This is a genomic window from Rothia kristinae NBRC 15354 (genome assembly GCF_001570865.1).
GTDB lineage: Bacteria > Actinomycetota > Actinomycetes > Actinomycetales > Micrococcaceae > Rothia > Rothia kristinae.
On record NZ_BCSM01000003.1, the window covers coordinates 169,156 to 217,823 of the forward strand.

Below are 48,668 nucleotides of genomic sequence, written 5' to 3' on the forward strand. Positions count from 1 at the left end.
TCCGACGCCGGCAGAATCGTGTAGCTGCAGACCGACGGATCGCAGGTCCATACCGCGTGGACCTGCTGATGGAGCACGGAATCGATCTGATACCGGTGCCTCCGGCCAAACACCCGTGGCATTGCAAAGCGCGTGATGTGATCGAGCATCGGACGGGCACACGCGTGGACCTCGCGGTGCGCTCCGCACCGAGGATTCTGGGAGCCGAAGGGGTGTTGGCGCTCTTGGAGGACAAAGCCGTCCTCCCAGGGAAACTGAGACGACTCGGGATTCCTCCCTATCACCGCGTGCCTCTGACAACCGTGAGTTGCTGGTGGGCGGAGGAGCTTCGCCACGGCTCCCCCGAGCGGGTCCGCGCGATCCGCACCGCCCTGCGTGGAATCGATGACGCGATCTGCTTCAGCCGCAACCAGCGCTCGATCTTCGCGGCCGCGGGGATGCCCGAGGACCGAATCCATCCCGTCCGCTTCGGCGTCGACCCGGACTACTACTGCCCTGGAGAAGGGACCAGAGACTTCGACGTCGTCGCCATGGGCATCGACCGCGGCAGAGACTACGAGACGCTGCTGGACGCCGCTCGGCGACTTCCGGATACCCGTTTCGACATCTTCACCCAACCCGGCCGTGTGTTGGACCCGCCGCCGAATGTGATGATTCATGGGCCGGTCTCCATGGAGCAGCATCGAGACAATCTGCGGTCTGCCCGATTGGTCGTGGTTCCCACCCATGCTCTGGCATATCCGACGGGTCAGAGCGTGCTCTTGGAGGCCATGGCCTGCGGAGCGTCGGTAGCGGCCACCGCCACCGCTGCTATGGAGGAGTATCTCCAGGATGGACACAGCAACCTGGCCCTGCCCGCGGGTGACCCCGTCGGCGTCGCCAAGGTCATCGAACGTGCTCTAGGGGACGAGGCTCAACGCAGGCGCATCGGCCGAGCTGCACGCCATCGGGTTCTGGATTCCTTCACCTTCCAACAGCTGTGGGCCGCCGTCGCGGACATCCTCCGGGAGGCTGCTGTCCGGCCTCGTTTCTGATGTGGGCCCGAAGCTCTCACTCCCAAGAGCCGTACACGGCCTGGGCGTTGTCCCGGATCCGGGTGCACAGCTCCGCCAGGTGCATCCCCAGCCGTTCGGCCATCCACCGCACCGTGTACACGGTCATGTAGGAGGCGTTGGGCCGCCCCCGGAACGGGTGCGGAGTGAGGAAGGGCGCATCGGTCTCGGCGAGGATCAGGTCCGGGCGGGCCATGTCCAGGGAGGCCTGCACCGCATGGGAGTTCTTGAAGGTCACGGTCCCGGCGAAGGACATGTACCAGCCGCGCTCATTGCAGATCGCCGCCAGCTCCGGACCGCCGGAGTAGCAGTGGAACACGGTCCGCTCCGGAGCCCCCTCCTCCTCGAGGATGCGCACCACGTCCTCGTGGGCGTCCCGGTCGTGGATCTGCAGGGCTAAGCCGTGCTCCTCGGCCAGGCGGATGTGCCGGCGGAAGCTCTCCTGCTGCGCGTCCCGCCCGGACTCGTCCGTGCGGAAGTAGTCCAGCCCCGTCTCCCCGATCGCGCGCACGCGGGGGCGCTGCGCCATCTCGTCCAGCGCCGCCATCGCCGCCTCGAAGGTCCCCTCCGCGATCAGCCCCGGGGCCTCATTCGGGTGGATCGCGACCGCGGCCAGCACTCTCGGATCGGCCTCGGCGGCGGCGACGGCGTAAGCGGAGGAGGGCAGGTCGCAGCCGACCTGCACGATCCCCCCGATGCCCACGGCCTCCCCCGTGTCCAGCGCGTCCTTCGCGGTGACGGCGGTGTCCCCGTCCAGCAGATCCATGTGGGTGTGGTCATCCACGATGGGGACGGGCAGCGGCTCGGGGGCCGGCGGGAACTCCAGGTTGCGCCTGCGCCCGCCGTCTCCCTCGGTGCCGCGGCGGCGGGTGCCCTCTCCCGAGGGCTCCCCGGCGACGTCGTAGTTCTCCGCTCGGTAGGCCGGGGGCACCTCCCCGGGAAGCACCTCCGGGGCGGCATCTCCGGCCCACAGGCTGCCACTGAGCCGCTCGGCCTCCGGCATGAGCGTCGTCCAGTCCGTCATCACGGCTCCTCAGTCCTCCCGTCGCCGCGCCAGCACGGCCTCGTACAGCTCCCTCTTGCCCACCCGGTGCGCCTCGGCCACCTGGGCGGCAGCCTGCTTGAGCCGCAGGCCCTCGGCCACCAGGGCCTCCACCTCCCCGGTGAGGTCCGCGGCCTCCTCCGGCTCCGGTTCCGGGGCCCCGGCCACCACGACGGCGATCTCCCCGCGCACCTGGCCCTCCTGGGCCCAGGCCAGCAGCTCGCCCAGCGTCGCCCGCCGGACCTCCTCGTGGACCTTGGTCAGCTCCCGGGCCACCACGGCCCGGCGCTCGGGGCCGAAGGCTCCCGCCAGCGCCTCCAGCATCGCGGCCAGCCGGTGCGGCGCCTCATAGAAGACGAGGGTGCGCCGCTCCCCGGCCAGCTCGGCCAACCGGGTGCGCCGCTCGGAGGCCTTCCGCGGGATGAACCCCTCGAAGGCGAAGCGGTCGGTGGGCAGGCCGGAGACCGCGAGCGCGGCCAGCACCGCGGAGGGTCCGGGCAGGCAGGTCACCGGCAGGTCCTCCGCCGCGGCGCGCTCCACCACCCGGAAGCCGGGGTCGGAGACGGTGGGCATCCCGGCATCGGAGATCAACAGCACGGTGGATCCGCGGCGCACGGCCTCGAGGAGTTCCTCGGCGCGCTGGCCCTCGTTGTGGTCGTGGTTGGTCACGATGCGCCCGCGGGTGCTCACCCCGAGCCCCGCGGTGAGGGTGCGCAGGCGCCGGGTGTCCTCCACCGCGATCACGTCTGCGCTCTCCAGGTGCGCCCGCAGGCGCGGGGAGGCGTCCTCCAGGTTGCCGATGGGCGTGGCGGCCAGGATGAGCAGGCCCTCGGAGTGCGGGGAGCTCACCGGTTCCGTGGGATCCGGGGTCTCCGGGGACTGGGCGGGGGTGCTGGGCGGACGGGTCACCGTCCCAGCCTAGCCATCCGCGGCGGCCCCGCGCGTCGCGGCGTCGTCGTCGCGGGCCGCGCGGGTGGCGGCCAGGCGCCGTTCCAGGACGACGGCGGCGGCGACCACGAGGAACCCGAGCACGCCCACCAGCAGAGCGGCTCCGGCGGCCTCCCCGACCGGCTGCAGCGCCCCGGTCTCGGACTGCCAGGGCCACAGCCCGCGCAGCCCGCCGATCATGACCCCGGTCAGCACGGCCAGCGTGACCCGATGCCGGTGGGCCAGCAGCCACTCCAGACCCTTGACCACGGTGGCCAGCCCCAGCAGGGCCCCGAGGGCGAACAGCGTCAGATACCCCAGGTCCCGCTGGTTCACCGCAGCCAGGGTCGGCTGGTACATCCCGAAGGTCAGCAGCAGGAAGGACCCGGACAGGCCGGGCAGCACGAGGGCGCAGATCGCCACGGCCGCGGCCAGCACGATCACCCAGGGGGCGGGATCGGCCTCGCCCTGGCGCGGCAGGGACACCACGGCCCAGGTGGCCACGGCCCCGGCCGCCGCGGCCAGGACGTCTCGGGCCCGCCAGCGGCCCACCCGGGCGGCGGGCACCGCGGTGCAGGCCAGGACCATGCCGAAGAACGCCGCGGAGGTCAGCACCGGGTGGTCCTCCACCAGCCGGCCCATGACCCCGGCCATCACGACGACGGCCAGCGCCATCCCCAGGCCCACGGCCAGCAGCATCGGCCAGGCCACCTGACGCAGGTGAACGCGCGCCTGTCGGCGGTGCTCGACGGCGCCGGCCCCGCGGGACAGCAGACCGAGCAGCGCGCAGCGGGCGGCGGAGACGAGGTGCCCGAGGGAGCCGATGAGGCTCTCGTAGAGTCCGACGACCAGCGCCACGGTTCCCCCGGAGACGCCGGGGACGGTCTCCACGGCGCCGATCAGCCCGCCGCGCACCACATCCAGCAGCAGCCGAGCCGGCGTCGGGCGACCCGCGGACCGGGGAGACCGCCGTTCGGGGTCCTCGGGCCCGGTGGGCTGGAGGGTCTGTGCCTGGGTCGCCGGGGCTCCGACCGTCGGCGTCTGGGGGCGGGTCTGCGGGGAGTCGGCGGGGCGGGGGGTCTGGGAGCGATGAGTCATGGCGGGGTGCGTCATGGCCTTCTGTGCGGGCGCCGTCCGGCACCCCGGGGCCATGCGGCGCGCGGATACGGGAAGCGGACGGTGCGGGCGGGGCGGCGGCACCGGCTAGAGTGGATGGACCGCCGCGGGGTCGTCCCCGCATTCTTCCAGGTTTCGGGCTCCCGGGGTACGTGACGGTCTTCTCCTCTGGCATCGCGCCGGCCTCCGCCCCCACCTCGGGCCGGATACCCGCGTCCCGTCTTCCGCTTCCCGTGAGGATCTCCGTGCTCTTCCGCCTCCTGAGGACCCACGCCGCCCCGCACTGGCGGGTCATCCTGGCCGTGCTCGTGCTGCAGCTGGTGGCGGTGCTGGCCACCCTGTACCTGCCCAGCCTCAACGCCCAGATCATCGACCGCGGCGTCGCCACCGGGGACACCGCCTACATCTGGCGCACCGGCGGGTGGATGCTGCTGGTGGCCTTCGCGCAGATCATCGCCGCGATCACCGCCGTCTACTTCGCCGCGCGCACCGCGATGGGCCTGGGCCGGGACCTGCGCGCCGCGGTCTACGAGGCCGTGGACGGCTTCGGAGCTGAGGAGGTCTCCTCCTTCGGCGCCCCCACCCTGATCACCCGCGGCACCAACGACGTCCAGCAGATCCAGATGCTGTTCCTGCTGATGCTCAGCTTCATGGTCAATCTCCCGCTGATGGTGGTGGGCGGCATCATCATGGCGGTGCGCGAGGATGCGGGCCTGTCCTGGCTGGTGTGGGCCTCCGCCCCGGTGGTGGTCATCATCATGGCCCTGCTGATCCGGCAGCTGATCCCGCTGTTCACCGTCATGCAGGAGCGCACCGACGACGTCAACGCGGTGCTGCGCGAGCAGATCATGGGCCTGCGGGTCATCCGCGCCTTCGTGCGGGAGGAGCACGAGACTCGCCGGTTCGCCGCGGCCAACGACGCCCTGACCGACGTCGCGGTGCGCATCGGGCGGATCTTCGTGCTCATGGGGCCGATCCTGATCGTGCTGATGCACGCCGCGGAGGCCGCGGTGCTGTGGTTCGGCGGACATCGGGCCGAGGCCGGGCAGGTGGAGGTCGGTTCGCTGACCGCGTTCCTGCAGTACCTGATGCAGATCCTCATGGCCGTGATGATGGCCTCCTTCATGGCGATGATGTTCCCGCGGGCCATCATCTGCGCCCGGCGCATCGGGCAGGTGCTGGACACCGTGCCGCGGGTGCGCGACGCCGAGACCACCCGCGTGCCGGAGCAGCGCCGCGGCGTCGTGGAGTTCCGGGACGTCTCCTTCGCCTACCCCGGGGCCGAGGCCCCCGTGCTGGAGGGGATCAGCTTCCGCGCTCAGCCGGGCACGACGACGGCGATCATCGGCGCCACCGGGGCCGGCAAGACCACCCTGCTGCACCTGATCCCGCGGCTGCACGACGCGACCGAGGGCCAGGTGCTGCTGGACGGGGTGGACGTGCGCGAGCTGCCGGCGCAGCAGATCACCTCCCGGGTGGGCCTGGTCCCGCAGAAGCCGTACCTGTTCTCCGGGACGGTGGCCTCGACCCTGCGCTTCGGGGACCCCCAGGCCTCCGAGCAGCGGCTGTGGGAGGCCCTGGAGACCGCGCAGGCCGCGGATTTCGTGCGGGAGCGCTCCACCGGCTCAGGCGCGGAGGCGGCCACCGGGCTGGATTCGGCGATCGCGCAGGGCGGCACGGACGTCTCCGGCGGGCAGCGCCAGCGGCTGAGCATCGCCCGGGCCCTGGTCGCGGACCCCGCGGTGTACCTGTTCGACGACTCCTTCTCCGCCCTGGATGTGGCCACGGACCGGCGCCTGCGCGCGGCCCTGGCCCCGCGCACCCGGGACGCCAGCGTGATCGTGGTGGCCCAGCGCGTCTCTACCATCACCGAGGCGGACCAGATCCTGGTGCTGGAGGCCGGACGCATCGTGGCCCGCGGCACCCACACCGAGCTGCTTGAGACCTCCCCCACCTACCGGGAGATCGTGCAGTCCCAGCTCTCCGCCGAGGAAGCCGTATGAGCGAGATGCCCCCCGCCCCGCGCACCGCCCGCGCCTTCTGGCCCACCGCGGGCCGGCTTCTGCGCGAGCTGACCCGCTGGCCCGGACGCCTGAGCCTGATGACGGCCCTGCTGGTGTCCTCGGTGCTGCTGACCGTGTTCGCCCCGCGGGTGCTGGGACATGCCACGGACCTGATCTACGCCGGCGTCGTCGGCCTGCAGTCCCCGGCAGGGGCCGACGCCGAGCAGGTGATCGCCGGGCTGCGGGAGCAGGGCCGGGACCAGATGGCGGACATGCTCACCGCGGTGGACTTCACCCCCGGGCAGGGCATCGACTTCCCGGCCCTGGGCGCGACCCTGCTGCTGGTGCTGGGGATGTACGTGCTGGCCGGGGTGTTCCTGTGGCTGGAGGGGCGGATCCTCAACGACCTGGTGATGCGCGTGGTGCGGGACGTGCGCCGCCGGGTGGAGGCCAAGCTGCACGCCCTGCCGCTGAGCTACGCGGACACCCACCAGCGCGGAGACCTGCTCTCCCGCACCACCAACGACCTGGACAACATCCAGCAGGCCCTGCAGCAGGCGCTGGCGGAGCTGGTGCAGGCGATCCTCACGGTGCTGGGCGTGGCCGTGATGATGTTCGTGCTGTCCTGGCAGCTGGCCCTGGTGGCGCTGATCGCGGTGCCGATCTCCGGGGTGGTGGTGGCCTTCGTCGGGCGCCGCTCCCAGAAGCTGTTCGCCGCGCAGTGGAAGGCCACCGGGGAGCTGAACGGGCACATCGAGGAGGCCTTCACCGGCCACGAGCTGATCCGCGTCTACGGCCGCGGGCAGGACATGGGCCGAGCCTTCCGGGAGCGCAACGACGCCGTGTTCCAGGCCAGCTTCCGCGCCCAGTTCCTCTCCGGGACGATGATGCCGATCATGCAGTTCGTCTCCTACCTGGGCTACGTGGGCATCGCGGTCCTGGGCGGGCTGAAGGTGGCCAGCGGCCAGCTGTCCCTGGGCGGGGCGACGGCGTTCATCCAGTACTCTCGCGAGTTCACCCAGCCGCTGGGCCAGATCGCCGGCATGGCGAACATGCTGCAGTCCGGGGTGGCCAGCGCGGAGCGGGTCTACGACCTGCTGGACGAGCCGGAGCAGTCCCCGGACTCCCCCGCCGCGGTGGCCGCCGACGCCGCCCGGGAAGGGCAGCGAGCCCGCGGGCGCATCGAGTTCTCCCACGTGGACTTCTCCTACACCGCCCAGCGCCCGCTGATCCGGGATCTGTCCCTGGTGGCCGAACCGGGTCAGACGGTCGCGATCGTGGGGCCGACCGGGGCGGGCAAGACCACCCTGGTCAACCTGATCCTGCGCTTCTACGAGATCGACGCCGGGGAGATCACCCTGGACGGGCAGGACATCCGGGAGATGACCCGGGACCGGCTGCGCCGAGCCACCGGCATGGTGCTGCAGGACGCGGTGCTGTTCCGCGGCACCATCCGGGAGAACATCCGCTACGGCCGACTGGAGGCCACGGATGAGGAGGTGCTGGCCGCGGCCCGGGCCACCTACGTCGACCGCTTCGTGCGCTCCCTGCCGGAGGGCTACGACACAGTGGTGGATCAGGACGGCGGCTCGGTCTCGGCCGGGGAGCGGCAGCTGATCACGATCGCCCGGGCTTTCCTGGCGGACCCGGCGGTGCTGATCCTGGACGAGGCCACCTCCTCCGTGGACACCCGCACGGAGGTGCTGGTCCAGCAGGCGATGGCCGCGCTGCGGGCATCCCGCACGTCCTTCGTCATCGCCCACCGGCTGTCCACGATCCGCGATGCGGACACGATCCTGGTCATGGAGCACGGCAGCATCGTGGAGCAGGGCAGCCACGACGAGCTGATCCACCGGGACGGGGCCTACCGGGCGCTGTACCGGGCGCAGTTCGCAGGCGACGGCGGGCAGGGCTGAACTAGCATGGGGCGGGTGAGCAGCCACTCCCCCCGCCCCGTGCCCTCCGCGGCCTCAGGCCCGCGCTTCCCCACCGGGGCCTTCACCCGCGACGCCCTGCTGGATCGCCTGCGGGCCCTGCCCGTGCCGCTGCCCCGCTGGGGCTGGGTCTTCCCCGCCCTCGTGCTGGTCCTGGCGGCCGCGCTGCGCTTCGTGGGGCTCACCCACCCCAACGCCGTCGTGTTCGACGAGACCTACTACGCCAAGGACGCCTGGTCCCTGTGGCACTACGGCTACGAGCGGTCCTGGCCGGACGGGGCGGATGCGAGCTTCGTCGCCGGGCATCCCGTGAGCCCGGAGGATCAGGGCTCCTACGTGGTGCACCCGCCGCTGGGCAAGTGGATGATCGCCCTGGGCTACGTGCTGTTCGGGGACTCCTCGCCCCTGGGCTGGCGCTTCTCCGCGGCGCTGTTCGGCACCCTGTCCGTGGCGGTGCTGATGTGGGTGGCGTGGATGATGTTCCGTTCCTTGACGCTGACCGGCATCGCCGGGCTGCTGATCGGCATCGACGGGCTGCACCTGGTGGAGTCCCGCCTGGCCCTGCTGGACATCTTCCTCATGTTCTGGCTGCTGCTGGCCTTCGCCTGCCTCGTCGCGGACCGCTTCTCCGCTCGGCACCGCCTGGCCGTCCTGCTGGCCGCGCAGGCCGGGCCCGGGGGCGCCCCGCCCTCGGCCGCAGCGTTGCGCTACGGACCCTGGCTGGGGATCCGGTGGTGGCGGATCGCGGCCGGGGTGTGCTGCGGCGCGGCCCTCGGGGTCAAGTGGAACGCCCTGTTCTTCATCGCGATCTTCGGGATCCTCACGGTCCTGTGGGACATCGGCGCCCGCCGGGCCGCCGGGATCCGCGGCTGGTTCACCGGCGCCCTGCTCAAGGACGCCGGTCCGGCCTTCGTCTCGATCGTCGGGATCGGCCTGGTGACGTATCTGGCCACCTGGATCGGCTGGTTCCGCTCCGACGGCGCGTACGACCGGCACTGGGCCGAGCAGCACCCCGGCGAGGGCATCGGGTGGCTGCCCGCGAGCCTGCGCAGCCTCTGGGAGTACCACCGCTCCGCCTACGCCTTCCACACCGGCCTGGATTCCCCGCACACCTACGCCTCCCCCGCCTGGCAGTGGCTGATCCTGGGGCGGCCCACCTCCTACTACTACGAGGCCGAGCACGCCGCGGCCTGCGGGGCGCAGAAGTGCTCCGAGGCGATCCTCAACGTCGGCAACCCGCTGATCTGGTGGACGGGCGCGGCCGCCCTGGTGCTGTTGATCCTGTGGTGGATCCTGCGACGAGACTGGCGTGTCGGGGCCATCCTGCTGGTGGTGGCCGTCGGCTGGCTGCCGTGGTTCGCCTACCCCCACCGCACGATGTTCTACTTCTACGCCCTGTCCTTCCTGCCGTGGCTGATCCTCGGACTCACCGCGGTGCTGGGCCTGGCCCTGGGCCGTCCCGGGGACTCGGTGCGCCGACGCCGGTACGGCCTGGGGGTGGTCGGGCTGTTCGTGGTCGCGGCCCTGCTGATCAGCGCCCACTTCTGGCCCATCTGGACCGGCCAGTCCATCCCCTACGAGGACTGGTACGCGCACATGTGGTTCACGGGCTGGATCTGATGCGCACCCCGTCGAGCACCCCCGGTCCCGCCCCCGCCCCGGGCCAGGACGCCGCCGGATCGCGGCGGAGCGGGCGCGCCGCGCACGCTCGCAGCGCGCCCTTCGCGTTGCTGTTCGTCTGCCAGGGCAACGTCGCCCGCTCCCCCGCCGCCCAGCTGCTGGCGGCCCGCCGCCTCGCCGCGGCGTCGGCCGCGGGGGCCGGGATCGAGACGGCCTCGGCCGGAACCGGCGCCCTCGTGGGTGCGGGCATCGCCCCGGAGATCGGGACCGAGCTGGCCGAGCACGGGGTGGACGCCTCCGGGCACCGCGCCCAGCAGCTGGGGGCCGGGCTGCTGCGTGCGGCGGATCTGGTGCTGGTCATGGAGGCCGAGCACCGACGCTGGATCCTGGAGGAATGGCCGGGGGCGGTGCGCTCCGTCTTCCTGCTGGGCACCGCCGCCCGCGTGCTGGGAGCGCAGCGCTCGTCACCGGCGACGCTGGTCGACGCCGGAACGCTGCCGCCGCACGGGGCCGGGGACCCGACGACCGGTCTGCCCGGGGAGCCTGCGAGCCCCGCGGATCCGCTGGCGCTGCTGCGCGCCCCCGGGGTGCGCGTGCTGCCCGAGGACGGCATCGCGGACCCTTACCGCCGGGGCCGGGAGACCGCCCGCCGGGCGGTGGCGCGGATCGATCAGTGCCTGGAGCTGGTGCTTCCCGCGCTGGTGTCGCGGCCGCGATCCGAGCGGGGCTGAGCGCCCGCCGCGTCGTCCCGGGTGGTCCCGTCCGAGCCGTCGCGGACGGCCTGCCGGCGGGTGCCTGCCTGGCGGTTCGCCTCCTGGCGGGCGTGGGCCCGGGCCAGGTCCCGCTGCCGACGGTGGGCCAGGGGCCAGGTGGCCACCAGCAGCACGGAGACGGCCAGCACGGTGATCAGCGCGATGAGCACGGCCGAGTCCACCCAGAACTGATCCGGGTACAGCCGGATCAGGGTGTCCGAGGGGTAGAAGGCCCAGTTCCCCTCGGGGAAGAAGATCTCGTGGAAGCCGGTGAAGAACCGCTCCCACCCCAGCAGGGACAGCCCCAGCAGCCCCAGGATCAGCAGGATCGTCAGCCAGGCCCCGGCGAACAGGGCGCGGCGCAGGGCCCCCGGGGCGCCGTCGCCCAGGCGTCGGGCGCACAGCACGGCCAGCACCAGCCAGCAGCCCACCAGCAGCAGGGACCACAGCATCACGTGCTTCACGTCCGTCATGTGCCCCACCTCCGGGGCGGTGAAGGCGTGCCGGCCATCCGGCAGCATCACGTCCCCCAGGAAGCGAGCGGGGGCGAAGTTGAGGATGTAGTCCAGGCCGTGGGAGCCGTAGACCATGCGGTCCTCGGTGGAGAAGCCGTAGGCATCCGCCGGGAAGCCGGGGCGGTGGTACTCGAACCACAGGAACGCCGGGGTGGCCACGGCCCGGATCGCGGCCATGAGGATCACCAGCGGCACGGCCACCGCGATCACGGCCTGACGCAGGCGCAGGGCCCGGGGGCGGGTGCGGACCGGCCGAGCCGCAGGCTCCTGCCGGGCGGCGGGCTCCCGTTGGGTGGTGGACTCCCGTCCGCCCGCAGATTCCCGCCGAGGCCCGGGTTCCTGCCGAGGTCCGGGCTCCTGCCGGGGCGCGGACGCGGCGGTGGAGCCGCCGCGGGTCCCGGCGTCGACGGCCGGGGCCAGGGCGTCCCACTCCTGGGTTGCGGAGGACCAGGGAGCTCCCTGTTCCTCGGGATTGCTGCGCGGGCTCACTCGGCGGCCTCCTCGGGTGCGACGGAAGCGTTCCTGTTCGGGGCCCGCCCTCCCCGCCGTCACACCGGAGACGGGCGGGCCCTGGCGGGTCTCCTACCAGTTCCCCTTCCAGGAGGCGTCCTGGTAGTGCTCGAAGGGGATGTTCCAGTCCCCGTAGCCGTTGTCCGGGTCGGCCTCACCGTAGCCGGTGTTCACGGTCTCCACCACATCGCCCACGCGGAAGGTGTTGAAGAAGTACTCGGCGCCGTCGGGCAGCAGGCCGATGCAGCCGTGGGAGATGTTGGTGTTGCCCACGTAGGGGTACCCGGAGGGCTCCGCCTGGTGCACGAAGGCCCCGGAGGAGGTCAGCCGGCAGGCGTTGCTCGCGTAGAACGGCTCGTACCAGTGGGAGTCCCCCGGCTTCAGGCCCAGGGTGCGGGAGTCGAAGAAGTAGCTCTTGGCCTTCTCCATGACCACCAGCTGCCCGGTGACCGAGGGCCACTGCGGATCCCCCAGAGTCACGGGGAACTCCTTGGTGAGCTTGTCCGACTCGTAGATCTTGATGGTCTTGGTGTTGTTGTCCACGTAGGCGTAATTCTTCGGCCCGGTCTTGAAGCTGCGCTCGTAGTTCTGGTTCATGATCATGCCGTTGCCGATGTCCGTGCCGAGCAGCTTGATGCTGACGTTCACCTGGGAGTTCGGCGCCCACTTGTCCTTGGGGCGGTAGCGGACCATCTGGTCGCTGTACCAGCGGAACTTCCCCTCCTGGTCCCCAGCCCCGGTCACGGTCACGGCCTTCTCCACCGCGGCCTTGTCGGTCACCGGCTCGGAGAAGTTCAGCTGGATGACCTGCCCGGTGCCGTAGGTGCCGCCGTCCTCGAAGTCGAAGCTCAGATCCGCCTCGTTGGCCGCGGAGGTCGTGGCGAAGCCGGTGGAGCCGCGGTGCTCGACGTCGTCATCGTTGACGATCGTGTACTGCACCCGGTAGTCCTTGGCGAACTCCAGAGGACCCTTGGCGGTCCAGGTCCGGCCATCCTCGGAGATCGTGCCCTCCACCGCCTTGCCGCCGGTGACCTCGACCGCCTTGACCCGCCCGGCATCGGTGACCACGGTGACCGGGGCGGTCGGGTTGTACTCGCTGGCCCCATCCTGCGGGGTCACGGTGACCTTCGGGGTGAAGGTGGGGGTGGGGGTCGCCGAGGCGGAGGCGGCGCCGGAAGCCGAGTCCTCGCCTCCGTCCTGCCCGCAGGCGGTCAGTACGACGGCGCCGAACAGCCCCAAGGCGCCGGCGCCCACCAGCCGACGGCGGGTCAGGGGGCCCACCGGGTCCCCGGCGGAGGCGTCATCACGGGAGGCGCGGAAGGGGAAGCGGGGAGTCAAGACCAGGGGTCTCCTTTCGGGACGGAAGGGGGAGGTGTCGAAGCGTCGAGGAGAGATGAGGAGAGGACCGGCCCGTCCGCGGCCCGGTCAGCGGCGCGTGGGCAGCCCGCGCAGGCGCGTGCGCGCGTCACCGGCTTCGGGAGACTGCGCTTCCGAGGACGGCTGTGACGGCTCGGAGGCGGTGTCCGCCTCCGGGTCACCGGGCGCGGCGGCGTCCTGGCCGACCCGCACGACCTCCCAGCCGCGCGGGGCCGTGAGCCGATCCGCGTGGAAGGCGCACAGATCGTAGGCGTGCGGCTCGACCCGCGGCGCCAGCGGACCGATGACGGCCGTGGAGTCCGCGTACGCGTAGGTCAGGGTCCAGTCGGCCTCGCGCCGGCACATGGTGCGCGAGCACAATCTCTTGTTCTCTGCCATTCTCCACAGGCTACTCCACCGGACCGCGAGCTCCCCGTGCCGGGGGACAGGGGGCTCAGCGGGACTGGCGGCGCAGCCGGCGCCGCTCCCGCTCGGACATCCCGCCCCAGATGCCGAAGCGCTCGTCCTTGGCCAGCGCGTAGTCCAGGCAGGCGGTGCTCACGGGGCATTCGGAGCACACGCGCTTGGCGTCCCGGGTGGAGCCGCCCTTCTCCGGGAAGAACGCCTCCGGATCCGTCTGGGCGCACAGGGCCTCGGCCTGCCAGGCCAGCTCCCCCTCATCCTCGTCGGTGCCGTAGGCTCCGGCGGCGGCCTGCCACAGCCGCAGCACCTCGGGGTCCGAGGAGAACAGGTCCACCCCCTCCTCAGAGACGGAGCGGGGCAGGGTCGGGGTGGTCTCGTGAGAGGGCTGAGCAGGGCCCATGCTGGTCCTTTCCTGCACCGATCACGGCCGCCGCCGCGTCCCGGGAAGACCGGGCGGGGTGGTCGCGGACGGAAGGTGCCGGCCGGTGCCGAATTCGGCGTGATTCACGATAATTACAGCCGTGTCATCCGGTGCCCGTCAAACCGATGACGCGCGGTCCGGCCCGCTACCATGGCGAGCATGTCCCACCGCACCTTCGCCGACGTCGAAGCCCTGTTCACCACCCTGGGCGCCTCCCCCACCCCGGCCGTCGTCTGGTACGGCCCCGGCGGCGAGCGCACCGAGCTGTCCGGACGGGTCCTGGAGAACTGGGTGGCCAAGACCGCCAACCTGCTCGTCGAGGAGCTCGACGCCGCCCCGGGCTCGACCATCGCCCTGCGCGCCCCCGCGCACTGGCGCAGCCTCGCGATGGGACTGGCGGCCGTGCGCACCGGGCTGGTCCAGCTGCCCCGCACGGATGGCGCACGGGAAGCCGAGGCCGTTCCGGCGCAGGTGTGGGTGGGCTTCGAGGCCGAGGGGGCCCAGGCACGGACCGCCCAGACCCGGCTGCTGCTGGCGCGCGGCGCCCTGGCCGCCTCCTACGACGGGGCGAGCCCGCTGGATGCCGATGCCGTGGACTATGCCGCGGCGGTGCGCTCCTTCGCGGACTCCTATGACCCCTTCGATCCGCTGGACCCGGAGCTTCCCCTGGAACCGGGCGAGGCCGGGCTGAGCCTGGGGGCGTGGCTGGACCGGGCTCAGGAGGCCGGCCAAGGCGGCGTCGTCCTGGGGGCCGTGGCGGACCGGGAGGCCGATCCCGGGCTGCTGGCCGACTGGGCCGGGCTGCTGGCCGACGGCGGGACGCTGGTCCTGCTGGACCCGCGGCTGGGGCAGCAGCAGCGCGAGCGCGCCCTGGCCCAGGAGGGCGCGGATCACTCCGGGCGCTGAGCCGGGTCCTCCCCGCCCAGGGCTCGGCGGTCCCGGGTCCCGCGGCGCACCGCGTCCACATCCAGGCGCCCGGTGACGATGTCGGTGGCCTCGGTGACGAACCGGGCGACCTTCTCCTCGCGCGTGTACTCCTGCTCGTCCGCGCGCTGGGTGACCCCGCCGTAGACCCAGAAGCGGTAGGCGAAGTAGCGCACGATCGTGCCCAGCACCGTGCCGATGATCGTGCCGCCGATGAACGAGGCCGTCTTGGAGGTCAGCCCCAGTCCGTAGTTGGTGACGAACACGCAGGCGGTCTCCACCCCGATCCCGATCAGGTTGACCAGCGCGAACTGCCAGGCCTCCCGCCAGGTGTTCTCCTGGCGCTTGTCCCGGAACGTCCACAGGCGGTTGAGGATCCAGGAGAAGATCGTAGCGACGACGCCGGCGACGAATTTGGCCTTGGAGTGCCCGTCCGCCAGCCACGTGCTCATCAGGAACCAGGTGACGGAGGCGTTGACGATGAAGGCCAGTCCGCCGACGATCCCGAACTTCAGGACCTCTTTGAGGAACAGCTCCCACAGGCCGTGGATTTTCTCGGAGAAGGTTGACACGCGGGGCTCCACAGGGTCGGGGTCGGCGGGGCGGGTCCGCGGCGGACGCGGGCGGGAGGACCGCCTCGTCCCCCGCGCCCTCGCGCCCGACCCGGTGCGCACGGCGGCCGGGCGGGTACCGCGTCGCGGGTGCGGACTGCGCTGAAAGTCTACAAGCAGGCCCCGGGGCCTCCGGGCCGCGACGCCGCCCCGCCCCCGTGAGATCGGTCAACCCCGCACACCACTCGGGAGGTTCGCGCGCGGCAGGCCAGCGGGTAGCCTGGGAGGCGTGAGCTTACCTGTGACCGCACCCGTGATCGGCGTGATCGGCGGAGGGCAGCTGGCCCGCATGATGTCCCCGGAGGCCTCCGAGCTGGGCATCGAGCTGCGCGTGCTGGCCGAATCCCCCGAATCCTGCGCCGCCGCCGTCATCCCCCACGCCCCCGTCGGGGACCACACCGACCTGCCCACCCTGCGGGAGTTCGCCCGCCGGGTGGACGTCGTGACCTTCGACCACGAGCACGTGCCCACCGAGCACCTGCGGGTCCTCGAGGAGGAGGGGGTCGCCGTGCGGCCGGGCCCGCAGGCCCTGGTGCACGCCCAGGACAAGATCCGCATGCGCGAGGCCGTGGACCGCCTGGGCCTGCCCAACCCCCGGTGGGCGGCGGTGGCCGACGCCGATCAGCTGCTCGCCTTCGGGCGGGAGGTCGGCTGGCCCGTGGTTCTGAAGACCCCGCGCGGCGGATACGACGGCAAGGGCGTGATGCTCGTGGCCGAGGACGCCGTGGGCTCCGCCCCGGTGCGCGCATGGTTCGAGGCCATCCCGCAGAAGGGCTGGAGCGGGCTGCTGGTCGAGGAGAAGGTGCCCTTCACCCGGGAGCTGTCCGCCCTGGTCGCCCGGCGCCCCAGCGGCGAGGTGCGCGCCTGGGACGTCGTCGAGTCCGTGCAGACCGACTCCGTGTGCGACGAGGTCACCGCCCCCGCCCCGGGGTTGGACCCGCAGGTCGCGGCGGCCGCCCAGCGGATCGCGCTGCGCCTGGCCGAGGAGCTCGGGGTCAGCGGCGTGATGGCCGCGGAGCTGTTCGAGGTGCCCGGGCGCGAGGGCGGGGTGCTGGTCAACGAGCTGGCCATGCGCCCGCACAACTCCGGACACTGGACCCAGGACGGGGCGGTGACCAGCCAATTCGAGCAGCACCTGCGCGCCGTGCTGGATCTGCCGCTGGGCTCCACCGCCCCGGTGGCCGGGGTCACCGTGATGAAGAACGTGCTCGGCGGGGCCAACGAGGACCTGGCCGGGGCGTGCCCCGCGGCGATGGCCGCGCATCCCGAGGCCAAGGTGCACCTGTACGGCAAGGCGGTGCGCCCGGGCCGGAAGGTCGGGCACGTCAACCTCAGTGGCCCGGCCGCCGAGCTGGCGCAGGTGCGCCGGGCGGCCCGGGAGGCGGCCGCGATCCTGCGGGACGGTCCCGCCGCCGACCCGGCCGCGACAGACCCGACCGACCGCTGAGCCCCAGCCCGCCGATAAGCCCCAGCCCACCAGCACCACAGCACACCAGGAGCACATCATGAGCACCCCCGCCTCGCAGAACGCGCCGCTGGTCGGCGTCGTCATGGGTTCGGACTCGGACTGGCCGGTCATGGAGGCCGCCGCCGAGGCTCTCGAGGAGTTCGGCATCGCCTACGAGGCCCGGGTGGTCTCCGCCCACCGGATGCCCCAGGACATGCTGGCCTACGGCCAGGAGGCCGAGCAGCGCGGGCTGCGCGTCATCATCGCCGGGGCCGGGGGTGCCGCCCACCTGCCCGGCATGCTCGCCTCGGTCACGGCCCTGCCCGTCATCGGGGTGCCCGTGCAGCTGAAGACGCTGGAGGGGCTGGACTCCCTGCTGTCCATCGTGCAGATGCCGGCCGGGGTGCCCGTCGCCACGGTCTCGGTCAACGGGGCGCGCAACGCCGGGCTGCTGGCCGCGCGCATCCTCGGGGCCGGCCAGGATCCGGCCGCCGCCGCGGAGATCCGCGGCGATCTGCGCGAGTTCGCCCGGAATCTGCGCCAGTCCGCCCAGGACAAGGGCGCGGCCCTGACCCGCCGGCTGGAGTCCCGCCGCGGCCCGGAGGAGGAGACCGAGGCCCACCGCCCGGCACCCCGCTCCCAGGCCCCCGACGCCGACGATCCCGCCCAGCCCGGCCCCTACGCTCCGTAGATCCCCGTTCCCGCCCACCTCGGTCGGACCCCGCGACGTCGTCGATCCGCCGGGGCGGGCGCCGACCACCGCCCGCCCTTCCCCGACCGGCAGGTACTCCCCGATGCCCCCCTCCACCCCGTCCGAGAACCCCCGCGACCCCGCCGCCGGAGCCGAACGCCCCCGCGGGACCGATGAGATCACGGGCGCGCGCCCGGAGGGGCACCGGCCGGGACCGGCGCACCGCACGGACCCTCTGCGCCACCCGGAGGCGTCCGGGGCTCTCACCCGCACCAAGCGGGCGTGGCTGCTGCTGCTGCTCACCGCCGTCCTGCCCGGCTCCGTCCAGCTGCTGATCGGCAACCGCCGCCTGGGGCGGCGCGCCCTGGGTGTGACCCTGACCGTCTGGGCCTGCCTCATCGCGGCCCTGATCCTGCTGGCGGTGCACCGGTCCTGGCTGTTCTCCCTGGTCACCGGCCGGTTCACGTCCCTGGTGCTGATCGTCGTGCTCGCGGTGCTGGCTCTCGGCTGGGCCCTGCTCTTCCTCGACGCGCTGCGCCTGATCCGGCCCGCTCTGCTGGCCCGGGGCATGCGGCCGATGGTGGCCCTGGGCTGCGCGGGCCTGATGCTGGTCACCGCCGGCACCCTCGGCTACTCCGCCTATCTCGTGGGAGTGGGCCGCGGCGCCCTGGGCAACGTGTTCTCCGGCGGCTCCGGCTTCGAGGCCGCGGACGGCCGGTACAACATCCTGCTGATGGGCGGGGACGCCGGGGCGGACCGGGTGGGGCGCCGCCCGGATTCCATGACGGTGTTCAGCATCGACGCGAAGACCGGCCAGGCCGTGACCATCTCCCTGCCGCGCAACCTGCAGAACGCCCCCTTCGCGCAGGGCTCGCCGCTGTGGCAGGTCTGGCCCGAGGGCTTCGACTGCGGGGACGAGTGCATCCTCAACGCCCTGTACCCGCAGGTCGCCCAGGAGCACGCGGACCTCTACCCGGACGCCGCGGATCCCGGGGCCGAGGCCATGAAGGACGCCGCCGAGGGCATCACGGGTCTTTCGATCCAGGGCTACGCTCTGGTGGACATGGACGGCTTCGCGGACCTGGTGGACGCGCTGGGCGGCATCGAGCTCGACGTCGGCGGCCGGGTGCCGATCGGCGGCGGGACGAACGAGATCACCGGGGAGAAGAACCCCATCGACGGGTGGATCGAGCCCGGCCGCCAGCACCTGGACGGCTTCCACGCCCTCTGGTACGCCCGCTCCCGGGAGGGGGCCAGCGACTTCGAGCGGGAGGCGCGTCAGCGCTGCGTGCAGTCGGCGATGCTCGCGCAGCTGGATCCCGCGAACGTGCTGACCAAGTTCCGCTCGATCACGGACGCCGGCCAGCAGATCGTGGAGACGGACATCCCGGAGGCCCAGCTCGGGGAGTTCGCGGACCTGGGGCTGAAGGCCAAGGACCACGAGCTGATCCAGTATGGGGCCGGCCCGCCGTACTGGGATGACATGTTCCCCACCTACCCGGACTACGACGCCTTCCGCGCCGGGGTCGCCCAGGTCATCGAGGGGTCGGCGGAGGGGAAGACCCCTACCCCGGCCGCCGACGACGCCCAGGCCGCGGGCCCGGCCGGGGTGGTCTCCGCGGTGCGCCCCGCCGCCCTGCTGGCCACCCTGTCCCTGCTGCCCGGCGCCGGCTCTGTCCAGGCCCAGGACGGCCCCGCGGTGAGCACCGTCGCCGAGCTGGGCCCCAACGGCACCTGCTCGGTGCCCTGAGCCTGACCCGTCCGCCAGCTGCCCCGACCCCACCCAACCACGCCCCGCCGGTGCCCTGCCGGCCACGTCCTACAGTGGAGACCATGACGAATTTCCTGCAATCCGATGCCTGGGCCCGGTTCCAGTCCGACCTCGGCCACGAGGTGCTGCGCGGGGCCGGGGAGGGATACTCCTACCTGGCCACCGTGGAGGGCGGGCGCGCGGGGCGCTACCTGTACTGCCCCTACGGCCCGGAGGCGGACTCCCCCGAGGCGCTGACCCGCGCCCTGGCCGAGCTGAAGGAGCTGGCCCGGGCCCACCGCTGCCTGTTTGTGCGCGTCGAGCCCAGCGACCCCCGCTCCTTCGCCGAGGGCACGGACCCGGAGGCGGACCTGCGAGCCCGCGGCCTGCGCTTCTCCCCCCGCCAGATCCAGCCGTCCCACACCTGGATGGTGGATCTGACCCAGGACGAGGACGCGCTGCTGAAGGGCATGAACGCGACCAACCGGAACCTGCACCGGAACATCCACAAGAAGGGCGTGAGCTTCCGCGCCTCGCGGGACCCCGAGGAGATCGGGATCCTGCTGCGCTACCTGAACCAGACCGCCGAGCGGGTGGGGTTCAACCGGCAGAAGGATGACTACCTCACCCAGGCGGCCCGCTCGCTGATGCCCCAGGGCGACGCCGCGCTGTACGTGGCCGAGCTGCACGGAGAGCCCATCGGCGCGGCCTTCGTCTACGACTCCGCGGACACCCGCACCTACGCCCACGCGAGCATGGATTATGCCCACCGGCGCCTGTCCGCGAACAACCCCCTGGTCACCCGGATGATGCTGGATGCCAAGGAGGCCGGGCTGCGGCGCTTCGATATGTTCGGCATCGCCCCGGAGGGCCAGCCGGATCACGAGTGGGCCGGGTTCACCAAGTTCAAGAAGTCCTACGGCGGCTACCCGGTGACCTACCCGGGCACCTGGGACCTGCCGGTCTCGACCGTCGCCTACGCCGCGTTCCGCTCGGTCTACGCCGCCAAGGAGGCCGCCAAGGAGAAGGGCCTGCCCGCGGCCCGCCGCCTGGCGGGAACCGCCGAACAGAAGGTCCGCGGACTGGTGGGGCGCCTGCGCCGCTGAACCTGCGGCACCCCGCCCGACGTCGGCCCGGGCCGGGCGGCGTCGGGCGGATCGCGACCGGGCGCTCAGTCCAGTCGGCCCAGCTCCACCAGGCGGGCGAACTCCGGCTCGGTCTCGCGCAGCTGCGCCATGGTTCCGCGCGAGCGCAGGCGCCCGCGGGAGAAGAACAGGATCTCGTCCGCGTTGCGCACCGTGGAGAGCCGGTGGGCGATCACGATCACGGTGATCTTCCCGTGCAGGGCCTCGATGGTGCGGGTGATCTCGTGCTCGGTCTCGTTGTCCAGGGCGGAGGTCGCCTCGTCCAGGATGAGCACCTCGGGCTGGGAGTACAGCGCCCGGGCGATGCCCACCCGCTGGGTCTGCCCGCCGGACAGGCGCGCCCCGGCGTCGCCCACGAGGGTGTCCAGCCCGTCCGGCAGCTGCGCCACCAGCTCCTCCAGGCGCGCCTGGCGCAGGACCCGGGCCAGCAGCTCCTGGTCCACCTGATCCTCCGGCTGCCCGAAGGTGATCAGGTCCCGCAGGGGCACATCCCACAGGAAGACCTTCTGGGAGACCATCGCGACCCGGCGGCGCCATGCCCGGGGATGCGCGGAGATATCCACCCCGCCGACCGTGACGCTGCCGCTGGTGGGGACGTAGAGCCCGGCCAGCAGGTCCGCGAACGTGGTCTTGCCGGCCCCGGAGGAGCCGACGAGTGCGACCGTGCGGCCCACCGGGATGCTCACGTCCACCCCGGTGAGCACGTCCCGGTCGGCGTCGGCGTACCGGAAGCCCAGGTCCCGCACCTCCAGGGAGGCCCGGGGGATCTGCACCGGCTGCTCCGCATGGGAGGGATCGGCGTCGGCCTCGGCCTGCAGGCCCCGCACCTCGGCGGCGACGGTGCGCAGGGAGGGCTGCCCCGACCGGACGCCGTTGAGTGTGCCGACCACCCGGTTCAGGGCCGGCACGATGCGCATGGCCGCGGCCGCGAAGGCCGCCAGCAGGCCGAAGGCCGTCATCTGGTCCGTGGTCGCGAACAGCACCAGCGCGATGACGAGGATGCCGAAGATCATCACGACCTCCAGCAGGTACCGCGGCAGCTCCGCGAAGAACTGCTGGGGCTGGGCGTAGTGGGCGTTGTCCGAGCGGTTGCGGCGGAACCCGTCCGCGAACAGCCCCTCCCGCCCGAAGATCCGGGTCTCCCGGAAGCCCTCGATGGCCGGGGAGAGCAGGGCGAAGCCGTCCTTGCTCAGCTCGAACAGCCGGTGCGCGTAGCGCAGGGCGAAGGGCCGGACCACCCGGGCCAGCAGCAGCGCGGCCCCGCCGAACAGCACCAGGGCGGCGATGAACCCGACCGGGGAGAGCACCAGCAGGGTGCCCATGAGCAGGACGATGGTCGCCGCGTCCACCAGGATCGAGATGTAGCCCAGCAGGACGCTGTTGAACGCCTGGGGCACGCCGGTGTTGATGTTGTTCAGGATCGCGGCCTTGGAGCGGTGCCGGTGGGCCTCATACGTGGCCTGCAGGTACCGGTCCAGCATCTCGGCCTGCACCGAGGAGGACGCCCGCTGCACCACGCCGATGGACCACCAGCGGATCCCGATCAGCGCGGCGTTCTTGACGAGGAAGGCCAGCCCGACCAGCAGCGCGAGGATCAGCAGCAGCCGCTGCCGATCCTCGGTGCCCACCAGGGGCGCCAGGTGCTCCTGGACCACCGGGGGGACCTCCCCGTGGGCGGTGAGCATCTGGGTCAGCGGCACCATCGTCGCCACCGCGAGGATGTCCAGCAGGGAGGAGGCGAAGGCCACCAGGACCATGCCGAGGATGCGCGGGCGCATCCGCCACGGGATCAGCGCGAAGAGCGTGCGCAGATCGCGCACGTCCGCGCGCACGGCGGATTCCTGGGCCTCGGCAGCGTTCATGGGCTCCCCCATCCCCACCGCGCCCCACGGTGGTCATCGACGACGTCGGTCTCCGACAGCGCCGCCCGTCGGGCATCCGCGGGAGCCGCGGCGGCGCGCCGTCAGGGAATCCTACCCCGACGCCGCGCCCGTCCCCGGATCAGCCGCGGGCGTACCGCTCCCACTTGGCCGCCTGGTGCTCGGCTTCGACCATGCGCACGGTCCCGGACTTGGAGCGCATGACGATGGACTGGGAGGTGATGGTGGGCCCGGAGTAGCGGACCCCGCGCAGCAGATCCCCGTCGGTGATCCCGGTGGCGGCGAAGAAGCAGTTGTCACTGGTCACCAGCTCATCCGTGGTCATCACGGCCTCCAGGTCCAGCCCGGCGTCGATGGCCTTCTGCTTCTCGTCATCGTCGGTGGGGGCCAGGCGCCCCTGGATGATCCCGCCGGTGGCCTTGATCGCGCACGCGGCCACGATCCCCTCGGGGGTGCCGCCGGTGCCCAGCATCACATCCACCCCGGTGTTCTCGCGGCAGGCGGCGATCGCCCCGGCCACATCCCCGTCCAGGATCATGCGGGTGCGGGCGCCGGTGGCCCGCACCTCCTCGACCAGCTGGGCGTGGCGCGGGCGATCCAGGATGCACACGGTGAGCTGGTTGACCTTCTTCCCCTTGGCCTTGGCCACCAGGTGCAGGTTCTGCTTGATCGGCAGGCGCAGGTCCACCATGTCGGCCGCGTCCGGGCCGGTCACGAGCTTCTCCATGTAGAACACGGCGGAGGGGTCGAACATCGACCCGCCGTCGGCCACCGCGATCACCGCGAGCGCGTTGTTCATGCCCAGGGCGGTCAGGCGGGTGCCGTCGATGGGGTCCACGGCCACGTCCAGGGCCGGGCCGTCGCCGTCGCCCAGGGACTCGCCGTTGTACAGCATGGGGGCCTCGTCCTTCTCCCCCTCGCCGATGACGACGGTGCCGTTGAAGCTGACGGTGGAGAGCATGCTGCGCATCGCATCCACCGCGGCCCCGTCCGCGGAGTTCTTATCCCCCGCCCCGACCCAGTGCCCGCCGGCGATGGCTGCGGCTTCAGTCACCCGCACCAGCTCCAGGGCCAGGTTGCGGTCGGCTTGGTTGTTGTTCTCATCCTGTACTGCAGACACGGTGCTGTTTCCTCGTCCTTGAGTTCGGCGCCCGCGAGCGGGCCCCTCTGGCTGTGCTCTCCAGCATAGTGGGCACCGCCTGCCCCGCCGGGCACGCGCCCCGGCCGGACGGAGCGCGCCCGCGGGTGGGGCACAATGGGGGACGTGGAGGAGAACGAGCAGGCCCGGGACCGGAGCGAGCGGGATGAGCCGGTGGTCCCGCAGATCACCGAGAAGCAGGCGCGGCGGCTGAACACCCCGGTCGGGGCGATGGTGATCTCCGTGATCGCCCTGCTGGGCATCACCCTGCCGTTCGTGTGGCTGCAGCCGCGCCCGGACAACCAGACCTACCGCCCCCAGGTGGACCTGGTGCAGACCGCCCAGCAGGCCCGCACCGATGCCGGCTTCGACGTCTTGGCCCCCGAGCTGCCCGCGGACTGGCACGCGAACTTCGCCCGCTGGCACCCCGCCGATGACCAGGAGGTGCCGTACTGGGAGTTCGGGGCGGTCACTGCCTCCGGCGGCTTCCTGACGCTCGCCCAGACCGACCGCGCCGATCCCACCTGGACGGCCGAGCGGATCGACCGGGCCCCGCAGACCGGGACCGTGGATGTCGAGGGCATCCAGTGGCGCCGCCACTCCAGCACGGACCGCAAGACCGGGGAGACCACCGTCTCAGCGGTCGGGCGGCTGGCGGGGACCACGGTGGTGGTCACCGGGGACTCCCGGGATGAGGAGCTGAAGGATCTGCTCTCCCGCCTGGCCCGCGCGGCGGACGGCGCGGGGGCTGCGGCGTCGGCCAGCGCCTCCGCCGCCCCCTGACCCCTCACCGACCGACCCCGTTCCACACACCCCATCGACCCCCGCGCGGATCCCGCGCGGCCCATCGCAGACGACCCACGAGAACAGATCCGAGGACCCATGAGCACCAGCACCCGTCCCACCCCCGCCGAAGCCTTGCAGCGTCTGCGCGCGGGCAACGCCCGCTTCGTCGCCGGCGCCTCCGAGCACCCCAACCAGGACGCCGCGCGCCGGGAGTCCCTGACCGACGGGCAGCACCCCTTCGCCGTGATCTTCGGGTGCTCGGACTCCCGGCTGGCCGCGGAGATCATCTTCGACCTCGGGCTGGGCGACACCTTCGTGGTGCGCACGGCCGGGCAGGTCGTGGGCAACGCCGCACTGGGCTCCCTGGAGTACTCGGTGACGGATCTGGACGTGCCGCTGATCGTGGTCCTGGGCCACGACTCCTGCGGCGCGGTCACCGCCGCCTCCGGCTCCTACGACTCCGGGCAGATGCCCGGCGGCTTCGTGCGGGACCTGGTCGAGGGGATCCTGCCCGCCGTGGTGGAGACCCACCGCGAGGCCCAGGGCGAGACCCCCACCATCAACGACATGGTGCGCACCAACACCCGGCAGACGGCCCAGCGGGTGCTGGACCAGTCCAAGATCATCGACGCCGCGGTGCGCGAGGGTCGCACCGCCGTCGTCGGGGTGTTCTACAACCTGCGCGACGGCCGGGCCGAGCTGGTGTGGTCCTCCCAGGAGCTGGCCGAGGACTGATCCGGTCCGGGCCCGTCGAAGGTGGGCCGGACCACGTCATGGACCGGGTCGCGGCATAGGATGGTGCGTATGAGCGACACCACCGAATACCGCATCGAGCACGACACGATGGGCGAGGTCCAGGTCCCCAAGGACGCCCTGTACCGGGCCCAGACCCAGCGCGCCGTGCAGAACTTCCCGATCTCCGGCTCCACGCTGGAATCCGCCCACATCGCGGCCCTGGCCCTGGTCAAGAAGGCCGCCGCCCAGGCCAACGAGGAGCTGGGAGTCCTGGACGCGGACCGGGCCCGGGCCATCCGCGACGCCGCTGACGCCGTCGCCGCCCACACCTACGACGAGCACTTCCCGATCGACGTGTTCCAGACCGGCTCCGGGACCTCCTCGAACATGAACGCCAACGAGGTGCTGGCGACCCTGGCCACCCGGGCCCTGGAGGATCAGGGCATCGAGGTGCACCCCAACGACCACGTCAACGCCTCCCAGTCCTCCAACGACGTCTTCCCCACCTCCGTGCACGTGGCCGTGACCGGCGCGCTGATCAAGGACCTCATCCCGGCCCTGGACACCCTGGCCTCCTCCTTGGAGGCGAAGGCCGAGCAGTTCGCGGACGTGGTGAAGTCCGGGCGCACCCACCTGATGGACGCCACCCCCGTGACCCTGGGGCAGGAGTTCTCCGGCTACGCCGCCCAGGTCCGCTACGGCATCGAGCGCATCGAAGCCTCGCTGCCGCGGGTGGCCGAGGTCCCCCTGGGCGGGACGGCCGTGGGCACCGGGATCAACACCCCGGACGGCTTCTCCGCCCGCGTCATCGAGCTGCTGGCGGAGGAGACCGGTCTGCCCCTGACCGAGGCCCGCAACCACTTCGAGGCCCAGGCCAACCGGGACGGGCTGATCGAGGCCTCCGGGCAGCTGCGGAACATCGCATACTCGCTGATGAAGATCTGCAACGACATCCGCTGGATGGGCTCCGGGCCGAACACGGGCCTGGGCGAGCTGCACATCCCGGACCTGCAGCCGGGCTCCTCGATCATGCCGGGCAAGGTCAACCCGGTGATCTGCGAGGCCGTGATCCAGGTGGCCGCCCAAGTCATCGGCAATGACACCACGATCGCCCTGTCCTCCACCAACGGCGCCTTCGAGCTCAACGTCGGCATCCCCGTGATGGCCAAGAACCTGCTGGAGTCCATCCGGCTGCTGGCCAACTCCTCCCGGGTCATGGCGGAGAAGATGGTGGACGGGCTGGAGGCCAACGAGGAGCGGGCCCGCTTCCTGGCCGAGGCCTCCCCGTCCACCGTGACCCCGATGAACAAACTCATCGGCTACGAGGCGGCCGCGAAGATCGCCAAGCACGCCGTGGCCCACAAGACCACCGTGCGCGAGGCCGTGGAGCAGCTGGGCTACGTCGAGCGCGGCGAGGTCACCGAGCAGCAGCTGGACGAGGCCCTGGACGTGACCCGGATGCTGGGCCGGCGCTAGCCGTCCCGCCCGCCGCGTCCCACCCACGCCCCGGCGTCGCGTGCGCGTTCCCCGCGCCGATCGACGCCGGGGCGTGCGCCCACCCGAGGAGGCGGCCGCGACATCGCTCACAAGGGGGTATGGCCTCTTCCACCGGGAGGGGCGTTCTGGAATATTGGTTCGATGCAGCGGTGTTGTCATAGACGGCATCACCGGGCTGCGTGGGTGCCCCTGTGCCTGCAGGAGGCCACCCATCCCCGTGAGAAGCGAGAAGAGAGATCGAGGCATCGTGAAGCTTGCAGAACAGATCGTGAACCAGCTGGTCGAGGCCGGCGTTCACCGCATCTACGGGATCGTCGGAGACTCCCTGAACCCCATCGTCGACGCCGTGCGCGCCACCGGCGGCTCCAAGAAGGGCGGGATCGACTGGGTGCATGTGCGCCACGAGGAGGCCGCCGCCTTCGCCGCAAGCGCGGACGCCCAGCTGACCGGGGAGCTCGCCGTGTGCGCCGGTTCCTGTGGCCCGGGCAATATGCACCTGATCAACGGCCTGTACGACGCCAACCGCTCCCAGGCCCCGGTGCTTGCGATCGCCTCGCACATCCCGAGCAAGCAGATCGGGCAGGGGTACTTCCAGGAGACCCGCCCGCAGCAGATCTTCGAGGAGTGCTCCGTCTACAACGAGATGGTGCTCTCCCCCGAGCAGTCCCCGCGCGTGGTCGCCTCGGCGATCCGCCACGCCGTCGGCGACTCCGGGGTGGCCGTGGTGACCATCCCGGGCGACATCGCCGATGAGGACACCGCCACCGAGGCCCCGGTGCTGGGGACCCTGCGCCGGGCCCCGAAGGTCCCGCACCAGGAGACCATCCAGGAGCTGGCCTCCCACATCAACCGCGCCAAGAAGGTCGCGCTGTTCGTCGGCGCCGGCATCGAGGGCGCCCACGACGAGGTCGTCTCCCTCGCGGAGAAGGCCGCCGCCCCGGTCGGGCACTCCCTGCGCGGCAAGGACTTCATCCAGTACGACAACCCCCTCGACGTCGGCATGACCGGCCTGCTGGGCTACGGTGCGGCCGCCGAGGGCATCCACGACGCCGACCTGATGATCATGATCGGCACGGACTTCCCGTACGACCAGTTCCTGCCGGAGACCACGACCATCCAGATCGACACCGATCCCTCGGTCATGGGTCGGCGCACGGACGTGGACCTGCAGATCGAGGGCTCCGCCCTGGAGACCCTGCGGGCCTTGCTGCCGCTGGTGGAGTACAAGAAGGACCGCAAGTGGCTGGATCGCGTGCTGAAGAAGCACGACCAGATCATGAACAAGGCCGTCGGCGCGTACACCCGCAACGTGGAGAAGCACCAGCCGATCCACCCCGAGTACGCCGCTTCCGTGCTGGATGAGGTCGCCGCCGAGGACGCCGTGTTCACCGCGGACACCGGCATGTGCAACGTGTGGTCGGCCCGCTACATCCGCCCCAACGGCAAGCGCCGGCTGATCGGGTCCTACCTGCACGGGTCCATGGCCAACGCGATGCCGCAGTCCATCGGGGCGCAGTTTGCCTACCCGGGCCGCCAGGTCATCTCGCTGTCCGGCGACGGCGGGCTGTCCATGCTGCTGGGCGATCTCATCACCATCGCCACCTACCGCCTGCCCACCAACGTCGTGGTGTTCAACAACTCCACGCTGGGCATGGTCAAGCTGGAGATGCTGGTGGACGGCCTGGCCGACTTCGGCGTGGACGTGCCGGACACCAACTACGCGGACATCGCCAAGGCGATGGGCTTCCACGCCATCCGCGTGACGGACCCGAAGAAGCTGAAGAAGGCCTACCAGGAGGCGCTGTCCTTCGACGGCCCGGCCCTGGTGGAGGTCATCACCGATCCGATGTCCCTGTCCGTGCCGCCGAAGATCTCCTCGGACCAGATCTTCGGCTTCGCGACCGCGATGTCCAAGATCGTGCTCAACCGCGGCGCGGGCGAGGCCGTGTCCATGGCCCGCTCCAACCTGCGCAACGTGCAGGCCGTGCGCCAGTGGTAGCACCGGCGCCGTCGGGTCGCTGAGGCCCGCCCGCTGAGGCTGACGGAAAGGGCCCCATCCCGCGATCGCGCGGGGTGGGGCCCTTTCCGTGTCTTCGGGCTCAGGCCCGGCGACGGTGCCGCAGCGTCAGCGCACCGGCGCCCAGGGCGAGCAGGAGCGCACCGACCGCCAGGTACCCGCCGGTGCGGGCCCCGGTGGCCGCCAGGCCGCCGCCGGAGCCGTCGTTGCCGGAGCCGGCATCGCTGGGTCCACCGGTGCCGCCGTTCTCGGGGCTGTTGCCGCCGCCGGTCCCGACGGCTCCGGCCCGATCGGAGCGGTCGGCCGAGTCATCGGGGCCGGGCTGCGCGGTTCCCGCGCCGCCCACTTCCTGAGCACCCTCCGGATCCTCGGCGTCGGCGTCCTCGTCACCGCCGGGCGCCAGCACGGTCGGGTCGGCGGGGTCCGACGTCGGCTCCGCGGTGGGCTCGGCCATCGGCTCGGCGGTGGGCTCGACGGTCGGTTCGCTGGTGGGCTCCGCGGTCGGCTCCGCGGTGGGGTCAGCGGTCGGCTCGGCCGTGGGCTCCGCCATCGGCTCGGCCGTCGGCTCGCTGGTCGGCTCCGGCGTCGGCTCGGCGGCCTTCTGCTCGGCGTCGAAGCTCACCGACAGCGGCAGTGGGGTCTTCTTGGCGTCCCCACCGGACCCGGAGGCATACCACCGGGGCCGCATATCCGGGTGCAGCGCGTCGATGAACTCCCCCGGGAAGGACCCGGAGAACACCCGGTCGCCCTCGCGGTACTCGCGGCCCGCGAAGTCCGGGGTCCCGGTGACCGTCACCCGCTGGCCCTCCCGGCTGAGCTCCACGTGATCGAAGGTGGCCATGGTGACCCGGTGGTACCCGCCGCTGTTCTCGTCGTTGAGCATCCAGCTCAGCTCCACGCTCAGTCGCGCCGAGCCGTCCGCCTCCACATCCAGGCGGGGATTCCCGAAGCTGGTGATCACCCCCGGGGCCATGATCGCGTAGTGCCGGATGCGCACCCCGCCGTCCCAGGCCACCGAGGCCCGTCCGCTGCGCCCGTCGTACCAGCCGCGGCCCTCACCGAAGACGTACTGCTGCCCCTCGCGGGTGACCGGGCCCAGCGATTCGGGGGTCCAGGACCGCATGTAGTCGTTCACCGCCCAGGACAGGCTCGGGTGGGAGACCTCCACCGCATCGGCGGGACGCTGCAGGGGGTCCGCCGTCGCCGGACCATCCCAGGGCTCGCCGCCCGGCCCCGGCTCCTGCGGGTCCGGCGCCTCGTCCTGCCCCGGGGCCACGCTCAGCGGCGTGACCTCGGGGATGTCCCCGGACCGGTCCAGGATGGACACCCGGCCGGTGCGCTCGTGGGAGACGTAGACCCCGGTGCCGTCCGCCCCGGTCTCCACGTCCGTCACGTCCGAGGTGAAGAAGCCCGCGGGACCGGTGATCCCCGCCGCGTGCAGATCGAGGGAGGAGGCCACGGTCCAGGTCTGCGGGGAGATCACCGAGACGGTGTTGGCCCGGCCGTGACCGGCCACGACTTCGTGGGTGCGGGGGTTCACCGTCAGGGAGGTGGACTCCCCCACCACGGAGATGGGAGCCCCCAGGTGCTTGCCGGTGGAGGTCTGCACCACCGCGACCTTGCTGCCGCTGGTGCCGATGTACAGGTTGCCCAGCTGGGGATCGATCGCCAGCGATCGCGGATTCGCTCCCAGGACGGTGTCCTCGAACCGGTACTCGGCCACCGGGACCCGCACGGTGCGCACCCACTGGTGGGTCACGGTGGAGTACGCGGTGACCACACCTTCATTGGCGTTGGCCAGCCACACCAGCCGGTGCTGGGCGTCGTAGACCGCATCCCGGACGAAGGGCCGTTCGTGCCGGCTCACCTCGGTGCGCTCCATGACCTCCCCGGTGCCGGGGATGACCCGCTGCAGGCCGAAGTTGTCGAACACGTACAGGTCGCCGCTGTCCGAGTCCAGCACGATGCCGTTCGAGGAGGTGACCACGCCCTCGATCTCCCGCTCGACGGCCCCGCTGCGGGCATCGAGCACCGTGATGGAGCCGTGGGAGGCGTTGAGCACGTACAGCCGAGACCCGTCGGCGCTGGAGACGACGTCGCTGGGCCGCGGCTGGGTGACCTGATGCCGCTGCTGGGTCTGCGGGTTCGCCAGGTCGATCCGGGCGATGTGCCCGACGGGCGCGTCGGCGTCCTGCCCGGGCAGGATGGAGTCCTGCTGCACGGGCACGGACAGCTGCTGGCGCGCGGCGTCCACGTCCAGGTCCCGGGGGCGTCCGCCGGTGGTGATGGTGGTCTCCGGTGAGAGGCTGACCCCCTCGCTCGCCTGGGCGGGGGCCACCAGGACGGTTCCGGTCAGGGTCGACAGGGTCGCGATCGCGGACAGCGCGGGTCCTCGGCGCATCGATCCTCCTTGAAGATGCTTTCGTCCGCAGCACCCGGTGCGGCGCAATGACAGAGTGAGGCCGACCTGCGGGTCGGCTCAGGTGCCCGTAAGGATTACCTGATCTTCATCTGAGTACACCCTTAGTCTTTAGCGCTACGAAGGGTCCGACGCCGCCTCGGATCCGCGGCCGCTCGGGGATCCCGAGTCCCCGGCTCCCCCGTTCTGCGCTTCCCTGCTCTGTGCGCCGCCGACCGCGAAGTCGGTGCGCCCGGAGAACCCCAGCGCCGCGGCGATGCGCCGGTGCATCCGCTCGGACATGGAGGGAAGATCATCCAGCGGGAACCAGCGGACCGCGGTGGACTCCTCGTCGTTGACCCGGGCCCGCCCGCCGACCCAGCGGCATCGGAAGGTCAGATCCAGGAACTGCGCCCGGTCCCCGTTGGGAAAGACCAGCGGCGGATTGCTCAGCACCGAGGCCAGCCCCTCCACCGCGATCCGCACTCCGGTCTCCTCCTCGGCCTCCCGCACGGCGGTGTCCGCCGGCTGCTCCCCCGGATCCACGATCCCGGTGATCGGGGTCCACGCCCCGTTGTCCGCGCGCCGGCACAGCAGGATCCGCTCCCGGTCATCCAGGATCACCGCGGTGACCCCGGTCATCCACAGCAGGTCGTGGCCGATCTTCTCGCGGATGCTCAGCACGAACTCAGGGGTGGGCATGGGTTTCTCCTTCTCGATGCGTCGGTGGGATCACGGGAGTCACAGCAGGCAGGCGGGCAGGGCCAGCCAGGCCGCAGCCGTGCCGAGCAGCATCCAGGGGCCGAAGGCCACGTGGGAGTCCGCATCCGCCCGGCGCAGCAGGATCAGCCCCGCGGCCCAGAGCCCGGCCAGCAGGAAGCTCAGCAGCAGTCCGACCAGGGCGTGCGGCACGGAGACTAGCCCGAGGCTCCAGCCCAGCAGCGGGGCCAGGCGGACATCACCCAAACCCATCGCCGCCGGGGAGGCCAGGCGCACCGCGCCGTAGAAGATCCCGGTGCCCGCCGCGCCCAGCAGCCCGCCGAGCAGGCTTCCCGGTCCCTCGCCGAGCGCGAAGGCGGCACCCAGCAGGATGCCCAGCACCGGGTAGGCCGGCAGCACCCAGGCCCGCGGCAGCCGGTGCTCGCGGGCGTCGATCACGGTGAGCACCGCGGCCAGCACCAGGAAGGCCAGCGCCCCGGCCGCCCCCAGCGCGACGGCGCCGTATCGGCCGGCCGCCGCCCAGTCCCCGAGCATCCGCACCATGGTCTGCTCCCCTTCCCGCCCGGTGTCTCAGGAGCCGAAGCGCCGCTGCCGCCCGGCGTAGTCGCGCAGGGCCCGCAGGAAGTCCACCTTCCGGAAATCCGGCCACAGCGCCTCGCAGAAGTAGAACTCGGAGTACGCGGACTGCCACATCATGAACCCGGACAGCCGCTGCTCCCCCGAGGTGCGGATCACCAGATCCGGGTCCGGCTGGCCCCGGGTGTAGAGGTAGTTCTCGATGTCCTCGGCCCCCAGGGTCTCGGCGAGCTCGGCGATCTCGCGTCCCTCCCGGGCGGCGTCGCGCAGCAGCTCCCGGACCGCGTCCACGATCTCCTGCCGTCCGCCGTAGCCCACGGCGATGTTCACGTGCAGCCCCTCCACCTCGGCGGTGCTCACCGTGGCCCGCTCCAGGGTCGCGGCCAGACCCTCCGGCAGCAGCTCGAGGGCGCCGACCGGCTGCAGCCGGGCCACCCGGGAATCGGCCAGGCCCGTGAGCAGCTCCTCGATGATCCCCAGCAGGTCCGTCAGCTCCTCGGCCGGCCGGCTGAGGTTCTCGGTGGAGAGCATGTACAGGGTCACGACGTCGATCCCCAGCTCCCGGCACCAGCCCAGGAACTCCTGGATCCGCTCCGCCCCGGCCTGGTGTCCGTGCCGGGTGGTCTGGCCCATCAGGGCGGCCCAGCGACGGTTGCCGTCCACCATGACCCCCACGTGCTTCGGCAGGCGCTCCGCCGGAATCCCGGCGACCAGGTTCCGCTCGTACACGCTGTACAGCGGCTTGCGCAGCTTCATCTCGGTCCTTCTCCTGCGCGCCCCTCGGCTCTCCTGCGCACCCGTCCTCGGGTGCGGTGCCGACCGGGCGCTGGGCTGGCGGGTCGGCGCACCGGGCGGCGGTTGCGCCCACCCCGAGCGTCGGCCGCGTCGGGCGGTCGGTCAGTCCCCACCGTACCGCGAGCCGCGCCGAGTCGGGGCCACCGGGGCCGGCATCCGGACGCGAGGACTAGAATGACCACAGCATCCCGCACCGGCAGGAAGGGGCCGCCGTCATGGCGCCGTCGCGCACGCAGCATGGGAACCAGTCCGGCCATCCGCACCGGGAGGCGGACGCCGCCAGCCTGCTGGATCGGGCCGAGGCGGCGACCCGGCGCGCCACGGACCGGGCGGAGGAGGCCGCCGTCACCGCGGCCGAGCGCTTCGCCGAGGTCCTGGAGCGCAAGCCCGCCTGGCGCGGGTGGATCCACGCGTCCTTCGCTCCCGTGGCCTTCGCGGCCGGGATCGTGCTGATCGTGCTGGCCGGCGGCGGGGCGCTGTCCCTGGCCTGCGCCGTGTTCGCGCTGACCAGCGTGATCCTGTTCGGGGTCTCCGGGATGTACCACCGGGCGTACTGGCCGGATCGGACCCGGATGGTCTTCAAGCGCCTGGACCACTCGAACATCTCCCTGATCATCGCCGGCACGTACACGCCGCTGGCCCTGACCATGCTGGACCCGCCGAAGACGCAGATCCTGCTGTGGAGCATCTGGGGCTGTGCCCTGCTGCTGGTGCTGTTCCGGGTGCTGTGGACCGGCGCCCCGCGGCTGCTCTACACACCGCTGTACGTGGTCATGGGCCTGGCCGCGGTGTTCTTCCTGGGGGACTTCTGGGCGGTGAGCCCGACGGCGACGATCCTGATCTGCTGCGGCGGGGCCTGCTACATCGTCGGAGCGGTGTTCTACGCGCTGAAGCGCCCGCACCTGGCGCCTGCGGTGTTCGGCTTCCACGAGCTGTTCCACGTGTGCACGATTCTCGGGTTCATCTGCCACTGGATCGCCATCGTGTTCTCGATCTACGCCGGCTGATCCCCGTCCGCACCCGTGCCCGGGTCCTTCTGCTCGGTCGGTCTCTCGGCGGTCTCCTCGCGCTCGCCGGTCCCGGCGGCGGCTGCGGCCCCGCCGTCGCCCGCCCGCTCCTCGGGCTGTTCGGCGCGGCGTCGGTCCTGCTCGGCGCGGGCCATCGCGTAGTCGAAGCGGTTCTTCATCCGGCGCTGGCGCCGCGTGTGGTCCAGGGCCACGAGGATCACCAGGATCACCATCACCAGGGTCGCCAGGAAGCCCACCGTGCCCGGGGAGACGTCGGCGGTGTCCAGCCCGGGCTTCAGAGAGGGACTCTGCTCGGCGGCCGCGAGCGCAGCCGTCCGGACGGGGCCCACGAGGGCGAGGACCGGTGCGCCCATCATCGACGCTCCCCCGCCGGTGCGGCGTCGAGGCCGATCCCGGCGGCCAGATCGTGCTCAGGCAGGCTCTCCGGGACGCGGCTGGCGGCCAGCACGTAGTCCTCCCACGGCCACACCTCGCGCTGGATATCCTGGGCGACGGCGAAGAAGAAGCCCTCCGGGTCCACCTGGGACTCGTGGGCGCGCAGCGCGTCGTCGCGCACCGCGAGCGTGTCGGCCATCGGGATCTGCGTGGTGGTCTCGTGGCGGGAGACCGGCGGGGCGCCCTCCGGCTCGGATTCGGCCCACTGCGCCAGCCGCTCGGCGTATGGAGAGGGCAGTCCGCGCTCCACCAGCGCCTCGTGCAGGGCCTGGAAGCGCTCGACGTTGAAGGCCCGGTCGTAGTACAGCTTCAGCGGCGTCCAGGGCTCACCGGTCCCCGGATAGCGCTCGGGGTCCCCGGCCGCGTCCCAGGCCTCCACGGCCACCCGGTGGCTCATGATGTGGTCCGGGTGCGGGTAGCCGCCGTTCTCGTCGTAGGCGAGGATCACGTGTGGGCGGAAGGAGCGCACCAGACGCACCAAGGGCGCTGCGGCCCGGGCCAGCGGCAGGGTCGCGAAGGAGTTCTGCGGCAGCGGCGGCAGCGGATCCCCCTCCGGCAGACCGGAATCCGTGAACCCCAGCCAGCGGTGCTCGACCCCCAGGATCTCCCGGGCCCGGGCCATCTCCTGCCGACGCAGCCCGGGCAGGTCCCAGTGGGACCGGGGATTGCGCTCCACGCCCGGGTTGAGGATGGACCCGCGCTCCCCGCCGGTGCAGGTGGCGACCATGACCCGGGCGCCGCGCGCGGCGTAGGCGGCCATCGTGGCCGCGCCCTTGCTGGACTCGTCGTCGGGATGCGCGTGGACGGCGAGGATCCGCAGCCCCGAATAATCCGAGGCGAGGGCGGCGTCGAGCGGGACCACGGGGCCTGCGGTCTGGGTCTTGAGCGGCTCTGGCACGGCCTGGCACACATCCTTTTCGCTAGAGTGGGGATCAGTCCATGAGCACCCGCCGGAAGCGAGCGAATTGACCTCCTCCACTCTAGACCAGCGCTACGGGAAGAAGCCCGCCCGCACCCGGCCCTCGCGGCGTGCGCTGGCCCTGCTGGCGGTGCTCGTGCTGGTGCTGGCCTCCGGTTTCGTCGCCTGGATCGCCGCCCACCGGGGCACCGCCCCGACCTACCAGGAGAAGAGCGTGCAGGTCAGCTCCCCGCTGCGCACCTCCCTGGACTTCGACCTCACCAAGCGCCCGGACGACGACGTGCGCTGCGCGGTGCAGGCCGTGAACGATCAGCGGGCCGTGGTCGGCTGGAAGGAGATCCAGGTGGGCCGCGACGCCGGGGCCACCTCGCGCCAGCACGTGGACCTGCTGACCACCGGGCGGGCCGAGACCGCCACCGTGGAATCCTGCTGGGTCGTCGACGGCGCGTGAGCGCGACGGCGTCGGCGTCGGCGTCGGCATCGGTGTTCCGCAGAGCTTAATCGGCCGGCGGCGCGCCGCGCGCGGCTACACTGGGAGCCTGACGTCACCCGCAGCCCGACCCCGTGCGGTCCGCTGCGGGCCTGATCTGCATGACCAGACGCACGCCGTCTCGCGGCGTCGGCCCGGGGCCAGACCCCGGCACCGGCCCGCAAGCGCGCCCGGACCGTCCGGGGCCCGCGGCGGGCGTCCCGACCGAGGAGACACGATGTCCGAAGAGACCACCGAATCCGCAGCCTGGCTGACCCAGGAGGCCTACGACCGCCTCCAGGCGGAGCTGGAGGAGCGCGAGGGCCCCAAGCGCCAGGAGATCGTGGACCGCATCGAAGCCGCCCGCGAGGAGGGCGATCTGCGCGAGAACGGCGGCTACCACGCCGCCAAGGAGGAGCAGGGCAAGAACGAGGGCCGCATCCAGCAGCTGAAGTACCTCCTGGAGAACTCCGAGGTGGGCCAGAAGCCCGCCGACGACGGCGTCGTGGAGCCCGGGATGCGCGTGGAAGCGGAGATCGCGGGGAAGAAGATCACGTTCCTGCTGGGCTCCCGCGAGGTCGCCGACACCCTGGTCGGCGATGACGACCTGCAGGTCTACAGCGAGAAGTCCCCGATGGGTCAGGCCATCATGGGGCACAAGGTGGGCGACGAGCTGACCTACCAGGCCCCCAACGGCAAGGACATCCCGCTGAAGGTCCTGGCCGCCAAGCCCTACTGACCCCTTTCCTCCTACTCCACCGCAGAGCGGGAGATGCTTCCCATTCCTGGACGTGACACGTCCCGAGATGGGAAGCATCTCCCGTTGTGCGGCAGGGGGTGGGTCAGTTGATGACTTCGGGGCGGAAGCCCTCGGCCTGGAGGGCCTCCAGGACCTCGTGGGAGTGGTCCTTGCCCTTGGTCTCCATGTCGATGGTGATCGACACGTCCCCCATGGACAGCGCCCCGCCGACCCGGGTGTGGTCCACGCCGGTCACGTTCGCATCGCATTCGGCGATGATCCGGGAGATGTCGCGCAGCTCCCCGGGGTGATCGGTCAGCATGATGCGCACGGTCAGGAAGCGCCCCGCGGCGGACAGGCCCCGCTGGATGACCTTGAGCATCAGCATCGGGTCGATGTTGCCCCCGGAGAGCAGGCACACCGTGGTGCCGAGGTTCCCGTAGGCTTCGTTGAGGGTCCCGTTCATCAGGGCCGCGACCCCCACCGCCCCGGCCGGCTCCACCACGAGCTTGTTCCGCTCCATGAGGAAGATCAGCGCGCGGGCGAGGTCGTCCTCGGAGACCGTGACGACGTCGTCCACCAGCTCCTTGATGATGGAGAACGGCAGCTGCCCGGGCCGCCCGACCGCGATGCCGTCCGCGATGGTCGACATCTTCTTCAGCGGCACCAGCGCATCCGCGGCCAGCGACGGCGGGTAGGCGGCCGCGTGCTCCGCCTGCACCCCGATCACCCGGATCGGGCGGCCCTGTCGGGCCGCGAGGGTCTTGGCGGCGATCGCGACCCCGGCCAGCAGCCCGCCGCCGCCGACGCCGGTGATGATCGTGTCCGCGTCCGGGACCTGCTCAAGCATCTCCAGGCCCAGGGTGCCCTGACCGGCGATGATGTCGGCGTTGTCGAAGGGGTGGATGAAGGTCTTGCCCGTCTCATCCGCATGCCGCTTGGCCTCGGCCAGCGCCTCGTCGACGGTGGTGCCGTGCAGCACCACCTGGGCCCCGTGGCCCTGGGTCGCGGCGATCTTGGGCAGGGCCGCTCCCTGCGGCATGTAGATCCTGGCCTCCAGTCCCAGCTTGGACGCGGCCAGCGCGACCCCCTGGGCGTGGTTGCCCGCCGAGGCGGCGACGACGCCGGCCGCCTTCTGCTCCGGGGTGAGCCGGACCATGCGGTTGTAGGCGCCGCGGACCTTGAAGGACCCGGAGCGCTGCAGATTCTCGGCCTTCAGGTGCACCGGGGAGCCGATGCGCCGTTCCAGGGCCCGCGAGTGGGCGATCGGCGTGGTCTCGATGATGCCGTCCAGGCGGTGGGCTGCCTCCTGGATCTGCTCGAAGGTGACGGGCAGCTGCTCCAGCGCGCTCATGCGGTCTGCTCCTCCGGGTGCGCTTCCTCGCGCAGCTTCTCCTTGGCCTTCTGCTTCAGGGACTTCTTCCTGGCCTTGGCGATCTCCCAGTCGAAGCGGAACGGCTCGGTGCGGATGGCGTCATCCTGCTCCCATTGCCTGCCGGCCAGATACCGAATCACGGTGTTGAGCACGGCGAGGGCGGGCACGGCGAACACCGCGCCCACGATGCCCAGCAGCGTGGTGCCCACGGCCACGGCCAGGACCACGGCCAGCGGGTGCAGGGAGACGGCCTTGCCCATGACCAGGGGCTGCAGCAGGTGCGATTCGATCTGCTGGACCAGCAGAACCGCGGCGAGCATCAGCACGGCGTTGATGGGCCCGTTGGCCACCAGGGCCAGCAGCACGGCGACCGCGCCGGACAGCAGGGCGCCGATGATCGGGACGAACGAGCTGAGGAAGACCAGCACCGCCAGGGGGAAGGCCAGCGGAACCCGGAGGAAGAACGCGGCCAGTCCGATGCCGACGGCGTCGACGAAAGCCACGAAGACCTGGATGCGCGTGTAGGAGACCAGGGAGTGCCAGCCGCGGCGACCGGCGCCGTTGACGGCCCGGCGCGCGCTCTTCGGGGCGAGGCCGACGAGGAACAGCCAGATCCGCTCCCCCTCGAGGAGGAAGAAGATCAGCGTGAACAGGCAGATCACGAGGCCCTCGCCCACGTTGCCGGCGGTGGAGCCGAAGCTGGCGGCTCCGGCGAGGATCTGCGATGAGTTGTCCTTGATCGTCGCGGTCACGGAGCTGATCGCCTGGTCCACCTGGTCCACCGTGACGTGCAGGGGACCGTCGGCCAGCCAGTCCATGAGCTGGTGGTAGCCGGCCACCACCTGATCGGACAGGTCGGTGAACCCGGATACCAGCTGCTGGCCCACGAGGGTCAGCAGCCCCAGGACCACGACGATCAGACCGATCTCGGTGATGGCGGTGGCCCACCCGGAGCCGATGCGGTGCTTGCGCAGCCACCGCACCGCGGGGGTGAGCAGTCCGGCCAGCAGGGCGGCGACCGCCACCCCCACGAGGATCGTGGAGACGGGGCGGGACAGCCACACGATGACCCCGGCCATGATCAGCACGAACAGCAGCCGCCAGGACCAGGCGGCGGCGGTGTTCAGGGCGAAGGGGATGTGCGGATCCTGGCGACGGGAGTCCCCGGCCTGCCCGGAGGAGCGGCGGGTCCACGGCTCGGTGGGACGGTCCCCGGGCGGCGGGGTGGTGATGGGAAGCTGCGGCTCAACCGCGCCGTCCTCGGTGGTGCTCATCGGCGGGTTCTCCAAGGGTTCAGGGATGGGTGGAAGGGATCCGCACGGCACCGGGCCCCGGTGCGGAAGCCGCCGTCTCGGCGGTGCTTGCGCGCCCGGGGCCCGATGGCCGGGGGTGGGAGGGGGTCAGTCGTCGCTGCGCATGAAGTAGCTGAACAGGCGCAGGATCTCAATGTAGAGCCAGACGAGGGTCACGATCAGGCCGAAGGCCAGGCGCCAGGATTCCTTCTCCGGGACGCCCGCGCGCAGAGCCTCGTCGATGTTCTGGAAGTCCGCGATCAGGCTGATCGCGGCCATCGCCACGACGATCAGGCCCAGCGGGATGCCCAGGGGGATGCCGAAGATCTCGACGTCGCGCATCGAGGAGCCGGTGATCATCCCGAAGACGAAGTTGCCCACCAGGAACACCAGGTAGGCGATCATCCCGATGCCCAGGATCGCGACCATCCGCTGGGACAGGCGCACCCCGGCCTTGGCGTAGAGCATCAGCATCCCGATGAACACGACCACGGTGGCCAGCACCGCGTTGACGACGATCCCGCCGTACTGGGCTTCGAAGACCCCGGAGATCGCCCCGAGCAGCAGTCCCTCGGCCACGGCGTAGACCATGGTCAGCACCGGGGAGACGTTCCTCTTGAAGACCACCACGAGTCCGACGACCAGACCCACGATCCCGCCGAGGAAGCCCAGACCGGGGACGAACCAGCCCACGACCGCGCCCACGATGACCAGGCCCAGCAGGGACAGGGTCTTCGCGACGACGTCGTTGAGGGTGGCCCGCCGGGTGTCGGCCGGGGTCGCCGAGGGGGCCTGGTACATCCGGTTCAGCTGTTCGGCGTCGGCGGTCTGCGGACCGGGCTGTGCGGCGGCGGGGTTCGGCGCCGCGTACGGGGAGGGTGCCTGGGTGGTCGTCGCCCGCCCGGCGCCGTCGTAGTAGTCCAGCGGCTGGTTCGCGTAGGGGTTCTTCTGCGCCTCGGTGCTGAGACGGCTGATCAGGGGGTTGCCTCTGGCCATGGGTGTTCTCATCTCCTGAGAGTGTTCGCTCACGGTCGTCGACGGCATCGCTGGCGACGGCCGCCGCGCGGACCACAGGCTGCGCAGACGACCACGACACGTCGCGGCCCAGTCTACAAGGCGGCGGCGCCTGCGGGCAGGCCCGGGCCGGCGGGTATCGCCCACAGCGTGAGCGTGAGGCGCCCCGAGGCGACGGTCGCGGTGCCCCAGGTGGGACTCGAACCCACACTGCGCAGATTTTAAGTCAGCTGCCTCTGCCGATTGGGCTACTGGGGCGCAGGGGGCGGCCCGCCGACGCCGGGGCGCCGGGAGCCGCCCGCGCGGTGCGTCCCCTCGCGGGAGAGGACGCACCGCGCGGAGCCGAGACCGGGCTAGAGCCGGGCCTTCTTGGCCTCCGGGGCGTTGCCGGTGGCGGCCAGGAACGGCAGGCGCGGATCCCGGGCGTGGCGGATCGGGGTGGTGTCCCGGCCGAACACGGTGGACAGGATCCAGTTCGCGCCCACGCGGGCGGAGCGCTCCGCGGTGGGGATCGCGTAGCCGTGGTAGAGGCGGTGCATCAGCCAGGCCAGCGGACCCTCGAAGGAACGGCCCTTGATGTTGGCCACGCCCTTGTACGCCCCGAGCCCGGCGACCGCACCGAGGTTCTCGTGGTAGTAGTCCTCCAGCTGTCCGCCGCTGCGGGAGGCCAGCAGGTTCTTGGCCAGGCGCACGCCCTGGCGGGAGGCGTGCTGGGCGTTGGGCACGCAGAACCCGCCGACGCCGCCGCCGGTCAGGTCCGGCACCGCGGCGTTGTCCCCGGCGGCCCAGGCGCCCTCCACGGGGCCGTCGTCGCCGGTCACGCGCAGGTCGGCGCCCACGCGCACGCGCCCGCGTTCATCCAGCGGCAGGTCCGAGTTCTTCAGGAACGGCGCGGCCTGCACGCCGGCGGTCCAGATCAGGGTGTCGGCCTCGACCACCCCGGCCGAGGACTTTTCGGACATGTTCACCAGCTTCAGGGTGTGCCCGTCCTCCACCTCCCCGAGGGAGGTGTTCAGCAGGACCTCGATGCCGCGGGCGCGCAGGTGCGCGACGACCGACTCGGCCCGAGCCTCCGGGACCTCCGGCATGATCCGGCCCATGGCCTCGACCAGCACGAAGCGCAGGTCGCTGGAGCGCAGCTGGGAGGTGCGCTCCACGGCGTCGCGGGCCATGTCCTCGATCTCGCCGATCGTCTCGATGCCGGCGAAGCCGCCGCCGACGACCACGAAGGTCAGGGCTCGACGTCGGGCGTCTTCGTCCTTGAGCAGGCTGGCGACCTCGATGCGCTCGAGCACCCAGTTGCGCACGTGCTCGGCCTCTTCGATGCTCTTCATGCCGATCGCGGCGTCGGCCAGGCCCGGAATCGGGAAGGCGCGGGTCACGGATCCGGCGGCGACCACGATCTGGTCGTAGGTCAGCTCGTAGGTGTCGCCCGCGTCGATGCCGCGCAGGGTCGCGGTGCGGTTGCGGTGGTCGATCTTCTCCACGTGCGCGGCGAGGATCTCGCTGTCGCGCAGGTGCTGGCGCAGCGGGACCACGGCGTGACGGGACTCGATCGAGCCGCCGGCCACCTCCGGCAGGAACGGCAGGTAGGTCATATAGGGGTTGGGATCCACGACGGTGACGACGCCGCCGGAGGCCTTGACGTCCTTCTGGATCCGGGAGGCGACGGTCAGGCCGACATAGCCGCCGCCGACCACGAGAATACGGGGGCGATCGTTCGCCAGGTGGTTGAAAGCCATGGTGAGAATGCTACTCCTTGCGCTGGAGGGGTGGGCCCGTGGCGCCGCGGCGGGGATGGCCCCCGCGACGCCGGACCGGACGGTTCACCCGCCCCATCCTGCCACCGTGATGGCGCCCATGCCATCCCCCGTGCGAACTCGGGCCGCGGGGCGCGCGCCGCTCAGGAGAGCAGGGACAGGGCGATGCCGTCGAGGATGTCCTGCTCGGAGGTCACCGCGCCGCGGATCCGGCCCTCGGTCAGCTCCCCGATCCGCTGGGCGATCCGAGCCCAGATCTGCGCCCCCGCCCCGATGACGTCCTCCCGCCCGATCGGCATGTACTCCAGGTCCGAACGCTGCTCCCGGGTCATCCGCGTCAGCTCCCCGGCCGCCGCGGTGATCTCCTCGATGCCCAGCTCGGCCCCGTGCACGGCCTGGGAGTCGTAGCGCCGCAGGCCCAGGGCCCGGGCGGTCACGGTGGTCACGGACCCGGCCACCCCGATCAGTCGGGTCGCGGTGTCCAGCGGGACGGTCTCCAGGGTGGCTTCCACGGCGGCGTCGACGTCCTCGACCAGGCGGCGCAGCTGGGCCTCGGTGGGCGGGTTCGAGCTGAGGTAGCGCTCGGTCAGGCGCACGGAGCCGATATCGAGGGACCGAGCGGCGATCACCCCGTCGGCCTCGCCCAGCACGAACTCCGTGGACCCGCCCCCGATGTCCACGACGAGGCTGCGACCCTCGGCGGTCTGCGGCACGGCGGCCGCGGCCCCGGCGAAGGAGAGCCGGGCCTCCTCGTCCCCGCTGATGACCTCGGGTTCGATCCCCAGCCGCTCCCGGATCCCCGCGGCGAAGGCCCGCCGGTTGCCGGCGTCGCGGCTCGCGGAGGTCGCGACCATGCGCACCCGGTCCACGTCGTGGCGGCGCAGCTGCTCGGCGTAGGCGCCGGCGGCCTCGAAGGTGCGCTGGAGGGCCTCCTCGGAGAGCCAGCCGGTCGCGTCCACCCCGGCCCCGAGGCGCACGATGCGCATCTCGCGCACGACGTCGCGCAGCCGGGGCGGGGCCCCGGGGTTCCCGGGCTCGGCGTCGGCGATGAGCAGACGGATGGAGTTGGTGCCGCAGTCGATGGCGCCCACGCGCATGGTCGGGTCCTTCCCGTGGTGTCTCGGCAGGGGTGGGGCGTATCAGTCCTGGTCGCGCCAGGCGGGATCGCAGGCGCAGCGGTAAGGAGACCAGGAGGCCTCCACGGCCTCCAGGGTCTCATCCCCCAGGGGGTTGATGCCGGTCCCCACGGCCAGGGTATGTCCGAGCAGGGCGTGCAGGCACTTGACCCGCACGGGCATGCCCCCGACGGAGACGCCCTCGATCTCGGGAACCTCCCCGGTGCCGGCCAGACGCCCGATCCGCTCCCGGCGGGCCAGGTAGTCCTCGTGGGCGGCGCGATAGGCCGCGGCCAGCCGCTCATCCCGGCCCAGCCGCTCGGTCATCTGCGCCATGACCCCGGCGGCCTCCAGCCGGGAGGCGGCCTGGGTGGCCCCGGGGTGGGCCAGGTAGAAGACGGTCGGGAACGGGCTGCCCCCGGACAGCCGCGGGGCGGTCGCGGCCACGAGCGGGTTCCCGCACACGCAGCGGGCCGGGATCTCCACGACGTCGCGCACCGGGCGGCCCAGCATCCGGGTCAGGACCCGCAGGTCCTGGGCGGTGGGCTCCAGCCTGGTCTCGTCGACGCCGACGCCGGTCGCGGGGCGCACCTCGTGCCCGACGCCGGTCGGGGCCTGCGTGGGCTCGGTATCGCGGTGCTCGGCGTCACCGGAGGTGGCGTTCGGGGTGGAGCTGGGGGAGGACGGGTCCTGGGGCGAGGGGCTCAACAGGGTCTCCTGGGGTCGGTGGGGCAAGGGGGTCAGCGGGTTCCGGCCACGGATTCCCACAGGGTGGTCCCCCAGTCGGGATGGCCCTGGGCCGCGGCCTCCGCGGAGGAGTCATCGGCCTGGGCCTGGCCCTCCTGCTGGCCGATGACCATGTACGGGGTCTGCCCCGGGTCCACGTACATCAGCCGCTCACGAGCCTGCTGGCGGACGTAGTCATCCGAGTCCCAGCGCTTCTTCTGCTCCTCCAGGTCCGCCTGCTGGGACTGCAGGTCGGCGATGTCCCGGTGCAGGGACTGGATCTCGGCCTGCTGGGCGAAGTAGCGGTGCACGGTGGGCGCCAGCGGCACCACGAGCACGGCCGCGATCAGCAGCAGCAGGAGGGTGCGCCCGGAGAAGGAGCGGGCGGCCACCGGCTCCAGGGTGGGATGGCGATCCTCCTGCTCGGACCAGTCCTCGGCGCCGACCAGCGCACCCTGGGGGTCCTCCTGCTCGACCAGCTCCACCTCGGGCGGCCGCTCGGAGTCCGCCGGTCGGGTCGGTCGAGGTGCCGTCGGGCGGGATGCGGGGGCGCTGCGGACGGGGGTCCGGGTGTAGCCGAGCCAGCGGGCCGCGCCGCGCAGCGGATTCCTCATCGTGGGACTGCCCCTCTCCCCTGTCGGCGCGGACCGGGGCCCGCGCCGGCGGTGTCCTTGCGGATCCCGGCCTCGGAAGCGGCCCGGACCCGCGCGGGTCTGCTGACCCGCCCGCCCAGTCTAGCGAAGAACGACGCCGCCCAGCGCCGTCGCCCCCTCGGGTCGCGAGGGGACGGCGAGCACCGGGCGGCGTCGTCTCTCAGCGCGCTCAGCGCGCGCGGGCGGGCTCCGCGGCTCATCGGCCGCGGGTCCGGATCACTTCGCGGTGAAGCGAGGGAAGGCGGAGGCCCCGGCGTAGCGGGCGCCGCCGGCCAGCTCCTCCTCGATGCGCAGCAGCTGGTTGTACTTGGCCACGCGCTCGGAGCGGGCCGGGGCACCGGACTTGATCTGCCCGGCGTTGGTGGCCACCGCGATGTCCGCGATGGTCACGTCCTCGGTCTCCCCGGAGCGGTGGGAGATCATGCAGCGGTAGCCGTTGGTCTGGGCCATCTCCACGGCGTCGAAGGTCTCGGTCAGGGAGCCGATCTGGTTGACCTTGACCAGCAGGGCGTTGGCGGCGTCCATCTCGATGCCCTTGGCCAGGCGCTGCGGGTTGGTGACGAAGAAGTCATCGCCCACGATCTGCACCTTGTCACCGAGGTGCTCGGTGATGGTGCGGTAGCCCTCCCAGTCGTCCTCGTCCAGCGGGTCCTCGATGGAGACCAGCGGGTACTTGGCGACCAGCTGGTCGTAGTACGCGGACATCTCCTCGGCAGTCTTCTGCTCGCCCTCGAAGGAGTAGGTCTTGGAGTCCTTGTCGTAGAACTCGGAGGAGGCCACGTCCAGGGCCAGGGCGACGTCCTTGCCCGGGGTGAAGCCGGCCTTCTCGATGGCCTCGAGGATCAGGTCCAGGGCCTCGGCGTTGGAGTCCAGGTTGGGGGCGAAGCCGCCCTCATCGCCCAGGCCGGTGGACAGCCCGCGCTCCTTCAGCACGTTCTTCAGCGTGTGGTAGACCTCGGCGCCGTAGCGCAGGGCCTCGGAGAAGCTCGGGGCGCCGATCGGGGCGATCATGAACTCCTGGATGTCCACGTTGGAGTCGGCGTGGGAGCCGCCGTTGAGGATGTTCATCATCGGCACGGGCAGCACGTGGGCGTTGGGCCCGCCCAGGTACTTGTACAGCGGCAGCTCGGCGGACTCGGCGGCGGCGTGGGCCACGGCCAGGGAGACGCCGAGGATGGCGTTGGCGCCGAGCTTGCCCTTGTTGTCGGTGCCGTCCAGGTCCAGCATCGCCTGGTCGACGACGCGCTGATCCGCGGCATCCAGGCCGACGACGACCTCGGAGATCTCGTCCTCGACGGCCTTGACCGCATCCAGGACGCCCTTGCCGAGGTACAGGTGCTTGTCGCCGTCGCGACGCTCCACGGCCTCGAACTCGCCGGTGGAGGCACCCGAGGGCACCGCGGCGCGGCCGACGGAGCCGTCCTCCAGCAGGACCTCGACCTCGACGGTCGGGTTGCCGCGCGAGTCCAGGATCTGGCGGGCGTGCACGTCCAGGATGATAGCCATGGTGTTCTCCTTTGAATCGGGAAGGATGATGGGCTGATCAGTGCTCGGACCCCGAAGGGCCCTCTGCCACGAGTCTACCAATTCCCCACACGATCACACAGAGTTTCAGGGAAACCCAACTGGACGGCTCGGGAGGAGGCCGAACGGACCGGGGCCGACGCCGCGGCTCAGCCGACCCGGTGCACGTAGCGACGCACCGCGGCACGCAGCGCGGCCTCCGGGTCCACCCCCAGCTGCCGGGCCCGCACGACCAGTCCCAGCAGGGCCTCGCCCAGGGCCTCCTCGGTCCCCGCCGCCCCGGCGTCGGGCCCGGGCGGATCCGCGACCGGCGGGAGATCCAGGCCCGCCTTCGCGGCCCGGCCCAGGATCTTCTCCGCCCGGGCCAGGGCGGGCAGGCTCGGCGGGATGCCGTCGAAGGGCCCGGTGCGCTCGGGCTTCTCCCGCCGCTTGAGCTCCTCCCACGCGGCCCCGCGCTCCTGGGCGGTCGGAGCGGCGTCGGCCGGAGGCAGATCCTCCGAGGCCTGGGCGGCGTCCCCGGCGAACACGTGGGGGTGGCGCCGGATCATCTTGGCATTCAGCCCCGCTACCACGTCCGCGGCGTCGAAGGCCTCCTCCGGGCTCTCCTGGGCGATCCGGGCGTGGAAGACCACCTGCAGCAGCACATCCCCGAGCTCCTCGCGCAGCAGCGCGGCATCCACCCCGGGCCGCTGCGGGGACTCGATGGCCTCGATGACCTCGTGGGTCTCCTCCAGGAGGTACTTCACGAGGCTCGCGTGGGTCTGGGCGGCATCCCACGGGCATCCCCGCTCCGAGCGCAGCCGCCGCATGATCCGCACCAGATCCCCGAAGGCCCGTTCCGCCCGCGGCGCGACGGGTTCCTCCGCGGCGCCGCCGGGGGCAGTCTCAGTCTCGGGCGCGGCGGGCGGCAGGACGGCGTAGGCCTCCCGGATCCGCTCGGCCAGCTGCTCCCGCTGCCCGGCGGGCAGGAAGGCGTGGCGGGCGCCGGTCAGGGCCAGCTCCCGGAACTCCTCCCGGCCCCAGCCGTGGTGGTGGGTCAGCAGCTGCTGCTCCCGGGCCATCCAGGTGCCGCTCATCAGCCGGTTGTCCGGGGAGAGCAGCACATCGAAGCCCAGCGCGCGCAGCAGCGCGACCGGGTGCTCCCCCGGGGTGCGCGCCGGTGCCGGATCGTCGCGCCCGACGTCGTCCACCCGCGGGGCCGCCCCGGTCTGCAGATTCGAGCAGGGGCACACCTCCAGGCCGATCCCGGCGTCCCGGATCCCCGCGGCCAGCTCCCCCAGGACGAGCCCGGAGGCCGGATCGGCCGGGTCCGCGAGAGCCTGCGGGTCCCGGGTGACGTCCGCGAGCAGGCGCACCCCGTGACCCAGGCGCCGGGCCCGGCCGTGGACGACGGCCGAGCGGATGGACTCCGGCCCCGCGGCCTCCCCGGCGTGCAGGGTGACCGGCAGCAGGTGCTCGGCGCAGCGCTGCAGGGCCTCTCGGTGATCCGACGGCGGGTGGCCGGCCTCCGGCCCGGCCAGGTCGAAGCCGACCACGCCGTGCTCGCGGTGGGCCAGGGCCAGGTCCGCGACCCGCTCGGCGCCGTCCAGCTGGCGCATCGCGCACAGCAGCTGGCGCACCCGGATCCACTCGCCCCGAGCGGCCGCCTCCCGTTCGCCGGCGGCCAGGCCGCGAGCCACGGCCAGCACGGCCTCATCCGGGTCCAGTCCGGCCCGGGTGTGCTGCTGCGGGGCCCAGCGGACCTCGGCGTAGAGCACCCCGTCCGCGGCGGCGTCGAGCACGTACTCGCGGGCCACCCGCTCCAGCGCCTCGGCCGACTGCAGCACCGCGACGGTGTGCTCGAAGGTCTCGAGGTAGCGCTCCAGGGACCCCGAATCCGCCGCCTCCCGGAACCACCGGCCCAGGGGTTCCGGGTCGGACGCGGGCAGCTCGTGCCCGATCCGCGCGGCCAGCTGAAGGACGGTGCCCGGTCGCAGGGCGCCGTCGAGGTGGTCGTGCAGACACACCGACGGCCACGGGGGCGGCGCGCTGGCCGCCCCCGTGGCCGTCGGCTGGTGGCTCACAGGCTCCACTGCGTGAGGGCCTCGTTCATGTGCTCGGGGATGTTGGACCCGGTGCGCGGGTACATCCGCAGCTCCTCCACGTACTGCTGGGCCGGCAGCCGGTCCCGGTACTGGACGTAGCGCTCCTCGTCCGCGTAGTCGAAGGAGACCTCCGGGGGGATGCCCGGGGTGAAGCGGAACATCATCGCGATCGGGGAGCCCTGGCCCTCCTGGTAGGAGTCCTCCTTCAGGGCCAGCACCTGCAGGGCCTCCTCCGGAACCAGCTGGAAGGTGCTGCGCTGATCCCACAGGCCGTTGCCGCGCACGTGCGTCAGGGCGTCGTAGTAGGAGCCGAGGGCGCGCACCCGGATCAGCACGGTGGAGACGTCCCGGGCCGTGCCCTGCGGGCCGAACAGCGCCTGCTGGGCGTCGGTGAGGCGGGAGACCACCTGCGCCTCGGTGAGCACCAGGTTGCCGGGGGCCAGGCGGGTGTCCGAGGGCTTGGCCGGGGCCTGGGCGGGGGCGTGGTAGGAGGGGGCGATGTCGGCGTGCTCGGCCACCGACGGCGCGGACTCCGGCAGCGCGTCCTCGACGCGGTGCTCGCGCCCGGTCTGGTGCTCCTCATCCCAGGTGCTGTCCGGGACGACGGCGGGCACCGGCTGCTCGGCCCCGGCCTCACCCGCTCCGGTGGACCCGGTCTGCTCGGGGACCTCCCGGGCCTCCTGCGGGTCCCCGGCGGCGGCGTGCTCGGCGGAGGCGGACGCGGCGGCCTCGGGGGCCTCCTGCGGGTCCCCGG

General features: G+C 72.1%; 41 protein-coding genes, 1 tRNA gene and 2 pseudogenes. 17 read left to right on the plus strand and 27 right to left on the minus strand.

Annotated features, from left to right (window positions below; translation table 11 throughout):
* The first annotated feature begins 56 nt into the window (after positions 1-56).
* On the plus strand, positions 57-1,034 hold the full coding sequence (locus tag KKR01S_RS03190) for a glycosyltransferase family 4 protein (protein ID WP_165590096.1): 978 nt from the start codon (positions 57-59) through the stop codon (positions 1,032-1,034).
* A 16-nt stretch (positions 1,035-1,050) separates the two neighbouring features.
* Here KKR01S_RS03190 and KKR01S_RS03195 read toward each other — a convergent pair whose 3' ends face one another.
* The 3 genes from KKR01S_RS03195 to KKR01S_RS03205 are packed head-to-tail and all read right to left on the minus strand — an operon-like array spanning position 1,051 to position 4,134.
* Positions 1,051-2,055: a TatD family hydrolase gene (locus KKR01S_RS03195; protein WP_055684435.1), complete on the minus strand. Its 1,005-nt coding sequence runs from the start codon at positions 2,053-2,055 to the stop codon at positions 1,051-1,053.
* Positions 2,056-2,085: 30 nt separating this feature from the next.
* Positions 2,086-3,003: a 16S rRNA (cytidine(1402)-2'-O)-methyltransferase gene (rsmI, locus tag KKR01S_RS03200; RefSeq protein WP_404817470.1), complete on the minus strand. Its 918-nt coding sequence runs from the start codon at positions 3,001-3,003 to the stop codon at positions 2,086-2,088.
* A gap of 9 nt (positions 3,004-3,012) precedes the next feature.
* Positions 3,013-4,134 carry a DUF368 domain-containing protein gene (locus KKR01S_RS03205; protein WP_224799928.1) on the minus strand — a complete coding sequence of 374 codons (1,122 nt, stop codon included), beginning with the start codon at positions 4,132-4,134 and terminating at the stop codon, positions 3,013-3,015.
* Between the two features lie 248 nt (positions 4,135-4,382).
* Here KKR01S_RS03205 and KKR01S_RS03210 point away from each other — a divergent pair, with 248 nt between their 5' ends.
* Genes KKR01S_RS03210 through KKR01S_RS03225 form a run of 4 tightly spaced genes read left to right on the plus strand, consistent with a single transcriptional unit; the run spans position 4,383 to position 10,425 of the window.
* Positions 4,383-6,140: an ABC transporter ATP-binding protein gene (locus tag KKR01S_RS03210; protein ID WP_061225280.1), complete on the plus strand. Its 1,758-nt coding sequence runs from the start codon at positions 4,383-4,385 to the stop codon at positions 6,138-6,140.
* Positions 6,137-8,056, plus strand: a complete 1,920-nt coding sequence (locus KKR01S_RS03215) for an ABC transporter ATP-binding protein (protein WP_055684326.1) — start codon at positions 6,137-6,139, stop codon at positions 8,054-8,056. The genes KKR01S_RS03210 and KKR01S_RS03215 overlap by 4 nt, the downstream gene beginning before the upstream one ends.
* 6 nt (positions 8,057-8,062) lie before the next feature.
* Complete coding sequence (locus tag KKR01S_RS03220; RefSeq protein WP_061225281.1) at positions 8,063-9,694, plus strand: dolichyl-phosphate-mannose--protein mannosyltransferase; 1,632 nt, start codon at positions 8,063-8,065, stop codon at positions 9,692-9,694.
* Positions 9,694-10,425: an arsenate reductase/protein-tyrosine-phosphatase family protein gene (locus KKR01S_RS03225; protein ID WP_131800575.1), complete on the plus strand. Its 732-nt coding sequence runs from the start codon at positions 9,694-9,696 to the stop codon at positions 10,423-10,425. The genes KKR01S_RS03220 and KKR01S_RS03225 overlap by 1 nt, the downstream gene beginning before the upstream one ends.
* Here the strand turns inward: KKR01S_RS03225 and KKR01S_RS03230 are convergent.
* The 4 genes and pseudogenes from KKR01S_RS03230 to KKR01S_RS11040 all read right to left on the minus strand — a co-directional run.
* A complete protein-coding gene (locus tag KKR01S_RS03230; protein ID WP_244884088.1) occupies positions 10,365-11,450 on the minus strand; it encodes a DUF1461 domain-containing protein in 1,086 nt (361 codons plus the stop codon). The two genes, KKR01S_RS03225 and KKR01S_RS03230, sit on opposite strands and share 61 nt — an antisense overlap.
* Positions 11,451-11,543: 93 nt before the next feature.
* The gene (locus KKR01S_RS03235; protein WP_058731416.1) at positions 11,544-12,809 is read right to left on the minus strand and encodes a L,D-transpeptidase; all 1,266 of its coding nucleotides are present in this window, start codon (positions 12,807-12,809) and stop codon (positions 11,544-11,546) included.
* 87 nt (positions 12,810-12,896) lie between these two features.
* Positions 12,897-13,226 carry a DUF3499 family protein gene (locus KKR01S_RS03240; RefSeq protein ID WP_055684323.1) on the minus strand — a complete coding sequence of 110 codons (330 nt, stop codon included), beginning with the start codon at positions 13,224-13,226 and terminating at the stop codon, positions 12,897-12,899.
* Between the two features lie 55 nt (positions 13,227-13,281).
* Positions 13,282-13,548 (minus strand): annotated as a pseudogene (locus tag KKR01S_RS11040) (WhiB family transcriptional regulator); the annotation flags it as partial.
* A gap of 282 nt (positions 13,549-13,830) precedes the next feature.
* On the opposite strand from KKR01S_RS11040, the gene KKR01S_RS03250 reads away from it, so the two are divergent.
* Positions 13,831-14,577: a TIGR03089 family protein gene (locus tag KKR01S_RS03250; protein ID WP_055684322.1), complete on the plus strand. Its 747-nt coding sequence runs from the start codon at positions 13,831-13,833 to the stop codon at positions 14,575-14,577.
* On the opposite strand, the gene KKR01S_RS03255 is transcribed toward KKR01S_RS03250, so the two are convergent.
* Complete coding sequence (locus KKR01S_RS03255) at positions 14,562-15,167, minus strand: GtrA family protein (RefSeq protein ID WP_224799927.1); 606 nt, start codon at positions 15,165-15,167, stop codon at positions 14,562-14,564. The genes KKR01S_RS03250 and KKR01S_RS03255 overlap by 16 nt on opposite strands.
* A 328-nt stretch (positions 15,168-15,495) precedes the next feature.
* Between KKR01S_RS03255 and KKR01S_RS03260 the strand changes: the two genes are divergently transcribed.
* From KKR01S_RS03260 to KKR01S_RS03275, 4 genes are all read left to right on the plus strand, one after another.
* The gene (locus KKR01S_RS03260; protein ID WP_231377259.1) at positions 15,496-16,653 is read left to right on the plus strand and encodes a 5-(carboxyamino)imidazole ribonucleotide synthase; all 1,158 of its coding nucleotides are present in this window, start codon (positions 15,496-15,498) and stop codon (positions 16,651-16,653) included.
* A gap of 58 nt (positions 16,654-16,711) precedes the next feature.
* Positions 16,712-17,344, plus strand: a complete 633-nt coding sequence (gene purE / locus KKR01S_RS03265) for a 5-(carboxyamino)imidazole ribonucleotide mutase (protein WP_055684319.1) — start codon at positions 16,712-16,714, stop codon at positions 17,342-17,344.
* A gap of 103 nt (positions 17,345-17,447) precedes the next feature.
* A complete protein-coding gene (locus KKR01S_RS03270) occupies positions 17,448-19,094 on the plus strand; it encodes an LCP family protein (protein WP_081101514.1) in 1,647 nt (548 codons plus the stop codon).
* A gap of 83 nt (positions 19,095-19,177) precedes the next feature.
* Positions 19,178-20,200: a lipid II:glycine glycyltransferase FemX gene (locus KKR01S_RS03275; protein WP_058730205.1), complete on the plus strand. Its 1,023-nt coding sequence runs from the start codon at positions 19,178-19,180 to the stop codon at positions 20,198-20,200.
* A 65-nt stretch (positions 20,201-20,265) separates the two neighbouring features.
* Here the strand turns inward: KKR01S_RS03275 and KKR01S_RS03280 are convergent, their stop codons facing one another.
* Both KKR01S_RS03280 and glpX read right to left on the minus strand, forming a co-directional pair.
* Positions 20,266-22,101: an ABC transporter ATP-binding protein gene (locus KKR01S_RS03280; protein WP_061225283.1), complete on the minus strand. Its 1,836-nt coding sequence runs from the start codon at positions 22,099-22,101 to the stop codon at positions 20,266-20,268.
* A 139-nt stretch (positions 22,102-22,240) separates the two neighbouring features.
* On the minus strand, positions 22,241-23,239 hold the full coding sequence (glpX, locus tag KKR01S_RS03285) for a class II fructose-bisphosphatase (RefSeq protein WP_055684316.1): 999 nt from the start codon (positions 23,237-23,239) through the stop codon (positions 22,241-22,243).
* A 144-nt stretch (positions 23,240-23,383) separates the two neighbouring features.
* On the opposite strand from glpX, the gene KKR01S_RS03290 reads away from it, so the two are divergent.
* The 4 genes from KKR01S_RS03290 (at position 23,384) to KKR01S_RS03305 (ending at position 28,274) form a co-directional block, all read left to right on the plus strand.
* Positions 23,384-24,040: a DUF4245 domain-containing protein gene (locus tag KKR01S_RS03290; RefSeq protein WP_165590116.1), complete on the plus strand. Its 657-nt coding sequence runs from the start codon at positions 23,384-23,386 to the stop codon at positions 24,038-24,040.
* A gap of 99 nt (positions 24,041-24,139) precedes the next feature.
* Positions 24,140-24,778, plus strand: coding sequence for a carbonic anhydrase (locus KKR01S_RS03295; protein WP_058730208.1), 639 nt, complete (start codon positions 24,140-24,142; stop codon positions 24,776-24,778).
* Between the two features lie 69 nt (positions 24,779-24,847).
* Positions 24,848-26,254 carry a class II fumarate hydratase gene (locus tag KKR01S_RS03300; RefSeq protein ID WP_055684313.1) on the plus strand — a complete coding sequence of 469 codons (1,407 nt, stop codon included), beginning with the start codon at positions 24,848-24,850 and terminating at the stop codon, positions 26,252-26,254.
* Between the two features lie 268 nt (positions 26,255-26,522).
* Positions 26,523-28,274 (plus strand): pyruvate dehydrogenase, encoded by a 1,752-nt coding sequence (locus tag KKR01S_RS03305; protein WP_058730209.1) that lies wholly within the window; start codon positions 26,523-26,525, stop codon positions 28,272-28,274.
* A gap of 100 nt (positions 28,275-28,374) precedes the next feature.
* Here the strand turns inward: KKR01S_RS03305 and KKR01S_RS11270 are convergent, their stop codons facing one another.
* The 4 genes from KKR01S_RS11270 to KKR01S_RS03325 form a co-directional block, all read right to left on the minus strand.
* Positions 28,375-30,693 carry a PT domain-containing protein gene (locus KKR01S_RS11270; protein ID WP_061225284.1) on the minus strand — a complete coding sequence of 773 codons (2,319 nt, stop codon included), beginning with the start codon at positions 30,691-30,693 and terminating at the stop codon, positions 28,375-28,377.
* A gap of 135 nt (positions 30,694-30,828) precedes the next feature.
* Positions 30,829-31,392, minus strand: coding sequence for an NUDIX hydrolase (locus KKR01S_RS03315; RefSeq protein ID WP_081046137.1), 564 nt, complete (start codon positions 31,390-31,392; stop codon positions 30,829-30,831).
* A gap of 39 nt (positions 31,393-31,431) precedes the next feature.
* Positions 31,432-31,953: a prepilin peptidase gene (locus tag KKR01S_RS03320; RefSeq protein WP_061225285.1), complete on the minus strand. Its 522-nt coding sequence runs from the start codon at positions 31,951-31,953 to the stop codon at positions 31,432-31,434.
* Positions 31,954-31,980: 27 nt separating this feature from the next.
* Positions 31,981-32,742 carry an isoprenyl transferase gene (locus tag KKR01S_RS03325; RefSeq protein ID WP_058730212.1) on the minus strand — a complete coding sequence of 254 codons (762 nt, stop codon included), beginning with the start codon at positions 32,740-32,742 and terminating at the stop codon, positions 31,981-31,983.
* A gap of 254 nt (positions 32,743-32,996) precedes the next feature.
* Here KKR01S_RS03325 and trhA point away from each other — a divergent pair, with 254 nt between their 5' ends.
* Complete coding sequence (gene trhA, locus KKR01S_RS03330) at positions 32,997-33,788, plus strand: PAQR family membrane homeostasis protein TrhA (protein WP_081046138.1); 792 nt, start codon at positions 32,997-32,999, stop codon at positions 33,786-33,788.
* Here the strand turns inward: trhA and KKR01S_RS03335 are convergent.
* Both KKR01S_RS03335 and mca read right to left on the minus strand, forming a co-directional pair.
* On the minus strand, positions 33,776-34,165 hold the full coding sequence (locus KKR01S_RS03335) for a hypothetical protein (RefSeq protein ID WP_058743460.1): 390 nt from the start codon (positions 34,163-34,165) through the stop codon (positions 33,776-33,778). The two genes, trhA and KKR01S_RS03335, sit on opposite strands and share 13 nt — an antisense overlap.
* Positions 34,162-35,106 (minus strand): mycothiol conjugate amidase Mca, encoded by a 945-nt coding sequence (gene mca / locus KKR01S_RS03340; protein WP_061225295.1) that lies wholly within the window; start codon positions 35,104-35,106, stop codon positions 34,162-34,164. The genes KKR01S_RS03335 and mca overlap by 4 nt, the downstream gene beginning before the upstream one ends.
* Before the next feature lie 103 nt (positions 35,107-35,209).
* On the opposite strand from mca, the gene KKR01S_RS03345 reads away from it, so the two are divergent.
* Both KKR01S_RS03345 and greA read left to right on the plus strand, forming a co-directional pair.
* The gene (locus KKR01S_RS03345; RefSeq protein WP_055684307.1) at positions 35,210-35,614 is read left to right on the plus strand and encodes a DUF4307 domain-containing protein; all 405 of its coding nucleotides are present in this window, start codon (positions 35,210-35,212) and stop codon (positions 35,612-35,614) included.
* Positions 35,615-35,870: 256 nt separating this feature from the next.
* Positions 35,871-36,371 carry a transcription elongation factor GreA gene (gene greA, locus KKR01S_RS03350; RefSeq protein ID WP_055684306.1) on the plus strand — a complete coding sequence of 167 codons (501 nt, stop codon included), beginning with the start codon at positions 35,871-35,873 and terminating at the stop codon, positions 36,369-36,371.
* Positions 36,372-36,474: 103 nt separating this feature from the next.
* Here the strand turns inward: greA and ilvA are convergent, their stop codons facing one another.
* The 11 genes and pseudogenes from ilvA to KKR01S_RS10945 all read right to left on the minus strand — a co-directional run.
* Positions 36,475-37,725 (minus strand): threonine ammonia-lyase, encoded by a 1,251-nt coding sequence (ilvA, locus tag KKR01S_RS03355; protein ID WP_061225286.1) that lies wholly within the window; start codon positions 37,723-37,725, stop codon positions 36,475-36,477.
* The gene (locus KKR01S_RS03360; RefSeq protein WP_058730215.1) at positions 37,722-39,020 is read right to left on the minus strand and encodes an AI-2E family transporter; all 1,299 of its coding nucleotides are present in this window, start codon (positions 39,018-39,020) and stop codon (positions 37,722-37,724) included. Before KKR01S_RS03360 ends, ilvA begins: the two co-directional genes overlap by 4 nt.
* Positions 39,021-39,146: 126 nt before the next feature.
* Entirely contained in the window at positions 39,147-40,034 is an 888-nt protein-coding gene (locus KKR01S_RS03365; protein ID WP_081046140.1) for a Bax inhibitor-1/YccA family protein, read from the minus strand.
* 202 nt (positions 40,035-40,236) lie between these two features.
* Positions 40,237-40,310: transfer RNA gene (locus KKR01S_RS03370), tRNA-Leu, on the minus strand.
* 95 nt (positions 40,311-40,405) lie between these two features.
* Positions 40,406-41,794, minus strand: a complete 1,389-nt coding sequence (locus KKR01S_RS03375) for an NAD(P)/FAD-dependent oxidoreductase (RefSeq protein WP_061225287.1) — start codon at positions 41,792-41,794, stop codon at positions 40,406-40,408.
* A 161-nt stretch (positions 41,795-41,955) separates the two neighbouring features.
* The gene (locus KKR01S_RS03380; RefSeq protein WP_058730217.1) at positions 41,956-42,909 is read right to left on the minus strand and encodes a Ppx/GppA phosphatase family protein; all 954 of its coding nucleotides are present in this window, start codon (positions 42,907-42,909) and stop codon (positions 41,956-41,958) included.
* A 42-nt stretch (positions 42,910-42,951) separates the two neighbouring features.
* A complete protein-coding gene (locus tag KKR01S_RS03385) occupies positions 42,952-43,635 on the minus strand; it encodes a DUF501 domain-containing protein (protein WP_404817469.1) in 684 nt (227 codons plus the stop codon).
* 32 nt (positions 43,636-43,667) lie between these two features.
* On the minus strand, positions 43,668-44,267 hold the full coding sequence (locus KKR01S_RS11450) for an FtsB family cell division protein (protein ID WP_058750856.1): 600 nt from the start codon (positions 44,265-44,267) through the stop codon (positions 43,668-43,670).
* Positions 44,268-44,522: 255 nt separating this feature from the next.
* Complete coding sequence (eno, locus tag KKR01S_RS03395; RefSeq protein WP_058731788.1) at positions 44,523-45,812, minus strand: phosphopyruvate hydratase; 1,290 nt, start codon at positions 45,810-45,812, stop codon at positions 44,523-44,525.
* A 167-nt stretch (positions 45,813-45,979) separates the two neighbouring features.
* Positions 45,980-47,893 carry an adenosine deaminase gene (locus KKR01S_RS11115; RefSeq protein WP_081101515.1) on the minus strand — a complete coding sequence of 638 codons (1,914 nt, stop codon included), beginning with the start codon at positions 47,891-47,893 and terminating at the stop codon, positions 45,980-45,982.
* Positions 47,890-48,668, minus strand: a pseudogene (locus KKR01S_RS10945) (ornithinee aminotransferase); the annotation flags it as partial. The gene KKR01S_RS11115 and the pseudogene KKR01S_RS10945, both read right to left, overlap by 4 nt.

Excerpts from the sequence above, each read along its gene's own strand:
- KKR01S_RS03195 (WP_055684435.1), bottom strand. The coding sequence starts at position 2,055 with ATGCCGGAGGCCGAGCGGCTCAGTGGCAGCCTGTGGGCCGGAGATGCC.
- KKR01S_RS03205 (WP_224799928.1), bottom strand. The coding sequence starts at position 4,134 with ATGACGCACCCCGCCATGACTCATCGCTCCCAGACCCCCCGCCCCGCC.
- KKR01S_RS03215 (WP_055684326.1), top strand. The coding sequence starts at position 6,137 with ATGAGCGAGATGCCCCCCGCCCCGCGCACCGCCCGCGCCTTCTGGCCC.
- KKR01S_RS03220 (WP_061225281.1), top strand. The coding sequence starts at position 8,063 with ATGGGGCGGGTGAGCAGCCACTCCCCCCGCCCCGTGCCCTCCGCGGCC.
- KKR01S_RS03225 (WP_131800575.1), top strand. The coding sequence starts at position 9,694 with ATGCGCACCCCGTCGAGCACCCCCGGTCCCGCCCCCGCCCCGGGCCAG.
- KKR01S_RS03240 (WP_055684323.1), bottom strand. The coding sequence starts at position 13,226 with ATGGCAGAGAACAAGAGATTGTGCTCGCGCACCATGTGCCGGCGCGAG.
- KKR01S_RS03250 (WP_055684322.1), top strand. The coding sequence starts at position 13,831 with ATGTCCCACCGCACCTTCGCCGACGTCGAAGCCCTGTTCACCACCCTG.
- KKR01S_RS03260 (WP_231377259.1), top strand. The coding sequence starts at position 15,496 with ATGATGTCCCCGGAGGCCTCCGAGCTGGGCATCGAGCTGCGCGTGCTG.
- purE (WP_055684319.1), top strand. The coding sequence starts at position 16,712 with ATGAGCACCCCCGCCTCGCAGAACGCGCCGCTGGTCGGCGTCGTCATG.
- KKR01S_RS03270 (WP_081101514.1), top strand. The coding sequence starts at position 17,448 with ATGCCCCCCTCCACCCCGTCCGAGAACCCCCGCGACCCCGCCGCCGGA.
- KKR01S_RS03275 (WP_058730205.1), top strand. The coding sequence starts at position 19,178 with ATGACGAATTTCCTGCAATCCGATGCCTGGGCCCGGTTCCAGTCCGAC.
- KKR01S_RS03280 (WP_061225283.1), bottom strand. The coding sequence starts at position 22,101 with ATGAACGCTGCCGAGGCCCAGGAATCCGCCGTGCGCGCGGACGTGCGC.
- KKR01S_RS03295 (WP_058730208.1), top strand. The coding sequence starts at position 24,140 with ATGAGCACCAGCACCCGTCCCACCCCCGCCGAAGCCTTGCAGCGTCTG.
- KKR01S_RS03300 (WP_055684313.1), top strand. The coding sequence starts at position 24,848 with ATGAGCGACACCACCGAATACCGCATCGAGCACGACACGATGGGCGAG.
- KKR01S_RS11270 (WP_061225284.1), bottom strand. The coding sequence starts at position 30,693 with ATGCGCCGAGGACCCGCGCTGTCCGCGATCGCGACCCTGTCGACCCTG.
- KKR01S_RS03315 (WP_081046137.1), bottom strand. The coding sequence starts at position 31,392 with ATGCCCACCCCTGAGTTCGTGCTGAGCATCCGCGAGAAGATCGGCCAC.
- KKR01S_RS03320 (WP_061225285.1), bottom strand. The coding sequence starts at position 31,953 with ATGGTGCGGATGCTCGGGGACTGGGCGGCGGCCGGCCGATACGGCGCC.
- KKR01S_RS03325 (WP_058730212.1), bottom strand. The coding sequence starts at position 32,742 with ATGAAGCTGCGCAAGCCGCTGTACAGCGTGTACGAGCGGAACCTGGTC.
- trhA (WP_081046138.1), top strand. The coding sequence starts at position 32,997 with ATGGCGCCGTCGCGCACGCAGCATGGGAACCAGTCCGGCCATCCGCAC.
- KKR01S_RS03335 (WP_058743460.1), bottom strand. The coding sequence starts at position 34,165 with ATGATGGGCGCACCGGTCCTCGCCCTCGTGGGCCCCGTCCGGACGGCT.
- greA (WP_055684306.1), top strand. The coding sequence starts at position 35,871 with ATGTCCGAAGAGACCACCGAATCCGCAGCCTGGCTGACCCAGGAGGCC.
- ilvA (WP_061225286.1), bottom strand. The coding sequence starts at position 37,725 with ATGAGCGCGCTGGAGCAGCTGCCCGTCACCTTCGAGCAGATCCAGGAG.
- KKR01S_RS03360 (WP_058730215.1), bottom strand. The coding sequence starts at position 39,020 with ATGAGCACCACCGAGGACGGCGCGGTTGAGCCGCAGCTTCCCATCACC.
- KKR01S_RS03365 (WP_081046140.1), bottom strand. The coding sequence starts at position 40,034 with ATGGCCAGAGGCAACCCCCTGATCAGCCGTCTCAGCACCGAGGCGCAG.
- KKR01S_RS03375 (WP_061225287.1), bottom strand. The coding sequence starts at position 41,794 with ATGGCTTTCAACCACCTGGCGAACGATCGCCCCCGTATTCTCGTGGTC.
- KKR01S_RS03380 (WP_058730217.1), bottom strand. The coding sequence starts at position 42,909 with ATGCGCGTGGGCGCCATCGACTGCGGCACCAACTCCATCCGTCTGCTC.
- KKR01S_RS11450 (WP_058750856.1), bottom strand. The coding sequence starts at position 44,267 with ATGAGGAATCCGCTGCGCGGCGCGGCCCGCTGGCTCGGCTACACCCGG.
- eno (WP_058731788.1), bottom strand. The coding sequence starts at position 45,812 with ATGGCTATCATCCTGGACGTGCACGCCCGCCAGATCCTGGACTCGCGC.